At 65.9% G+C, this 49,121-nt stretch carries 36 protein-coding genes (1 of these 36 only partly in view); 13 read left to right on the top strand and 23 right to left on the bottom strand.

From position 1 onward, the window contains the following. Both V6M89_RS23385 and V6M89_RS23380 read left to right on the top strand, forming a co-directional pair. Positions 1 to 3,957: PAS domain-containing protein (locus V6M89_RS23385; protein ID WP_332855441.1), on the top strand; the 3,957-nt coding region annotated here is incomplete at its 5' end. After that, complete coding sequence (locus V6M89_RS23380) at positions 3,954 to 4,898, top strand: diguanylate cyclase domain-containing protein (protein WP_332855440.1); 945 nt, start codon at positions 3,954 to 3,956, stop codon at positions 4,896 to 4,898. The genes V6M89_RS23385 and V6M89_RS23380, both read left to right, overlap by 4 nt. 22 nt (positions 4,899 to 4,920) lie before the next feature. Here V6M89_RS23380 and V6M89_RS23375 read toward each other — a convergent pair whose 3' ends face one another. The 5 genes from V6M89_RS23375 to V6M89_RS23355 form a co-directional block, all read right to left on the bottom strand. Beyond that, entirely contained in the window at positions 4,921 to 6,060 is a 1,140-nt protein-coding gene (locus V6M89_RS23375; RefSeq protein WP_332855439.1) for an acyl-CoA dehydrogenase family protein, read from the bottom strand. A 9-nt stretch (positions 6,061 to 6,069) separates the two neighbouring features. Further along, entirely contained in the window at positions 6,070 to 7,260 is a 1,191-nt protein-coding gene (locus V6M89_RS23370; protein WP_332855438.1) for an acyl-CoA dehydrogenase family protein, read from the bottom strand. Positions 7,261 to 7,444: 184 nt separating this feature from the next. Continuing rightward, positions 7,445 to 9,277, bottom strand: a complete 1,833-nt coding sequence (locus V6M89_RS23365; RefSeq protein ID WP_332855437.1) for a glycoside hydrolase family 16 protein — start codon at positions 9,275 to 9,277, stop codon at positions 7,445 to 7,447. Positions 9,278 to 9,629: 352 nt separating this feature from the next. Next, positions 9,630 to 10,745 carry a hypothetical protein gene (locus V6M89_RS23360; protein ID WP_332855436.1) on the bottom strand — a complete coding sequence of 372 codons (1,116 nt, stop codon included), beginning with the start codon at positions 10,743 to 10,745 and terminating at the stop codon, positions 9,630 to 9,632. Between the two features lie 10 nt (positions 10,746 to 10,755). Beyond that, positions 10,756 to 12,906, bottom strand: a complete 2,151-nt coding sequence (locus V6M89_RS23355) for a gluconolaconase (RefSeq protein WP_332855435.1) — start codon at positions 12,904 to 12,906, stop codon at positions 10,756 to 10,758. A gap of 231 nt (positions 12,907 to 13,137) precedes the next feature. Between V6M89_RS23355 and V6M89_RS23350 the strand changes: the two genes are divergently transcribed. Next, positions 13,138 to 13,665 (top strand): PEP-CTERM sorting domain-containing protein, encoded by a 528-nt coding sequence (locus tag V6M89_RS23350; protein ID WP_332855434.1) that lies wholly within the window; start codon positions 13,138 to 13,140, stop codon positions 13,663 to 13,665. A gap of 192 nt (positions 13,666 to 13,857) precedes the next feature. Here V6M89_RS23350 and V6M89_RS23345 read toward each other — a convergent pair whose 3' ends face one another. Further along, on the bottom strand, positions 13,858 to 16,116 hold the full coding sequence (locus V6M89_RS23345; protein ID WP_332855433.1) for a carboxy terminal-processing peptidase: 2,259 nt from the start codon (positions 16,114 to 16,116) through the stop codon (positions 13,858 to 13,860). Positions 16,117 to 16,482: 366 nt separating this feature from the next. Here V6M89_RS23345 and V6M89_RS23340 point away from each other — a divergent pair, with 366 nt between their 5' ends. From V6M89_RS23340 to V6M89_RS23325, 4 genes are all read left to right on the top strand, one after another. Continuing rightward, a complete protein-coding gene (locus tag V6M89_RS23340; protein ID WP_332855432.1) occupies positions 16,483 to 18,459 on the top strand; it encodes a methyl-accepting chemotaxis protein in 1,977 nt (658 codons plus the stop codon). A 111-nt stretch (positions 18,460 to 18,570) separates the two neighbouring features. Continuing rightward, on the top strand, positions 18,571 to 18,933 hold the full coding sequence (locus tag V6M89_RS23335; RefSeq protein WP_332855431.1) for a DUF2946 domain-containing protein: 363 nt from the start codon (positions 18,571 to 18,573) through the stop codon (positions 18,931 to 18,933). A gap of 78 nt (positions 18,934 to 19,011) precedes the next feature. Then, positions 19,012 to 19,629 carry an SCO family protein gene (locus V6M89_RS23330; protein ID WP_332855430.1) on the top strand — a complete coding sequence of 206 codons (618 nt, stop codon included), beginning with the start codon at positions 19,012 to 19,014 and terminating at the stop codon, positions 19,627 to 19,629. After that, entirely contained in the window at positions 19,626 to 20,060 is a 435-nt protein-coding gene (locus V6M89_RS23325; protein ID WP_332855429.1) for a copper chaperone PCu(A)C, read from the top strand. The genes V6M89_RS23330 and V6M89_RS23325 overlap by 4 nt, the downstream gene beginning before the upstream one ends. Before the next feature lie 16 nt (positions 20,061 to 20,076). Here V6M89_RS23325 and V6M89_RS23320 read toward each other — a convergent pair whose 3' ends face one another. Continuing rightward, a complete protein-coding gene (locus V6M89_RS23320; protein WP_332855428.1) occupies positions 20,077 to 20,628 on the bottom strand; it encodes a hypothetical protein in 552 nt (183 codons plus the stop codon). Between the two features lie 111 nt (positions 20,629 to 20,739). On the opposite strand from V6M89_RS23320, the gene V6M89_RS23315 reads away from it, so the two are divergent. Then, positions 20,740 to 22,131, top strand: coding sequence for an MFS transporter (locus tag V6M89_RS23315; protein ID WP_332855427.1), 1,392 nt, complete (start codon positions 20,740 to 20,742; stop codon positions 22,129 to 22,131). Here the strand turns inward: V6M89_RS23315 and V6M89_RS23310 are convergent. The 4 genes from V6M89_RS23310 to V6M89_RS23295 form a co-directional block, all read right to left on the bottom strand. Continuing rightward, complete coding sequence (locus V6M89_RS23310) at positions 22,103 to 24,184, bottom strand: carbohydrate-binding protein (protein WP_332855426.1); 2,082 nt, start codon at positions 24,182 to 24,184, stop codon at positions 22,103 to 22,105. The genes V6M89_RS23315 and V6M89_RS23310 overlap by 29 nt on opposite strands. Before the next feature lie 118 nt (positions 24,185 to 24,302). Further along, a complete protein-coding gene (locus V6M89_RS23305; protein WP_332855425.1) occupies positions 24,303 to 25,451 on the bottom strand; it encodes a hypothetical protein in 1,149 nt (382 codons plus the stop codon). Next, entirely contained in the window at positions 25,448 to 26,371 is a 924-nt protein-coding gene (locus V6M89_RS23300; protein ID WP_332855424.1) for an alpha/beta fold hydrolase, read from the bottom strand. The genes V6M89_RS23305 and V6M89_RS23300 overlap by 4 nt, the downstream gene beginning before the upstream one ends. Before the next feature lie 24 nt (positions 26,372 to 26,395). Beyond that, positions 26,396 to 26,956 carry a thymidine kinase gene (locus tag V6M89_RS23295; protein ID WP_332855423.1) on the bottom strand — a complete coding sequence of 187 codons (561 nt, stop codon included), beginning with the start codon at positions 26,954 to 26,956 and terminating at the stop codon, positions 26,396 to 26,398. Between the two features lie 218 nt (positions 26,957 to 27,174). Between V6M89_RS23295 and V6M89_RS23290 the strand changes: the two genes are divergently transcribed. From V6M89_RS23290 to V6M89_RS23280, 3 genes are read left to right on the top strand one after another with little or no spacing between them, the layout of a single operon-like run. Further along, positions 27,175 to 28,542, top strand: a complete 1,368-nt coding sequence (locus V6M89_RS23290) for a cystathionine beta-synthase (RefSeq protein ID WP_332855422.1) — start codon at positions 27,175 to 27,177, stop codon at positions 28,540 to 28,542. 11 nt (positions 28,543 to 28,553) lie between these two features. Beyond that, entirely contained in the window at positions 28,554 to 29,729 is a 1,176-nt protein-coding gene (locus tag V6M89_RS23285) for a trans-sulfuration enzyme family protein (RefSeq protein ID WP_332855442.1), read from the top strand. Between the two features lie 40 nt (positions 29,730 to 29,769). Next, entirely contained in the window at positions 29,770 to 30,306 is a 537-nt protein-coding gene (locus V6M89_RS23280) for an HNH endonuclease (RefSeq protein WP_332855421.1), read from the top strand. On the opposite strand, the gene V6M89_RS23275 is transcribed toward V6M89_RS23280, so the two are convergent. Next, positions 30,291 to 32,498, bottom strand: coding sequence for an acylase (locus V6M89_RS23275; RefSeq protein ID WP_332855420.1), 2,208 nt, complete (start codon positions 32,496 to 32,498; stop codon positions 30,291 to 30,293). The two genes, V6M89_RS23280 and V6M89_RS23275, sit on opposite strands and share 16 nt — an antisense overlap. 142 nt (positions 32,499 to 32,640) lie before the next feature. Continuing rightward, on the bottom strand, positions 32,641 to 33,471 hold the full coding sequence (locus V6M89_RS23270) for a hypothetical protein (protein ID WP_332855419.1): 831 nt from the start codon (positions 33,469 to 33,471) through the stop codon (positions 32,641 to 32,643). A 290-nt stretch (positions 33,472 to 33,761) separates the two neighbouring features. On the opposite strand from V6M89_RS23270, the gene V6M89_RS23265 reads away from it, so the two are divergent. Continuing rightward, the gene (locus tag V6M89_RS23265) at positions 33,762 to 34,052 is read left to right on the top strand and encodes a hypothetical protein (protein ID WP_332855418.1); all 291 of its coding nucleotides are present in this window, start codon (positions 33,762 to 33,764) and stop codon (positions 34,050 to 34,052) included. A gap of 13 nt (positions 34,053 to 34,065) precedes the next feature. Here V6M89_RS23265 and V6M89_RS23260 read toward each other — a convergent pair whose 3' ends face one another. From V6M89_RS23260 to V6M89_RS23220, 9 genes are all read right to left on the bottom strand, one after another. Continuing rightward, on the bottom strand, positions 34,066 to 35,361 hold the full coding sequence (locus V6M89_RS23260) for a hybrid sensor histidine kinase/response regulator (protein WP_332855417.1): 1,296 nt from the start codon (positions 35,359 to 35,361) through the stop codon (positions 34,066 to 34,068). Then, positions 35,351 to 35,959, bottom strand: a complete 609-nt coding sequence (locus V6M89_RS23255; RefSeq protein WP_332855416.1) for a chemotaxis protein CheB — start codon at positions 35,957 to 35,959, stop codon at positions 35,351 to 35,353. The genes V6M89_RS23260 and V6M89_RS23255 overlap by 11 nt, the downstream gene beginning before the upstream one ends. After that, positions 35,952 to 36,779 carry a CheR family methyltransferase gene (locus V6M89_RS23250; RefSeq protein WP_332855415.1) on the bottom strand — a complete coding sequence of 276 codons (828 nt, stop codon included), beginning with the start codon at positions 36,777 to 36,779 and terminating at the stop codon, positions 35,952 to 35,954. Before V6M89_RS23250 ends, V6M89_RS23255 begins: the two co-directional genes overlap by 8 nt. Before the next feature lie 10 nt (positions 36,780 to 36,789). Continuing rightward, complete coding sequence (locus tag V6M89_RS23245; protein ID WP_332855414.1) at positions 36,790 to 40,503, bottom strand: response regulator; 3,714 nt, start codon at positions 40,501 to 40,503, stop codon at positions 36,790 to 36,792. A gap of 20 nt (positions 40,504 to 40,523) precedes the next feature. After that, the gene (locus V6M89_RS23240; RefSeq protein ID WP_332855413.1) at positions 40,524 to 42,305 is read right to left on the bottom strand and encodes a GAF domain-containing protein; all 1,782 of its coding nucleotides are present in this window, start codon (positions 42,303 to 42,305) and stop codon (positions 40,524 to 40,526) included. A 155-nt stretch (positions 42,306 to 42,460) separates the two neighbouring features. Then, on the bottom strand, positions 42,461 to 43,456 hold the full coding sequence (locus V6M89_RS23235) for a ribonuclease T2 family protein (RefSeq protein ID WP_332855412.1): 996 nt from the start codon (positions 43,454 to 43,456) through the stop codon (positions 42,461 to 42,463). Between the two features lie 35 nt (positions 43,457 to 43,491). Beyond that, positions 43,492 to 44,103 carry a response regulator transcription factor gene (locus V6M89_RS23230; RefSeq protein WP_332855411.1) on the bottom strand — a complete coding sequence of 204 codons (612 nt, stop codon included), beginning with the start codon at positions 44,101 to 44,103 and terminating at the stop codon, positions 43,492 to 43,494. Next, positions 44,100 to 45,212 carry a sensor histidine kinase gene (locus V6M89_RS23225; protein WP_332855410.1) on the bottom strand — a complete coding sequence of 371 codons (1,113 nt, stop codon included), beginning with the start codon at positions 45,210 to 45,212 and terminating at the stop codon, positions 44,100 to 44,102. Before V6M89_RS23225 ends, V6M89_RS23230 begins: the two co-directional genes overlap by 4 nt. 16 nt (positions 45,213 to 45,228) lie before the next feature. Continuing rightward, entirely contained in the window at positions 45,229 to 47,046 is a 1,818-nt protein-coding gene (locus V6M89_RS23220) for a CIA30 family protein (protein WP_332855409.1), read from the bottom strand. A gap of 177 nt (positions 47,047 to 47,223) precedes the next feature. Here V6M89_RS23220 and torT point away from each other — a divergent pair, with 177 nt between their 5' ends. Next, a complete protein-coding gene (torT, locus tag V6M89_RS23215) occupies positions 47,224 to 48,384 on the top strand; it encodes a TMAO reductase system periplasmic protein TorT (protein ID WP_332855408.1) in 1,161 nt (386 codons plus the stop codon). Positions 48,385 to 48,398: 14 nt separating this feature from the next. Here the strand turns inward: torT and V6M89_RS23210 are convergent, their stop codons facing one another. Then, positions 48,399 to 49,121, bottom strand: partial view of an excinuclease ABC subunit UvrA gene (locus V6M89_RS23210; protein WP_332855407.1) — the 3' end only. Its footprint extends 1,842 nt past the window's final position; the window shows 723 of its 2,565 coding nt (coding positions 1,843–2,565); its start codon lies beyond the right edge, outside the window — the gene reads right to left on this strand; it ends in the stop codon at positions 48,399 to 48,401.

Raw genomic sequence — 49,121 nt, 5'->3', positions numbered from 1 at the left:
CGCCAGCTGCTGGCGCGGGCCGCCGAGCAGGCGATGCGGGCCCAGCTGCACGCCAACGGCGAAGCCCTGCTGTCGACCGAAGCGGCCGACGGCACGCCGATTTACTTCGGCTTCAGCCGCGCGCCGGTCAGCCGCGTCACCGTCGCCATCGCCACGCCGCAGCACCAGGCCCTGCAGGAATTGCTGAACGCCATCACCACCATCTCGCTGACCATGACCGCGCTGCTGCTGGCCGGCTTTTCGCTGGCCTGGTGGGTCGGCGGCCGCATCGCCCGCTCAGTGCGCGAGCTGGTCGGGCCGGCCCAGGCGCTGGCCAGCGGCAGCCCCTTCACGCTGGGCGCGCCGACCTTCCGCGAGGCGAACGAGGTCGGGCAAGCCTTCCACGCGCTGGAGGGCGACCTGCGCCGCAACCAGGCCCAGCTCGAACAGCTGGTGGCCGAGCGCACCGTCCAGCTGGAAAAAAACCGCGCCCAGCTGGAAACCCTGTACGCCACCGCGCCGGTCGGGCTCAGCTATGTCGACAACGAGCTGCGCTTCGTCCGCCTGAACGACTACCTGGCCGCGCTCAACAACGAGCCGGTGATCGCCCACCTGGGCCGCCACGTGGGCGAGATGATCCCCGACCCCGAGGTGCGGCGCAGCGTGCTGGCCGACTACCGCACCGTGCTCGACAGCGGCCGGCCGCTGACCGGCCTGCAACGCTCGGGCTATCCGGCCGCTTCGCCCCAGCAGCTGTGCTACTGGGTGCTGAGCTACTACCCGCAGTTCGGCACCAACGGCCGCATCGTCGGCATCACCGCCCTGCTGATGGACGTGAGCGAGCTGAAACGGGCGGAGGCCGAACTGCGGCGCTCGCGCCAGCTGCTCAGTTCGATGCTGGAAAACATGCCGGCGATGATCTTCCTGAAGCGCGCCGCCGACCTGCGCTACGAGCTGTTCAACCGCCACGGCGCCCAGATGTTCGGCCGCCCCAACGGCGAAGCCTTCATCGGCAAGAGCGACTACGACCTGGTGCCCACCGCCCAGGCCGACTTCTTCGCCGCCGCCGACCGCCGGGTGCTGGCCTCGGCCCCCGGCGAGGTGACCGAGATCGCCGAGGAACCGATCACCGACGCCAGCGGCCGGACCCGCTACCTGACCACCCGCAAGGTGGCGCTGCGCGACGAACACGGCGCCGTCACCCACGTGCTGGGCATCTCGCTCGACATCACCGACCGCAAGGCCGCCAAGGAGGCGTTGCGCGCCACCGTGGCGCAACTGGCGCAGAGCGAGCACTTCGTGCGCACCGTGACCGACAACCTGCCCGGCATGGTGGCCTACTGGGACGCCGGCCTGCGCTGCCGCTTCGCCAACCGCTATTTCCTCGAGTGGCACGGCCGCCGCACCGGGCAGATGCTGGGCGCGCACATGCCCGAAGTGCTGGGCGAGGCCCAGTACGCCGTCTGCGCGCCCTATGTGCAGGGCGCGCTGGCCGGCCAGCCGCAAGCCTTTGCCGACCAGCTGCGCTGGCCGTCGGGCGAGCTCAGCCACACCTGGGTCAACTACATCCCGGATGTCGACCAGGGCGGCCTGGTCAGCGGTTTCTTCGTGCTGGTGTCCGACGTCAGCGAGCTCAAGGAAACCGAGCTGCACCTGCAGGAACTGAACGAGGAGCTGGTGCTGGCGCGCGACCGCGCCGAGGCCGCCAGCCGCGCGAAGAGCGAATTCCTGGCCAATATGAGCCACGAGATCCGCACGCCGATGAACGCCATCATCGGCCTGGCGCGCCTGCTGGAGGAAGCCGGGCTGGCGCCGCGCGAACGCGGCTACCTGGACAAGATCCAGCTGGCCACGCAATCGCTGCTGGGCCTGGTCAACGACGTGCTGGACTTCTCGCGGGTGGAGGCGGGCCAGCTGGTGCTCGAACATGCCAGCTTCAGCCTGGAGCGCGTGCTCAGCAGCATCAGCGTGCTGGTCAGCGGCAGCGCCTGCGACAAGGGCATCGAGCTGGTCTACGACATCGACCCGCGCCTGCCGGCCGAGCTGGCGGGCGACCCGATGCGGCTGCAACAGGTGCTGCTCAACCTGATCGGCAACGCCATCAAGTTCACCGAGCGCGGCGAGGTGGTGCTGCAGGTGCGGCAGGCGCCCGGCGCCGTCGCGCCGGAGCCGCCGGGCCTGCCGGGTTTGAGAGCGATGCTGCTGGAATTCCGCGTGCGCGACACCGGCATCGGCATCACGCCGGCACAGCAGGCGCACATCTTCGGCGCCTTCTCGCAGGCCGACAGCAGCACCAGCCGCCAGTTCGGCGGCGCCGGCCTGGGCCTGGCGATCTGCCGCCAGCTGGCCGACATGATGGGCGGCGCGATCGAGGTCAGCAGCGAACCCGGCGTCGGCTCGGAATTCCTGTTCACCTGCCCGCTCGAATGCGGCGCGCCGGCCGCCGCGCCGCCGGCCGTCGCCGCCGGCCTGGCGGTGCTGATCGTCGACGACAACGCCAGCGTGCGCCTGGCCTTGCAGCGCGCCTGCGACCACCTGGGCTGGGTCGCCAGCGGCGCCGCCGACGCCGGGGCCGCGCTGGCCCTGCTGCATGAACGCCAGCAGCTGGGCCAGCCCTACGGCCTGATGCTGCTGGACTGCGACCTGCCGACGCCGGACGGCGCCGCCCTGCAGGACTGGCTGCAGGCCGGCCAGCCGCTGCCGCCGGTGCTGCTGATGGCGTCCGAACACGTGGTCGCCGCCCAGGCCCAGCGCTGCAGCGGCCTGGGCGCGGCCGGCATGCTGTCCAAGCCGGTCAGCCCGGCGCGCCTGCTGGAGCGGGTCGCCTCGCTGCTGGGGGGCGACAACCGCGACGCCGGCATGGCGCCGCTCAGCGAGCATTCGCCGCTGCACGAACGGCTGGCCGGCATGCGCGTGTTGCTGGTGGAAGACAATGAAATCAACCAGGAGGTGGCGCAATACATGTTGCACCACGCCGGCGCCAGCGTCGAGACGGTGGCCAACGGCCAGCTGGCGGTCGACTTGCTGCTGGCCGATCCCCAGCGCTGCGACGTGGTGCTGATGGACGTGCAGATGCCGGTGCTCAACGGCTACGACGCCACCGTGGCGATCCGCGCGGCCGGCGGCGCGCTGGCCGACCTGCCGGTCGTCGCCATGACCGCCAACGTGATGGAGGACGACCGCCGCCGCGCCCACCGGGCCGGCATGAACGCCCACGTGGCCAAACCGATCGACGTCGAGGAAATGATCACCGTGCTGATCCGGCTGGTGCGCAGCCAGACCGAGCCGGCGGCCGCAACCGATGCCGCGACTGCCGTGACGGCCGTGGCGGCTGCGGCGTCCACGCCGCCCGCCCCGGACAGCGCATTGGCCCGGCTGGGCGACAACGCCGCGGCGCTGGCGGCGCTGCCCGGCGTCGACCTGGACGCGGCGCTGGCCCGGCTGGGCGGCAACGCCGATGCGCTGGTGGCGCTGCTCAAGCGTTTCGAGCTGTCGCAGGGCGGCACTGTGGGCGAGGTGCGGGCGCTGCTGGCCGCCGGCCAGCCCCAACAGGCGGCGCAAAGCCTGCACCGGCTGCGCGGCGTGGCCGCCAACCTCGGCGCCACCCAGGTCGCCGGCCTGACCGCCAACGTCGAAGCCGTGCTGCACCACGCCGCCCCCGAGCCGGCCGCGCTACAGGCCGCGCTGGCGCAGCTGGAGTCCGCGCTGCAGCGGTTGACGGCGGCGGCGCGCCAGCTGGCGGCGCCGGATGTTCTCCCGAGCAACACTGTGACGCAAGACTTACCGCAAAAGCTGGCGGAGTTACAGTGTTTGCTTCAGAATAACAACTTGAAAGCCTTGGAACACTTCCGCGCGCTGCGCCCGGCACTGGCGGCGACGGCGCAAGCCGGCGCGCTGGCGGAAGCGGTCGAGACGCTGAATTTCACAGTTGCGCAAAAAATGGTGGCCGATATGTTGCAACGAAAGGACAGTGCATGAGCTGGACCAACCTGGCCAGGAATGGACGCATACTGGTGGTCGATGACGCCATGGAAAACATCCAGATCCTGCATCACGCCCTGCGCGACGAGCACGACGTGCTGTTCGCGCTGGACGGCGAGAAGGCGCTGGAAGTGGCGCTCGAGCAGCAACCCGACCTGATCCTGCTGGACGCGGTGATGCCCGGCATGGACGGTTACGCGGTCTGCGCGGCGCTGCGCGACTCGCCTCGGCTGCAGGACATCCCGGTGATCTTCGTCACCGCGCTGAGCCAGCCGGAAGACGAGACCCGCGCGCTGGAGGCCGGCGCGGTCGACTTCATCAGCAAGCCCTTCAACGTGGCGGTGGTGCGCGCGCGGGTGCGCAGCCAGCTGACCATCAAGCGCCAGGCCGACGCCATGCGCGAGCTGAGCATGACCGACGGCCTGACCGGCGTGGCCAACCGCCGCAGCTTCAACGACGCGCTGGAGGCCGAATGGCGGCGCTGCGCGCGCGCCGGCCTGCCGCTGTCGGTGATCATGATCGACATCGACCACTTCAAGCTCTACAACGACCATTACGGCCACCAGGCGGGCGACCTGTGCCTGCAACAGGTGAGCGCGGCGATGGCGCGTTGCGCCGCGCGGCCGCCGGATCTGCTGGCCCGCTACGGCGGCGAGGAATTCATCCTGCTGCTGCCGCAGGAGGGGCCGGAAGGCGCCGACGTGGTGGCGCGCCGCATCCTCGACGAAGTGCGGCTGCTGGCGATTCCGCACGCCGCCTCGCCGACCGCGCCGCACGTCTCGGCCAGCCTGGGCGTCTGCACCGCGCTGCCGCCGCTGGACGCCAGCGGCAGCGACGCCGCGGTGCGGGTCGCCGACAGCCAGCTCTACCTGGCAAAACAGGGCGGCCGCAACCGCCACAGCAGCAGCGCGCTGGACGCCGACAAGGCCAAGGACTAAGCCCGGGCCTGGTCGCGGCGCTTCAGGAATGCTGCTGGAAGCCGCGCTGGGCGATGAAGCGCTCCAGGTGATGGTCGACATCGCCCAGGCTCACCTCGATCATCGCCAGGCGCTTGAAGTGGTGCGCGGCCGGCAGTTCGTCGGTCACGCCCATGCCGCCGTGCAGCTGCACCGCCTGCTGGCCGAGGAACTTCGACGCCTGCCCCACCCGCACCTTGGCCGCCGACACCACGCGCCGGCGCTCCTCGGCGTCGCCGCAGGACATGCGGGCGGCCGCCAGCATCGCCATCGAACGGGCCTGCTCCAGGTGGATGTACATGTCGGCCATGCGGTGCTGCAAGGCCTGGAAGCCGCCGATCGGCGCGCCGAACTGCTTGCGCGTCTTCAGGTACTCCAGCGTGGCGGCGAACAGCGCGTCCATCGCGCCGACCGCTTCCGCGCACAGCAGGCTGGCGCCGTAGTCGGCCGCCTCGTCGAGCATCTCCCACGCGCCGCCCAGCTTGCCCAGCAGCGCCGAGGCCGGCACCGCCACATGGCTGAACTGCACCGTGGCGGCGCGCTGGCCGTCGATGGTGCGGTAGTCGCGCACGATCACGCCCGGCGTGTCGGCCGGCACCACAAACAGGCTGATGCCGTTGGTGTCGCGCTGGGCGCCGGCGCTGCGGGCCGAGACGATCAGCGCGCCGGCCTGGGCGCCGTGGATCACCACGGTCTTGCTGCCGTCGATGCGGTAGCCTTCGCCGTTGATGCTGGCGATGGTCTTGATGTCCGACAGTTCATGGCGCGCGTGCTTCTCGCCCAAAGCGCAGGCCAGCGTCAGTTCGCCGCTGGCGACTTCCTCCAGCAGATGATGCTGGTTGCCGGCCAGCTTGAGGAATTGCGCGCCCCACACGGTGGCGAAGTAAGGCTCGACCACCAGGCCGCGGCCGATCTCCTGCATCACCACCCACAGGTCGACCGCGCTGCCGTTGAAGCCGCCCTGCTCCTCCGGCACCGGCAAGGCCGTCATGCCCAGTTCCACCAGCGTGCTCCAGGCCACGTCCGACACGCCCGAGGCGGAATGCACGATGCGCTGGCGCACGTCGAAACCGTAGTCCTTGTCGACCCAGCGGCGCAGCGCGTCGGCGAACTGCTGCTGTTCTTCTTTCAAATTAAAATCCATCGCTGCCCCTTACAGTCCCAGGATCATCTGGGTGATGATGTTTTTCTGAATCTCGTTCGAGCCGCCGTAGATCGACGTCTTGCGGAAATTGAAGTAGTAGCCGGCCAGCGGCGCGGCGGCGTCGTCGCCGGTGACGGCGTGGTCGGCCTTGCCTTCGAGGTAGTCGGTGTCGAACGGCAGCGCGTCCGGGCCCAGCGCCTCGACCATCAGCTCGGTCAGCAGTTGCTGGATCTCCGAGCCGCGCACCTTCAGCAGCGAGGCCTCCGGTCCCGGCGCGTGCGATTCGCGCGTGATCACGCGCAGCACCGTGGTTTCCAGCGCCATCAATTCAATTTCGAGACTCGCCACCTTGGCGGCGTAGACCGGGTCCTGCAGCAGCGGCTTGCCGTGCTTGTAGTGCTCGGAGGCGATCTTCTTCAGGAACAGCAGCTCGCGCTTGGAGCGGCCGACCGCCGCGATGCCGGTGCGCTCGTGGCCCAGCAGGTACTTGGCGTAGGTCCAGCCCTTGTTTTCCTGGCCGATCAGGTTCTGCACCGGCACCTGGACGTTGTCGAAGAAGACTTCGTTCACCTCATGGTCTTCGTCCAGCATGATGATGGGACGCACGGTGATGCCCGGCGTCTTCATGTCGATCAGCAGGAAGGAGATGCCCTCCTGCTTGCGCACGGTGGTATCGGTGCGGACCAGGCAGAAGATCATGTCGGCGTGCTGGGCCAGCGTGGTCCAGGTCTTCTGGCCGTTGACGATGTAGTGGTCGCCGGCGCGCTCGGCAGTGGTCTTCAGCGAAGCCAGGTCGGAACCGGAGCCGGGCTCGGAGTAGCCCTGGCACCACCAATCCTCGCAGCTGAGGATGCGCGGCAGATAGTGGGCCTTCTGCGCCTCGTTACCGAAGGCCATGATGACCGGCGCCACCATGTTGACGCCGAACGGCAGGATGGGCGGGGTGCCGGCGCGGGCGCACTCTTCCTCCCAGATATGGCGCTGGGTGGCGCTCCAGCCCGGACCGCCGTGCTCGACCGGCCAGGCCGGCGCGGCCCAGCCCTGGCGGGCGACGATCTGATGCCAGCGCACATAATCCTGGCGGCTCAGGCGCAGGTGGTTGCGGACTTTCTTCTGCAAATCGCTGGGCAGGTTAGCGTCGAGAAAGGCGCGCACCGTGTCACGAAACGCCAGATCCGCCGCCGTGTAGTTCAAATCCATGCTGTCTCCATATTCTTATGACCCCGCTAAAAAAGCACGATCGTTCAAATAATTGTACCCGATATCCTGCTCTGCATTGTGGCATTTTTAAAGGGCGACAGAATGGCGCAATTTCCAAAACCCCGGGGTCAGGTCCCCCATTAATGCATCAGTTCGTGAGCAAATGGGGGACCTGACCCTGGGTTTATTTCATGGTGTAGCTTTGGCGCGCGGTGTCGACGGCGTAGTTATGTGCCGCGTCCCAGTAGGTGAAGCTGTAGTTCACCACGTCGCCGATCTTCAGGCCGCTCGCGGTGTAGCTGTTGACGCCGGCGCTCTGCGTCATCCGCACGTTCAGCTGGCCGCCGCCGTTGACGGTGTAGTGCACGTCCGCCCAGCTGCTGGAAGTCAGCGAGAACTTCAGCATGGTCGCGCTGGTTTGCTGCACGGCCGGCGCCGGAGTTGGTGTCGGCGTAGGCGTTGGTGTCGGAGTTGGCGTCGGAGTTGGCGTCGGGGTCGGCGTTGGGGTTGGAGTCGGTGTGGGCGTCGGGGTCGGAGTTGGCACACCGGTATCCCAGACGATGTCATCGATCGCCATCTGGAAAGCCGAGCTCGGCAGTGCGGCGCCGTCGCTGGCGATCTGGAACAGGTCCAGCATCGACTGCAAGGCGACCTTGCTGCCGGCCAGGTCGGCCACCGGGATGGTCGCCGTGCCCCAGTCGCCATTGCGCACCAGGCCGTAGGTGGTGGCGTTGGCCGGGAACTTGACCGCGTTCTGGTTGGTGTAGGTATCCTGCACACCCACCGTGAAGGCGACGTTGGCCGGGATCTTGATCTTCAGCTTCATGGTGCCGTTGCGGAAGTTGCTCATGTCCCGCGCCTGGCGCGATTCCACGCTGCCGCCGAACCACTGGCCCGGCGTGTTGAAGCTCCACGCCATCACATTGCCGCCTTCATACGGCGGCAAGTTGCCCTGCGTGACAGAGGCGTTGTTCCACACAAAAACGTCGGAGCTGGTGCCCGCCTGCAGTTTGTTGTTGACCACGGTGTTGTCGGTGAAGACGCCGAACTTGCCCACCTCCGGCGTGGTCTGGCTACCCAGCTTGACCGAGCCCTTGCCGTCCAACTGGTACACGCGCACATAGTCGACATACATGGTGCCCGGCAGCGGCGCCGTCACCTGCCCCGGCGCGGCCGCGTCGGTGAAGTTGCCGCCGACGGCCAGGTTGAACAGCAGGTAGAACGGCGATTGCAGCGCGGTCGAATTGACCGGCAGCGGATTGTTGTACATATCGTGCTCGACGCCGTTGTCGACCACGGTGAAGCGCATCTGCGTGTCGGTCCAGTACAGGCGGTAGACGACGAAGCGGTTCGCCAGCGACTGGCTCGGCGTGTACCAGTTCTTGGTCTGCCATGCGGTCGAGGCGGCGCAGCTTTCGTTGCCCGGCACGCAGGCGGCCTGCTGCCAGGTGATGACGTTGGAGCCGACGAAGTTGTCGATCGCCGGCGTCGGCGTGCCGGCCGCCGCGCGGCTGCTGGCCTTGTGGCCCATCTCGATGATGTCGATCTCGCCGTTGCGCGGCCAGGTCTGCGGGCTCACGCCCAGCATCCACGCGGCCGGCCACAGGCCGATGCCCAGCTGCGGCGTCGACATGCGGATCTCGACCATGCCGTACTGCACCTGCACCTTGCCGAAGGAGCCGATTTTGCCGGAAGTGAAGACGTTGCTGCCCACCGTCTGGTTCTGCGCCTTGATCGCCAGCGCCCGCGTGTTCGGCTCGAACGGCACGTTGGCGATGGAGACGTTGTTGGGGCTGTAGTACTCCAGTTCCTGGTTGCCGTAGCCGCACAGGTTGATCTGGCAGCCGTTGCCGTCCACCGCCGTCCACAGCGTGGTGTTGAGCGCGGCGGCGTTGAACTCCTCGGACCACAGCAAGGGGCCGATGACGGGACTGGTGACGCTGGCCGACACCTGCGTGCCGTACGCCATCAAAATCCCGGCGGCAACGGCGGACAGAACGAATTTCTGTTTATTCACAATGTATGACTCCTCGTATCCATACTTCCTCATTTCGAACCGGACGGCCGTCCGGTCCGCACCTTCGCCGGCAACGCCGGCTATTCCGTTTGCGGTCAGGGAGCATGGAGCGCCAGACAACCCGGCCCGGCAAAAAAATGGGCGCAGGGGCGCCTTCGCTACGAGGCGTTTCGCTTGCTGTTGCAGTCTCCGTGCCGACCGGGTCGTGGCCCGGTCTGTGTCGCTGATTAGAATTGGAAACGATTCCAATTCAGTGTTCAAAATATATTCTGATTAATATTTTTTGTCAACGAAGACGCGCAAGCGTGTGCGACTTATTTTTTGCGCAGGCGTTTGAGAAAGGCAGGCAATCTTAGGTCGAGGCCTTGTTGTGCTTATCCTCGTTGCGCATGGCGGCGCGGCGGCCTTGCGCGGCCAGCGCGTAGGCCTCCTGTGCCCGCCGATAGCCATATAGCCATTGGGTTTCCACGTCGGCCACGTATTGTTCATAGCTGGCCGGCGCCACCAGTTGCACGCGGTTGTGCCGCCACGCGATGCGCTTCTGGACACCGGTTCCGTGCAAGGCCTCGCTGACGTCGGACGTATCGATCCACACGTCGACCGACTGGCCGTGCACATGGCGCAGGCGGCGGTTGGCGTCGAAGCCGAACACCGAACGCAAGGCCGGAATCGCGGTGAACTGTTCGTAGGACTGCTTCATCTCCATGCTGATGTGCTGCGCCAGGCACTGCGCCAGCTCGATCGGGAACAGGTCGATCACGCCGCCGGTGTAGTCGGCGCCGCCGGCGGACTGGCAGCGGAAGTAGACCATGTCGGCAATCGAGATGCGGGCGGCGTCGGCCAGGGGCATCGTGGTGTCGATCTCCAGCTCGTGCGCGACGGCGTTGGTCCAGCCGTCACGGCCGATGGCCGATGGCTGGCCGGCCGCCAGCGCGGCGATGCGCGCATCGCCAAACAAGGTGACGCGATAAATGGCGCGCCCTTGCCGCAACTGCCCTACTTCGTCGGGACCGAACAGCAGCTTGCCGCCGAGGATGGCCAGCGCCGGCGTGGTCGAGGATGCGGCCGTGGGCGCCGGCGGCAGCGGCAGCACCGGTGGAATCTCGAACAGATAATCGTTGAACAGGTCTGGAATATGCGCCGCCCGCGCGCCATTCAAGCGCCGCAGCACGATGCTGGTCACGGCCCGCAGCGGCGAGGCGCGCGGGCCGGAACGCAGGCCGCAGAAAAACTCATACATCTGCGGCGACGCCAGCCAGGCCTTGCGCGCCGCGCTGTCCGGCAGGTTGCGGATGATGGCGCCGGCCACCGAACCGCCGCAGGTGGCCAGCAGCAGGTCCGGCTCCTGGCCGGCATCGATCGCCGCCGCATGCATGCCGAGGTAGTAGCCGAAGCAGAAGCCGCCCCCGGCCAGCACCATGCATCGCTGGTAGCGTGGGTCTGCCTGGTCGCGCGCGGCATGGCTCATGCGTGGCAGCTCAGTCTACGGTGATCAACAAATCGCGGCCCTTGCTGGCGGCGTTGCCGGCGTAGTCTTCGGCCGTGATGCGCAACGTATAGTTGCCGGGGCCGAGGGCGCCGACTTTCCAGCCGCCCGGCGTCAGCTTGCCGTGGATCAGCGTGTTGTTGATGGCGTAGGAAAACCGCGTTTCCGCCGCGCCGTGAACGGTGATGCCGCTGGTGGCCGCGTAGGCCAGCTTGACCGCCTCGCGGTTGCGCGGCAGACGGTCGTAGAGCTGCGTGATCAACGGTTCTTCCATGCCGGGGATGATTTCGCCGTCGGCGTTCAACAGCTGGTAGCCCAGCTTGTACACGCCCAGGCGGCGGCGCGCCTGGTTGCCGTTCATCTGGTCGAAGGCGTCGACCACGATCTGCACTTCGCCCAAGGCGCGCGGGACCAGCAGGCGGCCGCCGGCCTTTTCCTTGAGCAGCTTGCCGCTGCTGTCGGCCAGCGCGATGGACTGGATCTGCGGCGCGATGGTGTCTTCCAGGTCGATGAATGGCAGCGTCAGCGGATTGAGGGCGTCGCCGTTCGGTTTGTAGTCCAGGTGCACGTGCGCCATGCGGTTGACGGTGCCCAGCGTCTCGCCCACCAGGAAGCGCGTGCCGCGCTTGACGCGCACGGAGGAAGGCACGCCTTTTTCATCCTTCAGCAGCTGGAAGCGCGGGTCGAGCGGCTTGTCGTTGGCGCCGCGCCCCACGCGCATGTGGATGTATTGCAGGCCATCGAGCGCCACGCCTTCCGACAGTTCGCCGTAGCCCCAACTGGCGTTCGGGTCGCTGATCTTGCCGGCGGTGACGGCCAGCACCGGCGTGCCGATGGCGGCCTGCACGTCGAGCCCGGAATGGAAATGGTCGCGGCTTTCGCCGTCGAAGTTGCCGCGCACCTCGCCCATCAGGCCGACCACTTCATGCGGCTTGTCCTGCGGCTTCACCGGCCACAGCATCGTGGCGCCGTGCGACGGCGCGCCGGACAAGGGCAACTCCGGCGCGGCCGGCTCTCCGGCCAGCGCCAGCGCCACGTGGTGCAGGCGGAAGGTGGCGGCGTCGGTGACGAACAGCGAGCCGTCCTTGGCCAGCGCCAGGCCGCGCGGCGCGTAGAAGCGCACGCTGCCGTCCGAGCCGTAGCCCGGTTGCGGCGGGCGGTCGGCGTCTTCCAGCGTCAGCACTTCGCCGGCCGGGGTGACCTGCGCCAGGCGGCCGTGGGCGTTGCTGCTCACGTAGAGAAAACCGTCCGGCGTCATCGCCAGTCCAACCGGCGATTGCAGCAGCGGCGCACGCTCGCCATCCTTGGCCTGGACCACGGTGCTGACGCTGCCGTCCTTGGCCAGCTTGCGGATGGCGTGGTTGCCGGTGTCGGCGATGTACAGCTCGCCGGCGGCGCTGAGCGCCAGGCCGGTCGGCGTGTTGAACAGCGCTTGCGCGCCGGCGCCGTCGACATCGCCCGCGCGGCGGCCGCCGGCGACGGTGGTGACTTCGCCGTTGGCTGCGATGCGGCGGATGCGGTCGTTGTAGGTATCGGCCACGTAGACCACGCCGGCCGCGTCCACCGCGATGCCGATCGGGCCATTGAACTGGGCGGCCGCGCCACGGCCGTCCTTGTCGCCCGGCAGGCCGTCGCCGGCCAGCGTACTGACCACGCCTTCGGGCGTGACCTTGCGGATGGCGTTGTTGCCGGTGTCGGCCACGTACAGGTTGCCGGCGGCGTCGATCGCCAGACCGGACGGGGTGTGGAAGGCGGCCGCCTTGCCCGCCCCTTCCGCATAGCCCTCGACCGCGCCGGCCAAGGTGGTGGTGGCGCCGTCCTGGGCGATCTTGCGGATGCTGTTGTTGTCGCCGCCATCGGCCACGTACAGGTTGCCGGCGCCGTCGGCCACCACGCCGAACGGATCGGCGAAACGGGTGCTGCGGCCACGGCCGTTGTTCGCGCCCGGCATGCCGTCGCCGGCGATGGCGGTGACGCGCGCGCTCCAGTGCGGCTGCGTGCCTTTCAAGGCGGACGGCCGCGCCACCTCGGCGCCGGCGTCGGCGCCCGGCCGATGGGTCAGGATGTAGGCCGCCCCGCCACCGCCCAATGCACCGCCCAGGGCCAGGGCGGCGGCGATTAACTTGAATTGGGTAGGAGTCACGTTACGCCAGCCTAAACGTTGATCGAAAGAAAATATCTTAACCGATCTTCGGAGCGGCGGCTACCGGCAAGCTGCGCGAGCAAGACCGCAGGGGGGGGCGCACAAAAAACTCAGGATGTTACCGTTCGATAGAATTGATAGAAAATTATTGTTTATTATTAAGTAAGTGACTGTTTAGCAATTGTCACATCCCCAGCCAGCAACTTTCCCCACCCAGATTGGAGTCATCAAATGTTGAAAAAACTTTTAAGCGTTGCATTACTAGCAATATCCAGTACCGCAGCCCAAGCTGCCCCCACGCATTACTACTACACCTATACCGGATTGTTTGCCGATATCTACAATCAAGCGTATGAATTTCAGCCGGACGCGTCGTATGGCGGACGATTCGATGGCGAGGACCTGAACCATAACAACATAATTGAGCTAAGCGAGCTCACCTACATGCGCAGCGGTTACACCAATTATCTGAACTGCAATGCATATTGCGGTGTGAGTTCTTTTTCCTATGACTTGAATAATGGGAAATTAGAATTCTACACTTCCTACAGCAACACATATCAAGGTGTCTCCTACGGCGGCGGCAGCGCCAGTGAGTTGGGCTACACGTGGCATTATGACTTTCCACCTTATTACGACAACCGCATGAGCGTTACTCCAGAGACCAAGCTGACAATTTCGGTGCCGGAGCCATCCACTTATCTGATGTTGGGCGTAGGCTTATTAGGCATCGGCTTGGTCAAACGCCGTCGCAAATAAGCACCCAAAAAAAAGCCCGCTACGGGAGCGGGCTAAATCTATTTCCTTGGAGGAGAATAGAGGAGACAGGTGAATGATGCTGCATCGCGGCATATAAATCTAATTTATATTGGTAATAGCAGTAATTATCGATGTGAATAACTCAAAAAAATAGCCCCGCGAACTACACGGGGCTACCTTCGAGCAGACGACTTACTTGCTGGCGTCCACCGCGTACGGCAGCACGCGCGAGGCCATGCGGGTGTCGGTTTTCAGGAAGCCCACTTCGTCGGCCAGGATGTGGACCGCTTCGTTCAGCAGCACATCCTTGGCGGCCTTGGCGGCTTTTTCCGCATCCAGCTCCGCAGTCAGCGAGCGTTCGTCGCCCTGCAGGCCGTCGTCGGTGCGCAAGGCGCCCTTGACCGCCGCCACTTTCGGCGATGGCGCTGCCTTGCCGTTGGCCGGCTTGGCGGAGATCGCCTTGTTCAGCGCGTCCTTCGGATCCGGCAGCAGCACCGGGTCGTCCGCGCCCAGCGTGGTCGACAGCAGACGCGCCTCGCGCAGCTTGGCGCGTGCTTCCTGGGTGTCGCGCTCCTTGCGGCGCACGGTCTCATTCAGCGAGATCAGGTTGTCCTTGCGCTGCTTCTTGACCAGGGCGATGTCCTCGGACAGGTACTGGAAGTCCTTGTCCTTGGACACGCGCGCCTCATGCTTCTTGTCCAGCAGCGGCAGGATGTCCTTCAGGTCGCCGGTCGGGATGTACGGCGCCGGCTTGATCGAGGTCCACGGCAAGGCATTGTCGTAGCTCGATTCGCCGAAGGTGTCCGAATCGCCCATGGTCGGCAGCTTGATGTCGGGCGTGACGCCGCGCAGCTGCGTGGTGCCGCCGTTGATGCGGAAGAACTGGGCGATGGTCATCTTCAGCTCGCCGTAGTGGACCTTGTCGCTCTGGGCGAAGCGGTCCAGGCCGAAGATGGTTTGCACCGTCCCCTTGCCGAAGCTCGGCTCGCCGATGATGACGCCACGGCCGTAGTCCTGGATCGCGGCCGCGAAGATCTCGGAGGCCGAGGCCGAACCACGGTTGATCAGCACGCCCAGCGGACCATCCCAGGCCATGCCGGCGTTGGTGTCGCTTTCGATTTCGATTTTGTTGTCGCCGGTGCGCTGTTGCACCACCGGGCCCTTGTCGATGAACAGGCCGGTCAGCTGCACCGCCTCGGACAGCGAGCCGCCGCCGTTGTTGCGCAGGTCGATCAGCACGTTGTCGACTTTTTCCTTCTTCAGCTCGCCCAGCAGGCGGGCCACGTCGCGGGTGGCGCTCTTGTATTCCTTGTCGCCCTTGCGGCTGGCCTCGAAGTCCTGGTAGAAGGTCGGCAGCGAGATCACGCCGATGCGGCGCTTGGCCGTGCCGTCCTTGACTTCCAGGATGGATTTCTTGGCCGACTGCTCTTCCATGCTGATTTTCTTGCGCACCAGCGAGACGGTGGCGTGCTTGCCGTCGACGCCGGCATCGACCGGCAGGATGTCGAGGCGCACGGTGGAGTCTTTCGGACCGCGGATCAGCGCGACCACGTCGTCGATGCGCCAGCCCAGCACTTCGGTCATCGGCGAGTTGTCGTCCTTGGCCACGCCGAGGATCTTGTCGCCGACCTTGATCTTGCCCGACAGTCCGGCCGGGCTGCCCGGCACGACTTCGCGCACCACCGTGTATTCGTCACGGGTTTGCAGCACGCAGCCGATGCCTTCCAGCGACAGGCGCATGGCGATGTCGAAGTTCTCCGACGCGCGCGGGCCCAGGTAATTGGTGTGCGGCTCGATCGACATGGCGTAGGCGTTCATGAAGATCTGGAACACGTCCTCATTGGTCAGCTTGCGCGAGCGGCTGACGTAGTTCTCGTAGCGCTTGTCGAGCGTGTCGCGGATGCCCTTGTCGTCCTTGCCGGCCAGCTTCAGGCGCAGCCAGTCGTTCTTGACGCGCTTGCGCCACAGTTCCTTCATTTCAGCGTCGCTCTTGACCCAGTCGGCCTTCTCGCGGTCGTACTGGTAGCTCTCGTCGAGGGAGAAATCGGGCTTGGTCTTGAGCAGTTCGCGGGCGTAGGCGATGCGCTCGTTGAAGCGCTGCTGGTACTGGTTGTAGATGGCGAATGGAACGCTGAGGTTCTCGCCGGTGATGGCGTCGTCCAGGCGGGTGCGTACGATGGCGTACTGGTCGATGTCAGCCTGGGTGAAGAACAGTTTTTCCGAATCCAGCGATTTGAAATAGCGGTCGAAAATCTTTTCCGACATCGCATCGTCTAACGGAGTGGATTTGTAATGCAGTTTGGTCAGAACCCGCGAGGCCCATACGGCCGCCTGGGCCTGGCCCGGCTGGGGTTTGAGTACGGTATCCGCCGCCGCTTTTTCTGGCACGGCCGCGCCGGCCTGCACTGACAGCGCCGCCAACACGGCTACTAACAGTATTTGCTTCTTCATCGGCTTACTCCGAAACGTAGTGTTATCAATTAATCGTCGCGCGCAGTGCTCCTGCCTGCCGTTCCATTCTACAGGATAGGCTGCACCGCAGCGCTGGGAGTTTGCAGTGTCCCTGCCCAAGCTTAAGCAAGACTGAAATGAAACCAGTTTTACTTCCGTTGACACATATGTTGCCACGCAGCAAAAATGTGGTACTATATCGGTCTTATGTTTTTGACGGCCCGCCCGCAGCACTCCGGCAGAGCCCGTACGCCTCGACTGGTGAGGCGCCTTAGCAGCAGCCTTATCGCTTCACGCAGTCGCTCCCCCGGAGCATGCTCGATCCAGAGCGCCCTCAATCAGCACCACCTTGACCTAAAAAGAACAATGCAAACCTTTACCATGAATCCCCGCGACTGGGGTGTCGGCACCAAGATTACCGTGTTCACCTTCGGCCTGATCGCCGTCATCCTGGCCATGCTGCTCAGCCTGATCAACATGAGCACCTCGGCCATGCTGACCGAACGCGCCAAGGCCAATGTCGCCAACACGCTGGACGGCATCAGCAACACGGTCGAGGTGTTCAACACCGCCATGACCAACGAGGCGTCCAGCTTCGCGCGCCTGTTCGCGGCCGGCTTCGGCGACGGCAAGTTCAGCCTGGACAGCGCCACCACCGTCGACATCGGCGGCAAGGCCACGCCTTCGCTCAAGCACGACGGCAAGACGCTGAACCTGGACTTCGCCATTCCCGACAAGTTCACCGCCGACACCGGCGTGGTCGCCACCATCTTTGCCGCCAGCGGCGACGAGTTCGTGCGCGTGAGCACGTCGCTGAAGAAGGAAAACGGCGAGCGCGCGGTCGGCACCCAGCTCGACCACGCCCACCCGAGCTACGCGCCGCTGCGCGCCGGCGGCAACTACATCGGCCTGGCCACGCTGTTCGGCAAGCAGTACATCACGCAATACGATCCGATCAAGGACGCCAGCGGCCAGGTCATCGGCGTGCTGTTCATCGGCCTGGACATCTCGAAGAACATGGCCATGCTGAAGGAAAAGATCAAGGCCATCAAGATCGGCGACACCGGCTACATCTACGTGGTCAACGCCGCGCCGGGCAAGACGCTGGGCGCGGCGCTGGTGCACCCGGCCAAGGAAGGCGAGAACCTGATCGACAGCGCCAGCAGCGACGGCCGCCCGTTCGTCAAGGACATGCTGGCGGCCAAGGAAGGCTCGATGCGCTACGACTGGGCCGACAGCGCCGGCGCCGCGCCGCGCGAGAAGATGGTCGAGTTCCACACCTTCAAGCCGTGGAACTGGCTGATCGTCGGCGGCACCTACACCGAGGAAATCACCCGTGAAGCAGGCCGGCTGCGCAACCGCTACGCCGCGCTGGGCCTGGTGTCGCTGGCCTTGTTCGCCGCGATCCTGTTCCTGCTGGTGCGCGCCAACATCACCCGCCCGCTGGCCCGCGCCGAAGCGGCCGCGAGCCGCATCGCGCAAGGCGACCTGGATGTGCAACTGGCCATCGACAACAAGGACGAGATCGGCCTGGTGCTGCGCGCGCTGAACGGCATCAGCAAGAACCTGTCCGGCGTGGTCGGCCAAGTGCGGCTGGGCGCCGAGCAGATCGCCACCGCCTCCAACCAGATCGCCGCCGGCAACCTGGATCTGTCCTCGCGCACCGAAGAACAGGCCTCCAGCCTGGAAGAAACCGCCGCCTCGATGGAGCAGCTGAGCAGCGCCGTCAAGCAGAACGCCGACAACGCCGCGCAGGCCAACCAGATGGCGCTGGCCGCCTCCGGCATCGCCGCCAAGGGTGGCGAAGTGGTGGCGCAGGTGGTCGACACGATGGGCTCGATCAACCAGTCTTCGCGCAAGATTGTCGACATCATCTCGGTCATCGACGGCATCGCCTTCCAGACCAACATCCTGGCGCTGAACGCGGCGGTGGAAGCGGCGCGCGCCGGCGAGCAAGGCCGCGGCTTCGCGGTGGTGGCGTCGGAAGTGCGCAATCTGGCGCAGCGTTCGGCCACGGCGGCCAAGGAAATCAAGGCGCTGATCGATGATTCGGTCAGCAAGGTCGACATCGGCAGCACGCAGGTGGCGCAGGCCGGCACGACGATGCAGGAAGTGGTGGTCAGCGTGCGCCGCGTGACCGACATCATGGCCGAGATCAGCACCGCCAGCGACGAGCAGCGCGCCGGCATCGGCCAGGTGCACGAAGCGATCGCGCAGATGGACCAGGTCACGCAGCAGAACGCCGCGCTGGTCGAGGAAGCGGCCGCCGCCGCGCACGCGCTGCAAGACCAGGCCGCCGATCTGGAAAAGGTGGTGCGGATCTTCAAGCTCGCCGGCCGCTAACCAACCCGGGGTCAGGTCCCCCATTTGAGCATGAGCTCGGCTATACAAGCCGAGCTCATGCTCAAATGGGGGACCTGACCCCGGGTTTTCTTTTGCCCTATAATTGCGGGCATGGGTAAATTTCTGAAGCACCGGCGCAGCCACAGCCTGATCGTATGCATCGCGATTTTGCTGAACCTGCTCGCCCCGGCGATCGGCCATGCGATGGCCACGCTGGCGCGCGATCCGCTGGTGCTGGAAATTTGCAGCGCCACGCCGGCCAAGCCGGCGCCGGGCGACAGCTCCACGCACGCGCTCAAGCATTGCGTGTTCTGCGCCACCCATGCCGACACCTACGCGCCGCCGCCAGCACCAGCCGGCCTGATCACCGTGCTGCGCGGCCATGACGCCTGGCCCGCGCTGCACTACCAGTCCCCCACCCCGCTGTTCAACTGGTCGAGCGCACAGCCGCGCGGACCGCCCGTCCTGTCCTGACGTCCCGGTAGACCGCATGCCGCCACGCCGAACGGCGACGGCTGGCGTGCGCCTGTTCAACGACTCACAGGATTAACCATGCAACGCCGTACCCTACTTACCGCGCTGGCCGCAGCCGCTGCATTGCCGCTGGCCGTGCACGCCGCGCCGCCGGCCTACACCGGCATCGACATCACCGGCAGCAGCATCGGCCCGGACTTCCGCCTGTCCTACGGCGACGGCAAGCCCGCCTCGCTGCAAGACTACAAAGGCAAATACGTGCTGCTGTTCTTCGGCTTCACGCAATGCCCGGACGTCTGCCCGACCGCCCTGTCGCGCGCGGTCGAGATCAAGAAGCTGCTCGGCGCCGACGGCGACAAGCTACAAGTCGTCTTCGTCACCGTCGATCCGGAGCGCGACACCGCCGCGCTGCTGGCCGAATACATGCGCGCCTTCGATCCGGCCTTTGTCGGCCTGCGCGGCGACGCGGCGCAAACCGCCAAGGCGGCCAGGGACTTCAAGATCTTCTACCGCAAAGTCCCCAGCGGCAGCTCGTACACGATGGACCACACGGCCATCACCTATGTGTTCGACGCCGCCGGCAAGATCCGTCTCGCCTTCAAGCACGAGCAAACCGCCCAGCAATGCGCAGCCGACCTGCGCAAACTGATGCAACCTAAAAAAGAAACCAGCTTCCTGAAAGGATTATTCTCATGAAACGCATGATCTACCTGATGCTCCTCGCCGCCCTGCCCGCCTTCGCGCAAGTCACCGTCAGCGAGGCCTGGGTGCGCGGCACCGTGGCCTCGCAAAAAGCCACCGGCGCCTTCATGACGCTGACCTCGGCAAAGGACAGCCGCCTGGTCGGCGCCAGCTCGCCGGCGGCCGGCGTGGTCGAAGTGCACGAAATGAAAATGGTGAACGACATGATGAGCATGCGCCAGATCGACAGCCTGGCGCTGCCTTCCGGCCAGGCAGTCCAGCTGGCGCCCGGCGGCTATCACCTGATGCTGATGCAACTGAAGCAGCCGCTGGCCGACGGCGCCAAGGTGCCGCTGACGCTGGAGTTTGAGGACGCGAACAAAGTCCGCAGCAAGGTGGCGGTAGACGCCGTCGTCAAACCGTTGAACAGCGCGCACCAGCACTAAGCGCACACGGTGGCCGTCAGAGCGATTGCAGCAGCGGCCACCAGTACGACACCGACCACCACAGCAAGCCTGCGATCAGCAGGTAGGGCCAGGATCGCAAGGAGATTTTCCAGTCGACCGTCGACGGCCAGCAGGCCAGGAACTGCGGCGCCACGGCAAACGCCAGCGCCAGGTCTATCCACTGGAAATTCAGTCCGGCCCGGGTGCGCCACCATGCCACCACGAACGGCAACAGCACCACCACAAACGGCGCCAGCGCGGACGGCGCCGCGTTGTACCAGCGCACCCGCGTCAAGCGCACCGATCCCAGCTCCCAGCCCTGACCGACCCGCCGCGGAATGACGGTGAAGGCGGCCGGCCGCGCATACGTCACCAGGCCGGCGACGAAATGCGCCAGCTCGTGGCAGATGGTGCCGGCGACGGTGAAAAGGAAAAAGAAGGGATGCCGGGCCGATAAAGCACGGATCAGCAGCGCCAGCACTAGCGACGGCGCCAGGTACAACAGGATGTCGCGGTGATGGCATAACCACGCCGGCGCGAGCGTACTACATTCAAACAGGCTGCTCATGGCCGCATCGTCGCACGGCGACGGGCCGGCGTCAATTGCACACAATACAGTTGTACGACGTCTGACATCTAAGTTATGATGGCTTAAAAACCACCATAACAAGGAGACCGCATGACACCGCAGCCCAACAAAGCGAGCCGGGTACGCTGGCTGATACTCGCCATCCTGTTCGCCGTCACCACCATCAACTACGCCGACCGCGCCACCATCGCCATCGCCGGACCGGAACTCAAGAAACTGCTGGGCCTGTCGCCGGTGCAGATGGGCTTTGTGTTTTCAGCCTTCGCCTGGTCCTACGTGCTGGCGCAACTGCCGGGCGGCTGGCTGCTGGACCGCTTCGGTTCCAAGCGCACCTATTTTTTCAGCATCTTCCTGTGGTCCAGTTTCACGATGTTGATGGGCACCGTCGGCTTCCTGACCGGCGCCGCCGCAGTTTCGACGCTGTTCTGCCTGCGCCTGCTGATCGGCGCCGCCGAAGCGCCCTCCTTTCCCGGCAACAGCCGGCTGGCCTCGGCCTGGTTCCCGACCGCCGAACGCGGCACGGCGGCGGCCATCTTCAATTCGGCCCAGTACTTCGCCACGGTGCTGTTCGCGCCGCTGATGGGCTGGCTGGTCCACAGCTTCGGCTGGGAAAGCGTGTTCTATGTGATGGGCGGGCTGGGCATCGTGATGGCCTTCGTCTGGCGCAAGACGATCTACGGCCCGAAGGACCATCCCGGCATCAATGCGGCCGAGCTGGCCTATATCGAAGCGGGCGGCGCGCTGGTGGATTTGGAAAGCAAGGACAAGGTCGCCGCCACCACCCAGCTCGACACCTGGTCGTGCATCCGCCAGTTGCTGGGCAACCGCATGCTGTTGGGCGTCTACATCGGCCAGTACTGCATCAACACGCTGACCTACTTCTTCCTGACCTGGTTCCCGGTCTACCTGGTCAGCGAGCGCCACATGACGATCCTGAAGGCCGGCTTCGTGGCCGCGCTGCCGGCGGTGGCGGGCTTCCTCGGCGGCGTGCTGGGCGGCGTGATTTCCGACCGCATGATCAAGTCCGGCAAGTCGCTGTCGATGGCGCGCAAGACGCCCATCGTCGGCGGCATGCTGCTGGCGATGTCGATGATCGTCTGTAACTACGTCGACGCCGACTGGCTGGTGGTGCTGGTGATGTCGCTGGCCTTCTTCGGCAAGGGCATCGGCGCGCTGGGCTGGGCCGTGGTGGCCGATACCTCGCCCAAGGAAGCGGGCGGCATGAGCGGCGCGCTGTTCAACACCTTCGGCAACACGGCCGGCATCACCACGCCTATCGTGATCGGCTACATCCTGCAGGAGACCGGCTCGTTTGCCGGCGCGCTGGTGTTCGTCGGCGCCAACGCCGCCGTCACCGTGCTGTGCTACGTGCTGATGGTCGGCGAGATCAAGCGCTTCGAATTCAAGACGCCGGTGCTGCGCCGCGTCGCCGACGCAGCACCGGCCACTGGCGCTACTGCGCCGTCAACGACCACCAGTTGATGTTCCAGCCGCCGGCGCGGGCGAAGATCGCCAGGTCCTGCTGGCCCGCCGTCAGGTAGACGGTGCCGGTGACGGTGGTCCAGTTCTGCCAGCCGCCGGTGTTGGGCACCGCCAGCGCGGCCAGGTCGGTGGCGTTCTTGCTCAGCACCAGCTGGCCGCCGTTGTTCGGACTGGCGACGCGGAATTGCAGGTTGTACCAGCCCGTCTTCGGCACGTTGATCGGATAGGTCATCCAGTCGTTGGTGTCGATGTTGCCGACGTTGAAGCCGCCGCCGGTGTCGGTGGTGGTTTCCATGCGCATGCCGCTATGGTTGCTGAACATCTCGGCCTCGATGCGCTGGCCCGCCTCGGCCTTCCAGTTCATCCAGTAGGCGATGCTCTCGTTGCGCACCAGCGGCTGCGTGCCGAAGCCGCGGAAGTAGCTTTCGATGGCGGCATTGGTGGCGCTGCCCACGTCCAGCGCGCCGAAGCCGCCGCCGTTGCTGCTGTTGCTGACCAGGCCCCAGCCCCACGAACTGGTGTCGCCGTTCGAGCCGCCGTAGCTGACCGTCTTGTACGCCCAGCTGGTCGCGGCCCAGCCGTACATATTGTAGATGTCGTAGGTCTTGCGGGTGATCTGGCCGCCGTAGCTGCCGGTCAGCGTCCACGGCTGGAACTCGCCGATCAGGAACGGCGTGTTCAGCGCGGTCAGCTTGTTGTTCCAGTCACAGCTTTCGCCGGTGCCGCTGGTATTGCAGTGCAGCCAGGTCGCATGCATATTCGCCTGCGCGGTGGCGCCCTGCACTTCGTTCCATCCCCACAGGCCGGGATAGAAGTGCATCCAGAACGCCACGTTGCTCAGGCCGCGCGTGTTCGGATTGCCGTAGGCGTCGATGCCGGAATTGTGGCCGGGCAGCAGGATCACGTGATTGGCGTCCTTGGCCCGCACCACGTTGAACAGCTCGTAGGCGAAGTTGGCCAGCGTGATGGCGTCGGTGCCCCACGGCTCGTTGAGCAGGTCGTAGGCCGCCACCGAAGTGCGGTTCTTGTAGCGGCTGGCGATCATGTCCCACAGCCACTTGGTGCGGTCGCGGTAGGTGGTGTTGGTCCACATTTCCGCCGCGCCGGCGCAGCCGTCGTGCTGCTCGCTGGCCGCCGCCTGGCCGCCGACCGCGCCGTGCAGGTCGAGGATCACATACATGCCGCGCTTCTCGGCCTCGTTGATGGCGTAGTCCAGGTATTTCCAGGCGTCGGCGCGCAGCGTATACGGATGGGCGTCGTCCTCGATCAGGCTGTACAGGAAAGGCACGCGCACCACGTTCATGCCCATGCCCTTCATCAGGTCGAAGTCGCGGCCGCTGATCCAGCTGTCGCGGAACACGGACATCAAGCGCTCCTTTTCCGCCGCGCCGAAGCGGCCGGACAGCGCCGATTCCAGATGGCACTGGTCGCCGATGCCGGCGCCGTTGTTGGACAGGTTGGTATTCATCATCCACATCTCCAGCGCCAGCCAGTTGCCCAGGTTGACGCCGCGCAGGTTGACGCGGTTGCCGGCGTTGTCGACCCAGAACTTGCCGTTCTGCCGTATCGCCGGCAGCGTCACGCCGGTGGTCTCGGGCGTGAAGTTGATCCAGTTGAGGTTGAAGCCGCCGGCGCGCGCCTGCACCGTCAAGCTCTGCTGGCCGGCCGCCAGGAACACGTGCGAGTTGACGGTGGCCCAGTTCTGCCAGCCGCCGGTGTTCGGCAAGGTGGTGGTTTCGCCGATGGCCTTGCCGTTCTGCGCCAGCACCACCTGCCCGCCGCCGGTGGCCGAGGCCACGCGGTACTGCACGGTGTACCAGCCGGCGCTGCCGGGGTTGACCGAGTAGGTCATGCTGTCGTTGGTGTCGATCCAGCCGACGTCGCTGCCGCCGCCGGTGTCGGTGGTGGCTTCCAGCGCGACGCCGGTCATGCTGGTGTAGCTTTCCGCCTCCAGCTTGCCCGGCAAGGCGGTTTGCGCGTAGCCCGCGCCGGCAACTGCCAAGCCGGCAAGGGCCAGCAGCCATTTGATGCGGTGATGCAGTGTCGTCTTCATTTAGTCTCCGATGGTTTTTGTGATGAAGGACCGCAGTACAAAATATGGAAGCGCTTCCACAATAGAATGGAAACGTTACCAAATTTGTACGAAAACTATACCACGATGGTTGCGGAGGTCAATCCCGATGTGTTGTCGTGCGCTGGATGCGGAAGGTGTCGCCCTGCGCGTCGCTGGCCAGCAAGGTGACGGACAGCTCGCCCGTGGTCACCATCTGGCCGACCGACAGCAGCGCTTGCAGGTGCTGCTCGTCGTTGTCGCCGGGCGGTTGCACGCGGACCGCGCCGTCGTGCGAAGTGAGCCGGGTGTCGACGGTGTAGACCAGCAGGCCCGCGCGCGGCAGCTTGACATCGTAGCCCTCGGCGCGCCGGCTTTCCATCGCCAGCGCTGTGTTCGGGCCGGTCGGCACCAGTGCCAGCTTGGCGCCGCCTGCGCGTTCGACCGGGGTCAGCGTGACGGTGGCGGCGGCGTCGGTGCAGATCACCTGGGCGTCGTCCAGCCAGCCCAGTTGCCAGCGCTCCCAGCCCAGGTACTCCGGCGCCCTGCCCGTCGGATTGCCCATTGCGCTGAACTCGCCGACGTAGGTGTGCCACAGCTGTTTGGGCGGACGCGGTCCGGCCAGGTCGACCAGCGACATCGCATGGCCGATTTCGTGCGCAAACCAGGTCCAGCCCAGTATCGGCAAATCGCTGCCCGAGGTGGCGCCGTTGATGAACTCCCTGCCGCCGGCCTGCACGCCCAGTCCGGGCGAGGCGGTGAAGGTCGGCCCCCAGTTGATCGCCTGGGTGGCGGGATTGGCGATCACCAGGATGGCGTCGCTGCCGGTGTAGTCGACGGACGGCCCGGCCAGGTCGATCGCTTCCTGCAAATAAGCTCGGTGGGTCATGAACGAAGCGCCGCGGCCGAAGTGGTAGTCGGCCGAGGGTTTGCGCATGCGTATCCAGCGTTCGTCGGCGGCCAGCGTCACGTCCAGCTTGCCGTAGGAGACAGCCTTGAAATACTGCTCGGCGCGCGGTGAGATGATGGACATGACTTCGCGCGGCGCCACCGTGGCCGGGACATCGCTGAAGTCGACGAACAGCACGCGGAAGCGCAGCTGGCCGGTGGTCTTCAGGCGCAAGGGATTGCGCGGGAAGCCGAGGCCAACATCGCTGCGTAAGTGCATTTCGGGCAGGCGGCACGAGGCCAGCGGATCGGCGGTGGCCGGCAGCGCCGCTAGCATGGCCGCCAGCGCGCAAGCCGCGCGATGCAAACGGCGCACCCTCATGCGCCGCCGCCGGCCACCGCCGCGACGCTGCTGTCATACGAAAAACCATGCTGCTGAAGGATGTCCACCAATTCCGCCGGCGTGCTGCCGAGCTTGAGGTTCTCGGCCACCCAGGCATGCCAAGCAGGCGTGATGGCAAGCGGCTCCGGCGCCAGCTCGATGCCGGTGATGATCTGCGCCAACAGCGCGTTGATGCGCTTGGTGTCGATCAGGTGCTGCACCACCGCGTGGCCCGAATACGGATACGGATACAGCGTGCAATTGCCCATCGCCGCCAGACGGTGCGCGTGCATGGCGTCGAGGTTGACCGACTCGGTGGAATTGGGCTGGTCCGGCTTGGTGCCGAACGCGATATGCAAGCGAGTCTGCCCGCCTGCCCTGTCCCGCCCCAGCGCCGCCAGATCGTAATAGCCCGAGGCCGGCCGGTTTTGTTCCAGCGCGCGCATCACGGCGATCCAGCGGCGGTCGTGATAAAGCAGCGCCTGCCGCACATCGAGGAAGGACAACGGCCCGAAGGCGATCACCTGCTGCACATCGAGCAGCAGGCCGAACATGACGGCCGCATAGGCGCCCATCGACTGCCCGATGGTCACCACCTTGCTCGGCTTGATCGCGGCGATCAGCGCGCGCAGCGTTTCCACCGTATCGTCGGGATGGTCGCCCAGGCCGGCGATGGTACGGTGATACCAGCTGTTGCCGGAATCACGCACCAGGATCTTGTTGAGATGCCGCCCGCTGGCCTGCTCCAGCTTTTTCAGGCGGCCATAGAAATCGAACTCCGGCCGCGTCTCCCACGAGACGAAACCAAACGCGATCACCAGGATCTCGCCGGGCACGACGCGGTCGATCAGCACGTCCTCGGTGCTGGTCTTGACGCGCCGGTTATCCAGCGCAGGCACATCGACAACACTTAACGACATAGCCCGCGCTCCCGGTTTTAACGATTAATGACTGTCTGTGTAAAAACAACGTCCGCAAGCCTGGCGGTAGCTCTCGTTGCCGCCGATGCTGATCTGCTCGCCTTCCTTCATGCGCTTGCCGTTCTCGTCGACGCGGATATTCATGGTCGCCTTCTTGCCGCAAGTGCAGATGTTCTTCAACTCTTCGATATCGTCGGCCAGCGCCAGCAGATAGGCCGAACCCGGGAACGGCTCGCCACGGAAATCGGTGCGCAGGCCGTAGGTGATCACCGGGATGCCGCGCACCTGCGCCAATTGATGCAACTGCTGCACCTGCAGCGTGCTGAGGAACTGCGCCTCGTCGATCAGCAGGCAGGCGATTTTCTGGTCTATCAGTCCGAGGAAATTAGTGCCGGCGTCGAACACTTCCGTCTGCCGCTGCGGACCCAGGCGCGACGTCACCTGGCCCACGCCGTAGCGGTTGTCGATGGCGGCGGTGAACAGGCGCACCTGCTGGCCCTGCTCTTCGTAATTGTGCGCCACTTGCAACATCGCGGTGGATTTGCCTGCGTTCATCGCAGAATAACGGAAATAAAGTTTAGCCACTACTACCCCTTTTTGAAGTGCGGGATTATAAACCGCCGCTTCATAAAAAGGAGCATACTTGCTTTTCCAGCAGCATGGTGAAACCGGTATTTTTTTTGCATATGCAAACTCGGAAACATTCCTTTCCAGCGCCTACAGAGCGGCCTACCATCCGCTCTTTACAAAAAAGCACGAGCGGACACAATTCGCCCGTGCCCACAGTTCGCAAGGAGAACCGCATGCCTACCCCCGCATTGTTTAAGCTCATCGGCAACACACCATTGGTCCAGGTCACCCGCCTGGACACCGGTCCCTGCCAGCTGTTCCTCAAGCTGGAATCGCAGAACCCCGGCGGTTCGATCAAGGACCGCATCGGCCTGTCCATCATCGAGGCGGCCGAGGCCGACGGGCGCCTGAAACCGGGCGGCACCATCATCGAGGCCACCGCCGGCAACACCGGCCTGGGCCTGGCGCTGGTCGGCCGCCTCAAGGGCTACCGCGTGCTGCTGGTGGTGCCGGACAAGATGTCGACCGAAAAAGTACTGCACCTGAAAGCGCTAGGCGCCGAAGTGCGCACCACCCGTTCCGACGTCGGCAAGGGCCACCCCGAGTACTACCAGGACTACGCCGCGCGGCTGGCGCGCGAGCTGCCGGGCTCCTTCCTCGCCGACCAGTTCAACAACCCGGCCAATCCGCTGGCGCACGAAACCACCACCGGCCCGGAGATCTGGGAGCAGATGGGCCACGAGGTCGACGTCATCGTGGTCGGGGTCGGCTCGTCCGGCACCCTGACCGGGCTGACCAACTACTTCCGCAAGGCCGCGCCGCACGTGGAATTCGTGCTGGCCGATCCCAAGGGCTCTATCCTGACCGAGTACGTCAACACCGGCCACGTGTCCGACACCAGCGGCTCGTGGGCGGTGGAAGGCATAGGCGAAGACTTCATTCCGTCGATCGCCGACCTGAGCGGCGTGCGCAAGGCCTACACCATCAGCGACCAGGAAAGCTTCGACAGCGCCCGCAGCCTGCTGCGCGCCGAAGGCATCCTGGGCGGCTCGTCCACCGGCACCCTGCTGGCCGCCGCGCTCAAGTACTGCCGCGAGCAGACCACGCCCAAGCGCGTCGTCACCTTCGTCTGCGACACCGGCACCCGCTACCTGTCCAAGGTCTACAACGACGGCTGGATGCACGACCAGGGCCTGCTGCGGCGCGAACCGCTGCACGACCTGCGCGACCTGATCGGCCGCCGCTACGACGAGGGCGATGTCGTCAGCGTCTCCCCCGCCGACACCTTGCTGATCGCCTTCAACCGCATGCGCAGCGCCGACCTGGCGCAGCTGCCGGTGCTGGAGAACGGCAAGCTGGTCGGCATCATCGACGAATCGGACCTGCTGCTCAAGGTCGACAACCATGCGGAACAGTTTTCCAGCCTGGTCGGCGCCACCATGACGTCCCGCCTTGAAACGCTGCACCCCAGCGCCAGCGTGCAGGCGCTACGCAGCACCCTGGACCGCGGCCTGACCGCCGTGGTGGCCGACGGCGACACCTTCTACGGCCTGATTACCCGCTTCGATTTGCTGAACCACCTGAGAAGGACTTTATCTTGAGCGACCAACACCTGAAAAGCCACAAAAAAGCCGCCCTGGCCACCCGCGTGATCCACGCCGGCCAATCGCCCGATCCATCGACCGGCGCCATCATGCCGCCGATCTACGCCACCTCCACCTTCGTGCAGGACAGTCCGGGCGTGCACAAGGGCCTGGACTACGGCCGCTCGCACAATCCCACCCGCTGGGCGCTGGAACGCTGCGTGGCCGACCTCGAAGGCGGCGCCCAGGGCTTCGCCTTCGCCTCCGGCCTGGCGGCGATCTCGACGGTGCTGGAACTGGCCGACGCCGGCTCGCACATCATCGCCGGCGACGACATGTACGGCGGCACCTACCGCCTGTTTGAGCGGGTGCGCCGGCGCAGCGCGGGCCACGACTTCAGCTACGTCGACCTGACCAACCCGGAAAACCTGCTGGCCGCGATCCGGCCCGAAACCAAAATGGTGTGGGTCGAAACGCCGACCAACCCGATGCTCAAGCTGGCCGACCTGAAGGCGATCGCCAAGATCTGCCGCGAGCGCGGCATCATCGCCGTGGCCGACAACACCTTCGCCAGCCCGCTGGTGCAGCGGCCGCTGGAACACGGCTTCGACATCGTCGTGCATTCGACCACCAAGTACCTGAACGGCCACTCGGACATCATCGGCGGCATCGCCGTGGTGGGCGGCGAGCCCCACCAGCAGGCGTGGTGCGAACAGGTCGGCTTCCTGCAAAACTCGGTGGGCGCCATCGCCGGCCCGTTCGACAGCTTCCTGGCGCTGCGCGGCGTGAAGACGCTGGCGATCCGCATGGAGCGCCACTGCCGCAGCGCGCTGGAACTGGCGCGCTGGCTGGAGCAGCAGCCGGAAGTGCGCAAGGTCTACTACCCCGGCCTGGAATCGCATCCGCAGCATGAACTGGCCAAGCGCCAGATGGATGGCTTCGGCGGCATCATCTCGATCGACCTGAAGACCGACCTGCCGGGCGCGCGCCGCTTCCTGGAAAGCTGCTCGGTGTTCGCGCTGGCCGAAAGCCTGGGCGGCGTCGAAAGCCTGATCGAGCATCCGGCGCTGATGACGCACGCCACCATCCCGCCGGCGACGCGCGCAAAGCTGGGCATCGGCGACGGCCTGATACGGCTGTCGGTGGGAATCGAGGATATAGAGGATTTAAGGGCCGATATTCGCCGTTCGCTCGATGCGATTTAGGTGCTAGTATCCGGGAATTGCGTAATCAGTCCGAGACCTCATGGAATTCCTCTTCATCATCATTGGCGTACTGGCCGTCGGCGCCCTTTACTCGCTGGGCGTGGCCAGCGCCAAGCCGGTGCCCGGCAGCGACTTCTACAAGGTGTCGAAGGACGGCCGCGTGCTGGCCTCCGGCGGCCCCAAAGTGACGGCGCTGCGGCCCAAAGTCACGCCGGAAGGCTTGATGGTCAAGCTGCGCAACGGCAATCGTACCGGCGAGTTCCTGGTGCACGAGCTGGTGGCCGAGGCGCACCTGCCCAATCCATCGGGTTTGAAGTGGGTGCGCCACAAGGACGGCAACCCGCGCAACAACAAGGTAGAGAATCTGGCATGGAGCAAGGAGCCGGTCGTTGAACCCGTCGCGGCGCCGGCGCCGCCTGCGGTTCCTGAGGCGCCGCAGACGCGCTATGCCTCACCTGCGGCGCGGGCTGCCGCTGCAGCCATGGCCGCGGCTGCGGCAGATGCGGCGACAAGCTCCGCGCCGGCGAAGACCATCGGCGACTCCCTGCCCGGCGGTGCGCCTCACTCGCCTGGGTGATATTTGCGTTCCAGGTGCTTTTCCACGTCCGCCTTGTAGAACAACACGTCCTTGAATTCCCCGCGCGCGTACATCGCGGCCTGGTCGCTGAAATGCGGCGAGGCCGGATTGCCACTCTCCCCGCCCGCCAGGATGCTGCGCGCCTTGATGCGCGGCCCAAACTCCACCGCCGCCACGAAGCTGTTGCCACGCTCGCCGTAGATTTTCTTGGTCTTGGTCTTGGAGGTCATCCCATAGGCGGCCAGCGAACCCCAGTTGGCTGACGCGAACGCCACCGGCAAACTAGGCTTGCTGTCGTCGAAAGGCTGGACGATGTCGCCGGTCAGGCGCTGGAAGCGATTGATCTCGCCCCACGGCGTCTGCCATGTGCCGAAGTCCGCCGCCAGCTTGGCCGAAGCGCGCTCCAATGCCTGCAAGCGCTGCTGCGGCGTGATCGCGGCCTGGATGTAATCGAGCACCAGCACTTCGCGCGCCTTGGCCGCCGGACTGTAAGTGGCCGACAGGTCCTGCGCCCAGAAGATCGCCAGCGAGGTCGGCACCGACTCCAGCGAGTAGCGCATGTCCCAGCCGCGCAGCGCGGCGATCTGCGGCGCCAGGCCGGCCTTGAGCGTATCGCCCTCCGGCAGTTCATCCCATGCGGCGAACAGCTGCGGCAGCAGCGGCTCGAAGGCCGGCAGCTGGTTGTCGTAGGCGCTGGCGATCAGGCTGTCGAGCGTGAAGTTCTTCTTGTTCTCCAACACCCGCACCGCGTGGATGCCGCGCGGGTTCTCCGGATTCATCGACATATAGGCCGGATAGTCGCGCGCCTTGGGGCTGTACGCTCCGGCCGCCGTGTACGGCCAGTTGTTGGTGTTCTGTATCCAGCCGTTCTTCGGATTGAACAGAGTGATGGTGTCCTTCACCGCGTGCAGGCCTTGCCACTCGGTGGCCGGATCGCTGCCGTCGACCGGATGCTTCCAGTCGAACTTTGGATCGCGCTTGGGAATGAAGTTCCCGTGGAAGTAAGCGATATTGCCGTCGGCGTCAGCGTACACGGTGTTGTTGGACGAATTGGTGCGCAGCTCCATCGCCTTGCAGAAGTCCTGGTAGCTGCGCGCCTTGGTGCGGATATACGATTGCGTCAGCGCCTTGAGCGGCTCGTTCATCAGCCGCACGGCGATCCACTTGCCGTCCTTGGCGCGCACGATCGGGCCGTGGTGGCTGTAGTAGACCTTGACCACCTTGCTGGCCATGCCGGCCGCCGTCTTGTACGGCAGCGTGATGTCGACCGCCTTCAACGGCCGCTGTTCCTGGCCGTACTGGTAGTAGAACTGGCCGTCCTTCTCGCTGATGGTCTCCAGGTATTCGTCGATGACGTCGCCGCCGCCGGAGGTGTGCATCCAGCCCAGGCGGTCGTTGAAGCCCTGGTAGACGAAGAACTGGCCCCAGGTCACGGCGCCGTAGGCGTTCAGGCCCTGCTCGCTGTGCACCTGCACTTCGGGACGGAAGTAGAACGAGGTGTGCGGATTAATCAGCAGCAGCGCGTGGCCGTCCTTGCTCAGCGCGGGCGCGATGGCGAAGCCGTTGGAGCCGCCCGGTTCCTTGTCCGGGTCTATGCCGTCGCCGCGCGCCGACAGCAGCACCGGTGGCGCCAGCGGCAGTTTGGCGCCGTTGGCGTACAGTTCCTGCAACTGCTTCAGGTCGACCGATTCGATGTCGCCGCCGATGCTGCCTTCGCTGAAGCTGAGCGCCATCCACGGCTCGAAGCGGGCGATCAGCGCCGGCTTCACCTCGGGGTGCGTGGCCAGGTAGTAGTTCAAGCCGTCGGCGTAGGCCACCATCAGCTGCTTCAGCCACGCCGGGCTTTTGGCGTACTGCGCCTGCAAGTCGGCCGGATTGATGAACAGCTTCATGCGCAGGTCGCGATACAGCTCGGCCTCTCCCTCGACTTCGGCCAGCCGGCCCATGGCGTTGATGTAATTGAGTTCGACCCGCTTGAAATCGTCCTCGGCCTGTGCGTACATCAGGCCGAACACGGCGTCGGCGTCGGTCTTGCCGTAGACGTGGGGAATGCCCCATTTGTCGCGCAGGATGATCACGCGCCGGGCCGCCGCCTTCAGCCGCGCGGTTTCCGCCAGCGGCTTGGCCGCCGGGGGCGCCGCCACCGCCATATTCATCGCAACACAACACATCAGGGCTAAGCTTGAACGCATCGACAGACTCCGGGGGTAAGTGAACCTCGTCGTTCCCGCGCACGCGGGAACCCATGCGGCGCGTCCCGTCCAGCTCAGCATGGATTCCCGCCTGCGCGGGAAGTCATTTTCCCCAGTGGGGGAAATGACGGGGCGCGATTATTTAGCTGGCGTCGACCAGCTCCGAGATACGCAGTTGCAGCGCGGTGATTTCCGCCCGCAGCGCCGCGTTCTTTTCCTTCAGCGAGGCGTTCTCGGCGCGCAGCTCGTCAGCCTCGGTCAGCGGCCGGCCGTACTCGCCGCCGCCCTCCTTGGCTTCCTTGGCGGGACGCGAGGCGGCGCGCAGTTCGCGCACTTCCTTGGCCGCCTTCTGCAATTCCTTCTTGCCGCCGGCGACCGCGGCCACCTGGTCGGCTTCCGGCAGCGAAGCCACGGTGGCGGCGGCGTTGATCGAGATGGTGCCGGAACGGACCGCCTCCACCAGCTCCGGCGTCGCCGTCTTCTGGATCTTTTCGATCTGGCTGATGGTGGCGCTGCTCAGGCGGGCGGCGCGGGCGATGTCCTCGCGCGAGGTCAGCGGCATGGCGGCCGGCTTGGCCTTGGGCGCCTCGCCCTCCGGCGGCGCGATGGCGGCATCCTCGGCGGCGGCCTGCACGGCCAGCTCGGCCACGCGGGCGGCGACGATCTCCTTCTTGCGCAGCGCCAGCACGCCGCGCTGGTAGTCGGAAATGCTGCGGCGGCCCAGGTTGTTATCGATCATCCACAGCTTGACGTCGTCCAGGTTGCGGAAACTGGTGTTTTCCGTGACCTTGAACGGAACGCCGTGCTGCTGGCAGATCTGGTAGCGGTTGTGGCCGTCCACCAACACATCTTCCCACAGCACCAGCGCATCGCGGCAGCCTTCCACCAGGATGCTGCGCTCCAGCGCCGCGTATTCGGCCTCGGTCAGCGGCTCGATGTAGGCGCGCAACACATCGTTAATTTTGATTTGCATAGTTATCCTCGAATTACCGGCGGGCCGGCGCCAATGCGCCCGGCCAAATCGCCGTCCAGCATGCTACACCATCCGCGCACGCCGCCAAAGCCCCAAGCCGGGATGGCTACTAAGGCAATCTTAAGAAATGTTCATTATTATTCATCCCAGTCAACAAGCTTTCTCCAGCCATTGACACTAAGCCCCGACAGACTTACCACCTGCTCGGGGCTTTTCCATGGGCGGACGCGAAGGATTGCTTTTGCCCGGGCCTTGCTGCATGATTCAGCTTCCTCAATCAAGGCCTGACCATGATCAACTACATAATTCACGTGTCCCTGACCGATGCCCAGCCCGAAACCATCGTGCGCCTGAGCTTCGAGCTGTCGAAATACAATATCGCCGCCGGCGTCAAAGCCGACGACGGCCGTGGCTACCACCTGCCACCCGGCACCTTCATGTACTACGGAAATGAGACCATCAATGAAGTGCGCGACGCCGTCCACCGCCTTGCGGAGACCATCAAGCCTGGTGCTTCGGTGGTAGTGACCGAAGCGGCGTCGCTGTCCTGGAGCGGGCTGCAGGAAGTGCCGGCTGCCTGAACACCGACGCCGGCTAAGGCGTGACGGCGGGTACGGTCAGGGTGAAAGTGACACCCTTGCCGCACGTGCTGTCGAGCTTGATATCGCCCTTGAGCACGCCATGGGCGAGATTGTGCACGATGAACATGCCGAGGCCGGAACCGCCCTGCCCCAGCTTGGTGGTATAAAAAGGCTCGAACACCTTGCGGTGCAGCTCGGGCGCGATGCCGGCGCCGTCGTCCTGGTAAATGATCTCGACCTGCTCCCGCAGCCGCCGGGCGTCGATCATGATGCGGCCGCCGCCGGCGCCGAAGCCGTGGCGGATCGAGTTCATGATCAAGTTGCTGAAGATCTGTTCCAAATCGCCGGGGTAGGCATCCATCTCGATGCCCGCCGGAATCTGCAAATCCACGCAGACTTGGGCATGCCGCATCGCCGTGCCCAGCGTATGCAGGATGTCGCCCACCGTCTCGCGCAAGTCGAACACGCGGCGGCGCTGGCTGGTCTGGTCCACCGCCACCTTCTTGAAACTATCGATCAGCTCCCCGGCCCGCTGCCCGCTGCGCACCAGGATGGCGCTGGCGCTCAGGCACTCTTCGACCGAGGTGTGCAGCAGGCTCTTGGTCAGCGTGCCCGCGGCCGCCGCCTTCGACAAGTCGCTCAGGCGCTCGCCCAGCGCCGACGACATCATGACGATATTACCGATCGGCGTATTGAGTTCATGCGCGACGCCCGCCACGATGCCGCCCAGCGACGCCAGCTTTTCCGATTCGACGATCTGGTCCATCGCGCGCCGCAGCTCCTGGGTCCGTTGTTCGACCCGCTCCTCCAGATCCTCGTTCAGCTGGCGCAAGCGCAATTCGCTCTCCTTCAGCTCGGCCGTGCGTTCGCGCACCATGCCTTCCAGGTTGACCTTGCGGTATTCGATCTCCATGCGCTGGGCGTACAGCTCGCAGAACACCCTGACCTTGCTGCGCAACACCAGCGGCTCGATCGGCTTGATCAGGTAATCGACCGCGCCGGATTCGTAGCCCTTGAACAGATGATTTTTCTCGTTCATGCCCGCCGTCACGAAAATAATGGGCAGGTGGCAGGTCTTGGGATTGGTGCGCAGCAGCGCGGCCGTTTCCAGGCCGTTCATCTCGGGCATCTGGACATCGAGCAGGATCAGGGCGAAATCGCATTTCAGGCTTTGGCGCAGGGCTTCGTTGCCGGAGTTGGCGGCCACCAGTTCCAGATCGAGTTCCATGTCCGACAGCAGCGCGGCGAGCGCCTTCAGGTTCTCGGGACGGTCATCGACCATCAGCACCGGAATCTTGTTAGCGTCCACTGTGTTTTCCTTTACGTCCATGACCGCCGGCCAAGGCCTGGAGCAGCGCCCCCAACCCGGCCAGCGGCACCACATAGTCCGCCTGCACAGCGGCCAGCGCCGCCAGCGGCATGCTCGGGCTGGCGGCGTCGGCCGGGTCCTGGACCACGGCCAGCCCGCCCTTTTGCTTGATCGCCCGTAGTCCCTGGCTGCCGTCGGCGTTTGCTCCAGTCAATATTACGCCGATCACGGCCGGGCCGAAAGCTTGCGCTGCCGACTCGAACAACACATCGATCGACGGCCGGGCGTAACTGACGGCCGCGTCCGTGCTCAGCGCCAGCGTGCCGTCGCGCTCCAGCATCAGGTGGTAGTTGGCCGGCGCCAGGTACACCGTGGCGGCCTCGATGCGCTCGCGCTCCTCGGCCTCCTTGACGCGCAGCGCGCAGCCCTGGTCCAGCACCGCGGCCAGCGAACCGTCCGAGTCGGCCGAGATGTGCTGCACGATCAGCAAGGGCCAGGGCAAATCGGCCGGCAATGCCCCCAGCAGCTGTTTGAGCGCGCTGACGCCGCCGGCCGACACGCCCAGCACGATGGCCCGGTATGGCGTGCGCTTAGGCATAGGGCTTGCGGTAGATGCTCAGGTGGGCGGCGAAGCGCTCGTATTGCTGGCCCTGCGGACGGCCGTCGAGCCGCTCCTTCATGCCCAGGCACAGGAAACCGCCCGGCTGCAGGCAATGCTCGAACAGGTGCAGGCAACGGTCCTTGAGCTCTCCCTTGAAATAAATCATGACGTTGCGGCACAACACCAGGTTCATTTCGCCGACGTCGCTGTCGGTGACCAGGTTGTGCTGGGCGAACACCAGATGGTCGCGCAGGCCGGACGCCAGGATGGCATTGTCGTAGCAGGCCGTGTAATAGTCCGCGAACGATCCCGTGCCACCGCTCAACTGGTAGTTGCGGGTGGCGGCCTGCATGGCCCTGAGCGGGTAGATGCCGTCGCGCGCGCGCTTCAGCACGGCCTCGTTGAGGTCGGTCGCGTAGATGCGGTAGCGTCCGGCCAGCCCGGATTCCTGCAGCAGGATCGCCATCGAATAAGCTTCCTCGCCGCTGGCGCAGCCGGCATGCCAGATCTTGACGAAGGGATAGGTCTGCAGGAAGGGGATCACCTTTTGCCGCAGCGCCAGGAAGAACGCCGGGTCGCGGAACATTTCCGTCACATTCACGGTGATCCCTTGCAGCAGCGTCTCGAAACAGGCGGGATCGCGCAGCAGCTGGGCCTGGGCCTGGGAAAACGTGGCGTGGCCGGAGCCGGCCAGCCACAGCCGCAGGCGGCGCTTGAACGAGGCTTCCGAGTAGCCGCCGAAGTCGTGGCCGTAAACCTGGCGCACGCCCTGCAGCAGCAAGCCGATTTCCACATCCTCGATGGCGTCCGGGTCCATGGCTGGGCTGCTAGCGGCTGGTCCAGACCCGCAGCAGCGACATCAGCTTGTCGGTGTCGATCGGCTTGGCCAGGTAGTCGCTGGCGCCGGCCTCCAGGCATTTCTGCTCGTCGCCCAGCATCACCTTGGCCGTCATCGCGATGATGGGCAAGGCGCCGAAACGGCGGTCGGCGCGGATCCGCCGCATCGCCTGGTAGCCGTCCATCTCCGGCATCATGATGTCCATCAGCACCACGTTGATGCCGGGATGTTCGTCGAGCCGCAGCAGCGCCTCTTGGCCGTTCTCGGCCTCCAGCACCAGCATGCCCTTCTCGGCCAGCAGGCTGGTGAGCGAGAAGATGTTGCGCATATCGTCGTCGACGATCAGCACGGTCTTACCGTCCAACATGGCCTCCTTGTCGATCGCGGCCCGTATCATGCGTTGCCGCGACGGTTCCATCTTGCTTTCGACCATGTGCAGGAACAGCGTCACCTCGTTCAGCAGGCGCTCCGGACTCTTGGCGCCCTTGATGATGATGCGCTCGGCGTAGCGCTGCAACTGGCGCTCCTGCTCGCGCGTCAGGTCGCGGCCGGAATGGATGATGACCGGGATACGGCGCGCCTGCTCCATGGCCTGGATATGCTCGAGCAGCTCGAAGCCGGACATGTCGGCCAGTCCCAGGTCGAGCACCATGCAATCGTAGCGGCCGGCCGCCAGCAGCGCCATCGCCTCGCGGCCGCTGGCGGCAACGGTCAGCATCACCTCGCGCTCGCCCAGCAGGGCCTTCAGGCTGGCCGCCTCGGCCGGGTTGTCCTCGACGATCAGCAACTGCTTGAGCGAATGGTCGAGTGCGCTTTCGACCGTGCCCAGCACCTCGTCCAGCTGGGCCGCGCTGACCGGCTTGGTGACCAGGCCGATCGCCCCCATCTCCATGGCGCGCTGGCGCTCCTCCAGGCAGGTGATGAAGTGGACCGGGATGTGACGCGTCTCCGCGCTGTCCTTCAGGCTGCGCATCACGCCCCAGCCGTCTATGCTCGGCAACATCACGTCGAGCAGGATGGCGCTGGGCAGGTAGTGCCGGGCCAGCGCGATGCCGCCGGCGCCATCGACCGCGACCAGGGCGGCGTAGCCGCGCTGGCGCACGAAGTCCATCAGGATGCCGGCGAAATTGCGGTCGTCCTCGACGATCAGGATGCAGCGCGCCTCCGGCTCCAGCGTGGCGCGGTCGTCGGCCAGCGCCTGGGGCGGCAGCGGCGCGGCGGCGGCCGGTGCGGACGGCGTCGGCGGCGGCATGTCCACGGCGGTTCCACCGTTCGCGGCGGCCGACGCCGCCAGCAGCGGCATGGCTGGCGGCGTGTCCCTGGCGGCTCCATCGGTCGCGGCGGCGGGCGCCGCCAGCGGCAGGCACAGAGTGAAGGTACTGCCCTGCCCCTCGACGCTGCTCAGGCCCAGGCTGCCACCCATCTTGCTCGCCAGCTGCAGCGAAATCGACAGGCCCAACCCTGTGCCGCCGTACTGGCGGCTGATCCCGCCGTCGGCTTGCTTGAACGCTTCGAAGATTAATTCCTGCTTGCCGACCGGCACCCCGATGCCGGTGTCGCCGACCGCCCAGCACAGCGCCGGCTGTCCCAGCGGGTTGGCGGCCGCGTCGGCCAGCGACACCCGCAACGCCACCTCGCCGCTGGGAGTGAACTTGATGGCGTTGGCGATCAGGTTCTTCAGAATCTGCGCGGTGCGCTGCACGTCGAGCGCCACACGCGGCGGCACGTCCGGCGCGATCTCGGTGTGGAAGCGCAGTCCCTTCTGCTCGGCCTGCAAATGAAACAGGTCCTGCATGTCCACGCACAGCTGGACCGGCTGCACCAGCTCGTAGCTGAATTCCACCTGGCCCGCCTCGACCTTGGACAGGTCAAGGATATCGTTGATCAGGTTGAGCAAGTCCTTGCCGGCGCCATTGATGGTGCCGGCGTACTCGACCTGTTTGGCGCTGAGCGTCTGGTCCTTGTTCTCCTTGAGCAGGCCCGACAGGATCAGCATGCTGTTCAGCGGCGTGCGCAGCTCGTGCGACATATTGGCCATGAACTCGCTCTTGTAGGCGCTGACCTTTTGCAGCTCCTCGGCCTTGCGCCACATATCGCGGCTGGCCTGCTCCAGCTCGGCATGCTTGAGGCGCAGCTGTTCGCGCTGGACTTCCAGCAAGTCGGCGCGTTCGGCCAGCTCCTCATTGGTTTGCTGTAGCTCTTCCTGCTGGACCCGCAGCTCCTCGGCCTGCTGCTCGGTCTCGGCCAGCAGCCCCTTGGTGCGCTGGCGCGATTGATTGACCTCGAAACCGACCGCCAGCGCCTCGCGCACCGATTCCAGCAAGTCCAGCTCGGCCGTACGGAAGGCGCGGAACGCCGCCAGCTCGATGGCGCCCACCAGATTGTCGCCGTGCAGCAGCGGCACCAGCATCAGGTTGCCGGGGTCGGCGTGGCCCAGCGCCGACCCCACCGGCAGATAGCCGGCCGGCACATTCTCCACCAACAGGATGCGGCGCTCGCGCACCGCCTGGCCCAGCAAGCCGTCGCCGCTGGCGATGCGCGCGCCCAGGTCGACGCCGGCCGGCAGCGCGTAGGCCGCCGCCAGGTGAAACTGCTGGCTCTGCTCGTCATGCAGGAACAAGGCGCCGACGCCGGCGCCGCTGCGCGTGGCCAGGTAGCGCAGGACTTTTTCGGCCAGCAAGCCGGTCTCCTGTTCGCCGCGCATCAGCGCATTGAGCTCGTTCTGCCCGCTCTTCAGCCAGTCGCGCGCCTGCTCCGCGTCGCGGCTGGCCCGCAGCGAAAGGCTCATCTTGCGCATCGCATAATCGAGCGCCAGCTGGGCCTCGCCGATGCTGAACACCGACTTGAGCAACTGCCCCACCTCGTCGGTGGAAATCGCGCGGGGGTCGATGTCGGGCAGCCTGGCCAGCGCGATCTCCCGCTCCAGGTTGCCACCGGCGATGGCCTCGACCGCCTCGACCTTCTCGGCGCTGCCGGCGTTCAGCGCGCTGGCCGCATCCAGCGCCGTCGCCAGCGGCAGCGCGATGCTGCGCTGGTAAAACAGCCGGATGAACACCGCCAGCAGCAGCAACATCAGCGCCAGCCCGGCCAGCACCTGGTAGACGATGGCCTGGCCGCTGGCCAGCTGCCGGCTCGAATCGACTTCCAGCACGCCGCGCACATCACCCAGCTTCCAGTTGGTGCGCGGGCTGCCGGGCAGGCTGTTGTGGCAATTGACGCAGGCCTGCGCCACCATCCGGTCCGCCATCGCCACCCGCACCACCGTCTTGCCGCCGACCGTCTCGACCCGGGTATAGACCTTCTCCGGACTGGCCTGCAGAAAATTCCACGCATCCTCGCCGAACTGGTCGACCACGCGGTCGCGCCGGTTGGGGAAGGGATAGGGGCTGTACAGGCGCAGGCTGGTGCCCGATTCCTTGAGCAGCGCGCTCAGGTCCAGGATCATGGTGGCCGGCAACGGCACGGTGTCGGGCCGCGCCAGATGGTCGAACGAAACCCGCAGCTGGCTGTTCGCCATCACCTTGGACACCACGTTGTCGGTGTAGTACTTGCGCAGCAATTGGAACTGCCGCACGGTTTCCTGGCCGGCCACGACGGCTTCCTGCTCGGCGTTGCGCTGTATGACCAGCGGCAGCAGGATCACCGCGGCCAGCGCACTGAGCAGCAACAGCGCGCCGATCGGCGCGAACAGTTTCCAGAACATGGACCGCGCAAGCAAGGATCTCACGTTGCAGTCCTCCCGCTAAGCACCAGGCGCATGCGCTGGCGCGACAGATTGGCGTCGAAGCCGACCGCGATGCTGTCGCGCGCCCGCTCAAGGAATTCCAGCTCGGCTTCGGTGAAGGCATGGAAGGCGCCGAGTTCCAGCACGCCGACCAGCGTGTCGCCGTGCAGCAGCGGCACGGCGCTGACGTTGCGCGGCGCCGCCGCGCCCAGGCCCGAGGCGATGCTCACGTAGTCCGGCGGCACCTCGTCGATGCAGATGCAGCAGCGTTCGAGCGCGGCCTGGCCGGCCAGGCCCTGGCCCAGCCGGAAGCGCTCGCCCAGCGCCTTCCTGCGGGTGTGGGCGTAGCTGGCGCACAAATACAGTTGCTGCGCGGCGGCGTCGTACAGATAAAAGGCGCCGACCTGAGCCTGCAACCTGTGCGCCAGGCACTGCAGCACCTGCTCGGCCATCGGTCCGGTCTCGTGCTCGCCGCGCATCAAGTCGCTCAACTCGTTCAGGCCCGACTTGAGCCAGTCGCGGGCGCTCTCGGCGGCGCTGTTGGCGCGCAGCGCCGCCGTCATCTGGCCGAACGCCAGGTCGAGCGAGCGCTGCACCTCGTTCAAGCGCAGCACCGAACGCAGCAGCTCGCCCACTTCATCGTGAGGAATCTCGTCGGGCGCGAACGCGGGCGCGGGCGCGGCGGCCGGCACCAGGTCCCGCGTCAGGTCGCCGCCGGCGATGGCCTGGGTGACGGCGATCTTGTCGGCCGCGCCGGCGGTCATGGCGCGCGCCAGTTCCAGCGCAACGCCCAGCGGCGCCGTCACCGAACGCACGATCCGCCATCCCAGCACCACGGCCAGCAGCGCCAGCAGCACAATCGCGCCCATCAGCATGTTGGCGATGCGGGTCAGGCGGCTGGCGCGCTGCATCAGCGACGCGCTCAGCTGGTCGAACATCAGCTCGCTCACGCGGTACTGGCCGTCGATGGTTTCGCTATACAGGCGGTAGTATTCCAGCGCGGGATAGCGCAGCTGCTCGGGCGCGATGATCTGTTCATGCGCCAGCTGCAGCACTTGCGCGCCGGCGTTGCGGCTGGCCTGGACCACCTCGGCCAGCGTGTCGCGCAGCGCCTCGTTGCCGGCCATCGCCAGCGACAAGTCATCATCGATGCTGTCGTAGTAGTCCAGCGCGCGGTCGGAGCGCGAACGGATCAGCATGCGCTGGGCCAGACTGACCGTCCGCTCGACCAGGATGCCGCTGCCGGCGCCACGCAACTGCCCCAGCATCTCGCGCAGGGCGGGCGCGCGCACCAGCGCCGCGTCGATCAGGAAATAGGTTTCCGCCTCGGGATCCCGGCGCAGCTTGAACAGGTCGGCGATCAGCAGTTCCAGCTTGAGCAGGCGCACGATCAGCTCCGTGTGCGCCTTGAAACTGGCCTCGGCCGACAGCGACTGCCGGGTGATGTCATTGCTGAGCGTAAACCAATCCTCGCGGATCAGCTGCCAGGCGACGTTGACGCTACGGTCGTCCAGGCGGTGGACCTGGCCCTCCACCGTGGCGACCGCCCGGTCGGCCTCGGCGTATTTGGCCTCCTGCTCCGGCCGGACATCCTGAAAACCATTCAGGCGCATCGCCTGCAGGCCCCGGTGCTGCTGCACCAGCTGCACCAGCCGCAACACCGTGCGCACCGGAGCGATGCCCTGCGCCTCGGTCTGGGTGATCAGGACCGACTTGTTCGATTCGAGGATAAACAATACCGTCGGCAGCGCCACCATGGCCGCCGCCAACAGTCCAAGCATGAAGAATTTTTGCCTCAGCAAGAGCCGATTCAGCAAGCCACTCATGTCCCGCCCCGTCACGGTTATTTCCGATTTATTATAGGGGTATTACCCTGCGCCAACGAACATATTTGGCGCAAGTGTGGCGGGGCCGGCGATTTATGCGTTGCAGTCCGCTAGTTCCTGCCGGCCGCCTCGACGTAGACCTCGTCGCCGCAGCCGATTTCGCGCGGGGCCGCTGCGGCGGCGTTGCCGATCAGCTGCGTCAGCTCGCCGCCGGTGCTGAAGTCCAGCGGCAGCGCCACCCGGATCTCCTGCAGGTATTTGTGCTGGGTGCACACCAGCGTGATGCTGGCCGCCACCTGGGCGCCGTAGCGCGCCTTGACCCGGTCGAAGAACTCGCCGACGCGGAAGCTCTTGCCGGCATTGTCCAGGACGATCTTGCCCACCTCCGAATCATTCACCACCCGCACCGCCGACACCGCCTTGATGAAATACTCGTCCGGCGGCAGCGCCTGGCACTTGCCGTGCTTGTTCCACTCATAGGCGCCGAAGGTGCGCTCGAAGTAGAAATTGGGCATCCACGGCGCCACCTTGTCTATGGTTTCCTTGGTCAGCGCGAACGGCGCGCCATCGCAGCTGCCGTAACGGGTGCCGCATTCCTTCTTGTTCGGCCACAGGCCATGCAGGCTCAGCGTTTTCGCTTCCAGCGCGCCGCTGTTCATGGCGTCGCACTCCGGCTTCTTGCCGTTGTAGGGCACGTGTTCGCAGAAACCGGGCTGCCAGGTGATCGCCAGCACATAGCTGTCCTGCTTGTTGGCGATGCTGCAGGATTCGCCGCCAGCATTGCCGCCCGCATTGCCACCGGACGGCGCCTTGGTCGCCTGCTCGGCCAGCGCCGGCGTGCCGCAGCTGCGCTGCACCCAGCGCAGCGACGGCTGGGCGCCGGGCACGTCCACCCGCAGCCAGTCGTATTCGACCTTGTTAATTTCGCGCACCGTGTAGTCGGTGCCGGCGGCGACCTTAACCTCGCCCGGATTGGTGCGCTTGGCGAAGGATGCAAACGCCTCGCAGGACTGGGTAGCGGTGAATTTACCGCTGGCCGATTCGCTGGCGCCGGCGTCGAGCGCGGCTACGGCCAGCAACAACAGGGCTGCGAGGTGACGATGCATGGGAACTCCGAAGTGGGGAAAGTCGCGCTATTCTATTACAGCCAGCCGGCATCGCGGGCCAGGCGGAACGCCTCGACCCGGTTGCCGGCGTCGAGCTTGCTGATCGCGTCCGACAGGTAGTTGCGCACCGTGCCTTCGGACAGATGGATCTGGCGCGCGATGTCGCCGCTGCTGCGGCCCTCGCCCGCCAGCCGCAGCACCTGCCGCTCGCGCTCGTTGAGCGGGTCTTCCCGGCCGCTCCAGCTTTCCAGCGCCAGCTCCGGCGCGATGGCGCGGCCGCCCGCGTGTACGGTGCGGATCGCCGCCGCCAGCGTTTCGGCCGGCGCATCCTTGAGCAGGTAGCCGCGCACGCCGGCGCCCAGCGCGCGGCGCAGATAGCCGCTGCGGGCGAAGGTGGTGACGATCATCACCCGCGTCGGCAGGCTGTGGCCGGCCAGCGCGGCGGCCAGTTCCAGCCCGGTCATCAGCGGCATCTCGATATCGGTCAGCAGGATGTCCGGCCGCAGCGCCAGGCACAGCGCCAGCGCCTCCTGGCCGTTGGCGGCCTTGCCCACCACGTCCAGGTCGCCCTCCAGTTTCAGCAACGCCGCCAGCGCGCCCAGCACCAGCGCCTGGTCTTCGGCGATCACCACTTTTATCATCGTCATGCGGCCACTCCCATCGGCAAACTCAATTCCAGCGCCAGGCCGCGATCGGCGCGCAGCGCCAACCGTCCGCCCAGCGCGGCCACGCGTTCTTTCATGCCGCTCAGGCCCGAACCGTGCACGATCGCGCCGCTTTCCAATGCGCGGCCATTGTCGCGCACCCGCAGCACCACCATGCCCGACTCCAGCGTCATCCTCACCTCGCAATGGGAGGCGCCGGCGTGGCGCAGGATGTTGGTCACCGCCTCGCGCAGCGCCAGCGACAGCACGTTCTCCAGCGCGGCCGGCAGCACGAACTGCTGTACCTGTTCGGTGAAGCCGACGTTGGCCGCCGCCAGGCTGGCGCGCGCCGTCGCCAGTTCGTGCGCGAAGCCGGTCTGGCGGATGCCCGTCACCGCCGAACGCACCTCGCCCAGGGCCTTGCGCGCGGTCTGCTCGATATCGCGGATCTCGCTGCGGCAGGCTTGCGGATCGCGTTCCAGCAGCTTGCCCGCCAGCTCGGCCTTCAAGGTGATCATCGACAGCGTATGGCCCAGCAGGTCGTGCAGGTCGCGCGAGATGCGTTCGCGTTCGGCGATGCGCGCCATATGGGCCACCTCCTCCTGCTTGCGCAGCAGCTGGTCGCGCGAGCGCCGCATGTTCTCTTCCATGATGCCGGCAAATCCGACCGGGCCACCGACGATCAGCGCCGGCACCAGGAAATTGATCTTCAGCGTGACGTAAGGCGTCATCAGGCAGGCGCACAGCAGCACCAGGAAGATCGCCAGGTAGGCATGGCTGCGGCGTTCGAAGCGCGAGCACATGGCGCTGGCGAAGATGAAGAAGGTGCTGGCGCCGGCATTGTGCGGCGCCCACAACACCCCCAGCAGCACCACGAACAGCAGCAGCGGCACCACCTGCAGATTGCAGCGCCAGAAGCTGGCGAAATACACCGGAAAGAACACCAGCACCGTCAGCACCAGCCACACCAGCTCCGCCGGACTGGGGCCGACGTAGGCATACTTCCACAGGATGAACAGCAGCGACCACGCCCACATATACGGTCCCTTGCCCATGGCCGGCGGCACCCAGGGCCGGCCCAGCATGCTCTTCAAACTGTGTAGTATCGCCACGTCCGTCCTTTGCCTGTTACTCGTTCACCAGCCGCACGTCGGCGATCTGGAACTGGTACTCGCCCACCTTCGGGCCAGCGTTGAACGCTATCATGGTCACCGCGCCAAAGTCTATGCCCTTGAAGCCATCGAACGGCAGCGCCACCTCTTTCCACTCGGCCGAGGCCTCGAAGCCCTGGTTGACCGGAATCTGAATGCCGCTCGACAGGATGCCGACGTTGTAGCGCTGGCCGTCGCCCTTGACGCGGAAGCGCAGCACCTTGGCGCCGCGCAGGTCGGCCGGCTGCATGATCTGCGCGCCGGGCATGAAGGCCAGGCCGGCCCACGGGTAGGCAAAGCCGGCTTGCACTTTGGCGTTCACCGCCAGCGGGCGCTGGCCGTCCTCTCCCTCCTTGGCGTCCTGCACCTTCAGCTCGACGCTGGATTTGCCGCCGGCGAATTGGTCGGTGGACGGCATCCAGCCTATGCCGATCGGGCTGGCCAGCTTATCGGCCGAGAACTGGCTGATGCGGCCACCGGCCGGCAGCGCCAGCGGCGGCTGCGTGCGCGGCGCCAGCTCCTGCGCTACTTTCTCCAGCTGGGCCTTGCGCAGCGGGCTGACGGCGTCGCCGTCCTTCCACACTTCGACGATGTGGTGCAGCGCGCCGATATCGCTGCCGGCGTCGCCCTGCACCAGCAGCAGGTTGGCCTTGTAGCCCTTGGCGATGCGGCCACGGTCGGCCAGCTTGAAGGCGCGCGCCGGCGCCGACGTGGCGGCGGCCAGCGCCTGCTGCGGCGTCAGGCCGGCCTGCACCAGCGAGCGCATTTCGTGCAGCACGCTGATGCCGTACTGGGTGCCGGAATTGCCGGCGTCGGTGCCGGCCAGCAGCGGCACGCCGGCCTTGCCCAGCGCCGCCACCACCTGGTTGGGCGCCGCCATCAGCGCGGCATTGACTTGCTGGCCGTAGGTGACTTTCAGCGGCGCGGCCTGCTCCTTGGTGAGCAAGGCGGCCAGGCCGGCGTCGCCGGTCACGTCGTCCTCACGCATGCCGACGATGCTCTCCAACACGCTCATGGTCGGGATGACGAAGGCGCGCTTCTGCTGCACCAGCTTGACGAAACCGGCCAGTTCCGCGTCGCTCAAACGCTCGCCGTTGAACAGGTGGGCCAGGCCGTCGGCGCCCGCTTCCAGCGCGGCGCGGGCGTCGGCCAGGTTGCTGACGTGGACCACCGCCAGCTTGCCGCGCAAATGGGTCGCGGCTATCACCGCCTTGACGGTCGGCAGGTCCAGCGTTGGCGTCGCATGGCCGGGACGACCCGGCTCCATCACGATCTTGATGAAATACGAGCCCTCGGCGATGCGGGCGTCGACGAAGGCCTGAGCTTCCTCGGGCCGCGTCAGCGTCGGTATCGCCATGCCATATTCAGTGCCGTGGCCGCCCGGCGCGGTGACCAGCGTGCCGGCCGAATACATGTCGGCCTGGGTGCGGTTGTCGTTGCTGCGCATTTTGGCGCTGATCTGCTGCATCGCCGCCACGCCGGTGAACATGTCGATCTGCGTGGTCACGCCAAACATCAGCGGCAGTTCGAAGTGGCGGTAGGCATGGACGTGGGCGTCGATCAGGCCGGGCAGCAGCGTGCGGCCGGCGCCGTCGACGATGTGCGCACCGGCCGGCGCGCCGCCACGGAAGTCGGCGTCGACGATCTTGTCGTCCTTGACCAGCACTGAACGTTTAGCGTGCATCCGCTCACCGTCGAACACACGGGCGTCGCGTATCAGCCAGGTGTCGGCCAGCGCCGGGATGGACAGGCCGAGGCCACAGGCAAACAGCATCTTCGAAAGTACAGGGTTCATTGAGGTCTCCGGGTTGGTATGACGACAGTGTGCCGCGATGGCGGCCGGCCGACCAGAAGCAAATGACACAACTTTGACATGACAAATGTCAGATCCCCCACCGCCCTGCCGATGCGGTTAGAATTGTACTAAACAAGTCACCAGCTTACATTCGCCGATACGGAAGAAAAACACCGCATGCTCAGTTTCTTCAATCATCGCTTACGAACATTGGCCTGTCTGGGTGCGCTGGGCGTGTGCATGGCGCCGGCCGCCGTTGCCGCGCCGGCGGCGCCGTCGGCCAAATTCGCGCCGGTGCCGGTGGTATCGATTTTCCGCCCGCTGCAAGCCAACGGTTCTGCCGACGACGCGCTGGCCAGCGGCCGCGTGGTGCCCGGCAGTTATGCGATGACTTCCAAGGCCAGCAAGCACTGGCGCATCGCCTTCCTGTTCCCGCACCTGAAAGACCCGTATTGGGCCGGATGCAGCTATGGCGTCATCAGCGAAGCGCGCCGGCTGGGCGTCGCGGTCGACATTCTGCCGGCCACCGGCTACGACGACCTGAAAGGCCAGTTGCAGCAGATGGACGTCGCCATCGCCGCCAAGTACGACGCCATCGTCATCTCGCCGATCGGCATGACGGCCAATAACCACTCGATCGCCAAGGCGCGCGCCGCCGGCATACCGGTGTTCGAACTGGCCAACGACAGCCGCAGCGACGACCTGGCGATCAAGGTCACCACCTCGCTGCGCGCCATGGGCATGGAAGCGACCCGCTGGATGGTGCGCGACGCCCAGCAGCGCGGCCTGAAGTCGATCAACATCGGCCTGCTGCCCGGCCCGATGGGCGCGGGCTGGGTCAAGGGAGAAGTGGACGGCACGCGGATCGCGGCGGCGGAAGCGAAGATCGCGGTCAACATCATCGACATCCGCTACGGCGACAGCGACCGCAAGGTGCAGACGCAGCTGGCCACGCAGATGCTGGCCAAGCACGGCGCCAAGCTAGATTACCTGCTGGGCTGCACCGGCTGCGCGCCGGCCGCGGTGCAGCCGGTCAAGGCGGCCGGCTTGACCGGCAAGCTGCGCGTGGTGGCCTACGACCTGACCGACGAAATCGCCCACATGATACGCAACGGCGACATCTACGCCGCCGCCGACACCAAGGGCGTGAGCCAGGCGCGGGTGGCGATCAACGCCGCCGTCAACCTGCTGGAGGGGCGCGGCAAGGATCTGCCGCACACCATCCTGATCAACCTCGGACTGGTCGACCAGCAGAACTTCACCAGCTATCCCTTCGATACCTCGATCGCGCCGGAAGGCTACAAGGTCGTGCTGTCCTACGACCCTGCCAAGAACTGACCAGGCCTGCCGCCTCAGTGGCGCCCCGCCTGCGCCAAGGCGCGCGCCAGGTAGGGCGCGGTGCGGCTATCCGCGCATGCCGCCACTGCGGACGGCGTGCCGGCGGCGACGATGCGGCCGCCTTCGTCGCCCGCACCCGGCCCGACGTCCACCACCCAGTCGCTGGCAACCAGCATTTGCACGTTGTGTTCCACCACGATCACCGTGTTGCCCGACGCGACCAGCCCACGCAGCTGTTGCAACAGTAAATCGATGTCGGCCGGATGCAGGCCGGTGGTCGGCTCGTCCAACACATACAGCGTGTCGCCGCGGCTGGCCCGCTGCAGTTCGGTCGCCAGCTTGATGCGCTGCGCCTCGCCGCCGGACAACTCGGTGGCGGGTTGGCCGATACGCAGATAGCCGAGGCCCACCGCGCGCAGCACCTCCAGCGCATGCCGCAGCGCCGGCACGTCTTCGAAGAATTCCCGGGCCGCGTCCACGGTCAGTGCCAATACATCGGCGATATTGTGGTCGCGGTAGCGCACCGCCAGCGTTTGCGGGTTGTAGCGCGTGCCGCCGCACTCGGGACAAGGCGTGTACACGCTGGGCAGGAACAGCAGCTCCACCATGACAAAGCCCTCGCCGGAACAATGCGCGCAGCGGCCCTTGGCGACGTTGAAGGAAAAGCGGCCGGCGTCGTAGTGCCGCGCACGCGCCGAGCGGGTGGCGGCGAACAGCTTGCGGACGTGGTCGAACAG

It is taken from the genome of Duganella sp. S19_KUP01_CR8, from assembly GCF_036688705.1.
Classification (GTDB): domain Bacteria; phylum Pseudomonadota; class Gammaproteobacteria; order Burkholderiales; family Burkholderiaceae_D; genus Rugamonas.
The sequence above is the reverse complement of the archived record's forward strand: the minus strand, read 5'-3'. Positions and strand labels throughout refer to the sequence as shown.

Bases quoted from the DNA above. Each gene is read 5' to 3' on its own strand.
- V6M89_RS23380 (WP_332855440.1), top strand. From the start codon at position 3,954: ATGAGCTGGACCAACCTGGCCAGGAATGGACGCATACTGGTGGTCGAT.
- V6M89_RS23375 (WP_332855439.1), bottom strand. From the start codon at position 6,060: ATGGATTTTAATTTGAAAGAAGAACAGCAGCAGTTCGCCGACGCGCTG.
- V6M89_RS23370 (WP_332855438.1), bottom strand. From the start codon at position 7,260: ATGGATTTGAACTACACGGCGGCGGATCTGGCGTTTCGTGACACGGTG.
- V6M89_RS23360 (WP_332855436.1), bottom strand. From the start codon at position 10,745: ATGAGCCATGCCGCGCGCGACCAGGCAGACCCACGCTACCAGCGATGC.
- V6M89_RS23350 (WP_332855434.1), top strand. From the start codon at position 13,138: ATGTTGAAAAAACTTTTAAGCGTTGCATTACTAGCAATATCCAGTACC.
- V6M89_RS23345 (WP_332855433.1), bottom strand. From the start codon at position 16,116: ATGAAGAAGCAAATACTGTTAGTAGCCGTGTTGGCGGCGCTGTCAGTG.
- V6M89_RS23340 (WP_332855432.1), top strand. From the start codon at position 16,483: ATGCAAACCTTTACCATGAATCCCCGCGACTGGGGTGTCGGCACCAAG.
- V6M89_RS23335 (WP_332855431.1), top strand. From the start codon at position 18,571: ATGGGTAAATTTCTGAAGCACCGGCGCAGCCACAGCCTGATCGTATGC.
- V6M89_RS23330 (WP_332855430.1), top strand. From the start codon at position 19,012: ATGCAACGCCGTACCCTACTTACCGCGCTGGCCGCAGCCGCTGCATTG.
- V6M89_RS23325 (WP_332855429.1), top strand. From the start codon at position 19,626: ATGAAACGCATGATCTACCTGATGCTCCTCGCCGCCCTGCCCGCCTTC.
- V6M89_RS23320 (WP_332855428.1), bottom strand. From the start codon at position 20,628: ATGAGCAGCCTGTTTGAATGTAGTACGCTCGCGCCGGCGTGGTTATGC.
- V6M89_RS23315 (WP_332855427.1), top strand. From the start codon at position 20,740: ATGACACCGCAGCCCAACAAAGCGAGCCGGGTACGCTGGCTGATACTC.
- V6M89_RS23310 (WP_332855426.1), bottom strand. From the start codon at position 24,184: ATGAAGACGACACTGCATCACCGCATCAAATGGCTGCTGGCCCTTGCC.
- V6M89_RS23305 (WP_332855425.1), bottom strand. From the start codon at position 25,451: ATGAGGGTGCGCCGTTTGCATCGCGCGGCTTGCGCGCTGGCGGCCATG.
- V6M89_RS23300 (WP_332855424.1), bottom strand. From the start codon at position 26,371: ATGTCGTTAAGTGTTGTCGATGTGCCTGCGCTGGATAACCGGCGCGTC.
- V6M89_RS23290 (WP_332855422.1), top strand. From the start codon at position 27,175: ATGCCTACCCCCGCATTGTTTAAGCTCATCGGCAACACACCATTGGTC.
- V6M89_RS23280 (WP_332855421.1), top strand. From the start codon at position 29,770: ATGGAATTCCTCTTCATCATCATTGGCGTACTGGCCGTCGGCGCCCTT.
- V6M89_RS23275 (WP_332855420.1), bottom strand. From the start codon at position 32,498: ATGCGTTCAAGCTTAGCCCTGATGTGTTGTGTTGCGATGAATATGGCG.
- V6M89_RS23270 (WP_332855419.1), bottom strand. From the start codon at position 33,471: ATGCAAATCAAAATTAACGATGTGTTGCGCGCCTACATCGAGCCGCTG.
- V6M89_RS23265 (WP_332855418.1), top strand. From the start codon at position 33,762: ATGATCAACTACATAATTCACGTGTCCCTGACCGATGCCCAGCCCGAA.
- V6M89_RS23255 (WP_332855416.1), bottom strand. From the start codon at position 35,959: ATGCCTAAGCGCACGCCATACCGGGCCATCGTGCTGGGCGTGTCGGCC.
- V6M89_RS23250 (WP_332855415.1), bottom strand. From the start codon at position 36,779: ATGGACCCGGACGCCATCGAGGATGTGGAAATCGGCTTGCTGCTGCAG.
- V6M89_RS23245 (WP_332855414.1), bottom strand. From the start codon at position 40,503: ATGTTCTGGAAACTGTTCGCGCCGATCGGCGCGCTGTTGCTGCTCAGT.
- V6M89_RS23240 (WP_332855413.1), bottom strand. From the start codon at position 42,305: ATGCTTGGACTGTTGGCGGCGGCCATGGTGGCGCTGCCGACGGTATTG.
- V6M89_RS23235 (WP_332855412.1), bottom strand. From the start codon at position 43,456: ATGCATCGTCACCTCGCAGCCCTGTTGTTGCTGGCCGTAGCCGCGCTC.
- V6M89_RS23230 (WP_332855411.1), bottom strand. From the start codon at position 44,103: ATGACGATGATAAAAGTGGTGATCGCCGAAGACCAGGCGCTGGTGCTG.
- V6M89_RS23220 (WP_332855409.1), bottom strand. From the start codon at position 47,046: ATGAACCCTGTACTTTCGAAGATGCTGTTTGCCTGTGGCCTCGGCCTG.
- torT (WP_332855408.1), top strand. From the start codon at position 47,224: ATGCTCAGTTTCTTCAATCATCGCTTACGAACATTGGCCTGTCTGGGT.